The following is a 56,601-nucleotide window of genomic DNA, read 5'->3' on the forward strand; positions in this document are numbered from 1 at the left end:
CGATGAATCGCGTCACCGCGGCCATCTGCAGCGTCGGCGCGGCCAGGAAGATCGCCAAGGCCAACAGCGCGATGGTGCCGATCTTGAGGAACGTCGACAGGTAATCGCGCGGCGCCAGCAGCAGCCACACCGGCAGCACCGAGGCGCAGAAGCCGTAGGCGATCAGCAGCCACGCCAGCGCCCTGGCGTCGAAGTCGAACAGCGGCGCCAGCGCGGCCGACCCGGCCACGTGGCGGCCGAACCAGATCGCGGCCAGCAGCAGTGCCAGCCCGATGATCGACACCTCGAGGATCCGTCCCGGCCGCAGCCAACGCAGGAACACGCCCATCAGCAACGCGATCGGGATGGTCGCCGCGACGGTGAAGGTGCCCCACGGACTGTGCGTGAGCGCCTTGACCACCACCAGCGCGAGCACCGCCAGCACGATCATCATCAGCACCAGCACGCCGAACATGGCGATGAGGCCCGGCACGTGCCCCAGCTCCTCGCGCAGCATGTGCCCCAGCGACCGGCCGTCGCGGCGCAGCGACAGCGCCAGGATCATGAAGTCCTGCACCGCTCCGGCGAACACCACGCCGAAGAGGATCCACAAGGTACCCGGCAGGTAGCCCATCTGCGCAGCAAGCACCGGACCTACCAGCGGGCCAGCGCCGGCGATCGCGGCGAAATGGTGGCCGAACACCACCCACTTGTCGGTCGGCACGTAGTCCAGTCCGTCGGGATGGCGCATGGCCGGCGTCGCGCGAGTCGGATCGAGCCGGAGCACCGAGCGCTCGATGAAGCGGCCATAGAAGCGGTAGCCGATCACGAACACCGCCATGGACGCGGCGACCAGCCAGATGGCGTTGATCGGCTCGCCCCGGCGCAGCGCCACCACGCCGAGGCAAAACGCGCCGACGAGGGCGATGGAAACCCACAGGATCCTTGCCGCGGGGCTGGCCGGAACGGAGGCTCGGGTGTGCATGGGCTTCTCCTGGACAGGTGCCGGCAAGGGTCGTCCCCGTGGCGGTGGGCGGTCAATGCCTGCCAGGCGAGCCAGCGAGATGGCGTGCCGCCGCGTGTCAGCATTGGCGTTCACGGGAGCGGGCCGGGAGCTTTCGCGCGAGCGCGAACCCGGTCCGCGAACACGCGTGCGTCCCGCGTCGCGCGCGTAAACTCGGCCGGTCCCAGCGGAGATCCACCATGCACCTGCGCACCCCCTGCCTCGGCCTGCTGCTGGCCGCCACCGCATTGCCGGTCGCCGCCAGCGGCCAGCTCGACGACCTGCTCAAGCAGCTGAAGCAGGGCACCCACGCCAGCGATGCCTCGCGCGCGTCGAGCCTGCCCAGCAGCGACATCGCCGCCGGCCTCAAGGAAGCGCTCGCCAAGGGCACCACGCGTGCGATCAATTCGCTCGGCCGCACCGACGGTTTCTGGGGCAACGCCAAGGTGCGCATCCCGCTGCCGGGCAAGCTGCAGCAGGTCGGCGACCTGGCACGCCAACTCGGCCAGGGGGCCAAGGTCGATGCCTTCCAGCTCAGCATGAACCGCGCCGCGGAAAAGGCCGTGCCGCAGGTGGCCGACATCTTCGGCGACGCCATCCGCAAAATGACGCTCCAGGACGCGCGAGGCATCCTCACCGGCGGCGACCACGCCGCCACCGATTTCTTTCGCCGCGTCGCCGGCGACGCACTGGCCGCGCGCATCCACCCGATCGTGGCGCAGGCAACCGAGAGCGTCGGCGTCACGCGCAAGTACAAGGCGTTCACCGCCGGCCAGGGCAACGGGCTGGGCGGCGTGCTCGGTGCACTAAGCGGCGGCAACGACCAGCGCCACCCGCTGGACCTGGACGACTACGTCACCGCGCAGACGCTCGATGGGCTGTTTACCGTCATCGGCGAGCAGGAACAGGCCATCCGCCACAACCCTGCCGCACGCACGACCGAGCTGTTGAAAAAGGTTTTCGGCAGCCGCTGACGGCCGCTCCCGGCCGGCAGCGCGCGCCTTGCTCCCTCTTCCCTCGGGGGAGAGGGATGAGGGGTTGGGGCTGGCGAAAATTCGTTAGAAGCGTGGGAACGAAAGGCCAAGCGCTTGCGGAACTCTTCGCAAGAATGCCCCTCACCCCGTCCTCTTCCCAGGGGGGAAGGACGCCCCGAGTCAGCGTGGCATCATGGAAAGCGGCCCTCGAAGCCGCTCTTGCAATCGGCCAGCCACGCCCGCAGTCCTCTCACAGCACGCTTACCGCGAGGGCCACACATGATCCGCGACATCCTCAAGATGGGCGATCCCCGCCTGCTGCGCATCGCCCCCGCCGTGCCCGCCAGCATGCTCGGCAGCGCCGAGCTGGACGCGTTGATCCAGGACATGTTCGACACCATGGAAGCCGCCGGCGGCGTGGGCCTGGCCGCACCGCAGATCGGCATCGACCTGCAGCTGGTCATTTTCGGCTTCGACCACGCCGACCGTTACCCGGACGCGCCGCCCGTGCCGCGCACCATCCTGCTCAACCCGTTGGTGACGCCGGTTTCGCAGGACATGGAAGAAGGGTGGGAAGGCTGCCTTTCGGTGCCCGGCCTGCGCGGCGCGGTGAGCCGCTTCACGCTGGTCCGGTACCAGGGCATCGATCCGAAGGGCGAGCCGATCGACCGCACCGCCGAAGGTTTTCACGCCCGCGTGGTGCAGCACGAATGCGACCACCTGATCGGGAGGCTGTATCCCTCGCGCATCACCGACTTCTCCAAGTTCGGCTTCACCGACGTGCTGTTCCCCGGCGCGGATCTGGCCGACTAGCAGCACCGCTCTGCTCCCTTTCCCTTCCGGGCAGGGGAGCCAAGAGCCTCGCCCTCCCGGTGCGGTTATCCTCTGCCTCCTAGCCAAGGGGGCCCCATGCAAGCATCCGGATCCACCGCGCCGATGCGCGGCTTTCGCTACTACGACCTGCTCGTCGGCGGCATGGTCGCCGTGCTGCTGTGCTCCAACCTGATCGGGCCCGCCAAGGTCTGCACGATCACGTTGCCGGTGCTCGGTGCGTTGTCCTTCGGCGCCGGCAACCTGTTCTTCCCGGCCAGCTACATCTTCGGCGACGTGCTCACCGAGGTGTACGGCTACGCCCGCGCGCGGCGGGCCATCTGGGCCGGCTTCGGCGCCATGCTGTTCGCCACCGCCATGTCGCAGGCGATCATCCACATGCCGCCGAGTCCCGGCGAGCCGTTCAATGCGCAGCTGCAGCCGGCGCTGGAGATCGTCTTTGGCGGTACCTGGCGCATCGCGCTGGCCTCCATCGTCGCCTACTGGCTGGGCGACTTCGCCAACTCCTTCGTGCTGGCACGCATGAAGCTATGGACGCGCGGGCGCTGGCTGTGGACGCGCACCATCGGCTCCACCTTGGTCGGGCAGGGCGTGGACAGCCTGACCTTCTACCCGATTGCCTTCACCGGCATCTGGGAGAGCCAGACCATCTTCAAGGTGATCGCCTTCAACTGGGCGATGAAGGTCATGGTGGAGGTGGTGTTCACGCCGCTCACCTACGCGGTCGTGGGCTTCCTCAAGTCGCGCGAGGGCGTGGATACCTTCGACGAGCACACCCATTTCACGCCGTTCAGCCTGAAGGACGAGGGTGAGCTGCATACGCCTGGCGCCTGAGCGGGCGCCACAGCCAGACCGGAGGAGAGCGGGCATCGACGTAAGCGAACAAGCGCTGGAGCTGGACAGCGCCGTGTACAGCGCGCTGCTCGAGCCGGGCCGGGCCATTCCCTGGAAGATCGACTGGGCCAGCGCGCGCTTCGCCTGCGTCGGTCTGCAGGTCGAGGACCTGTACGGCGTGTCGCAGGACAGCCGGGCCACCGCGCACGATGCCTGAGCCGTTGGCGACACCGATGGCGCCGGCAGCCGGGCTGCAGCGCAACGCGGGCATCGACCTGCTGCGCGGGCTGGCGATCGTGTTCGTGCTGCTCAACCACCTGGGCTTGCCGATGCGCATTCCACTGAAGGCCTCCGCGCTGGCGGAGGTGCTGCCGGTGCGGCTGCTGCAGGCGCTCAACTACAACGGCTACGAAGCGGTGTTCGTGTTCTTCGTGGTCTCGGGATTCCTGATCGCGGGCAATGCGCTGGAGCGCTGGGGCAGCCTGGCGCAGATCGCGCCGAAGGCGTTCTACGCCCGACGTTTCGCGCGCATCGTGCCCTGCCTGGGCGCGTTGCTGGCGGTGCTCGCCGTGCTACATGGCCTGGGCCTTCCCGATTACACGATCCATCGTCCGGGACAGTCGCTCGGGCGCGCCTTGCTTGCCGCAGCCGGTCTCCACCTCAACTGGTACGAGGGCCAGACCGGCTACCTGCCGGGCGGCTGGGACGTGCTGTGGTCGCTGTCGATCGAGGAGGTCTTCTACCTCGGTTTTCCGCTGGCCTGCCTGCTGGTGCGGCGCACGCGAGTGCTGGTGCCGTTGCTGCTCGCGCTGGCGTTGTCGCTGCCATGGGCGCGGGCGGCGCTGGACGGCAACGAGATCTGGCAGGAAAAGGCATACCTGCCGGGCATGGCCGCGATCGCTACCGGCGTCCTAGGCGCGCTGTGGTTCGCCCGTGGCGGGCGCGTGCCGCCGCTCACTTGCCGCATCCTGTGCTGGGGCGGTGCGATCGGCCTGGCAGCCTCCACGCTGGGCGGCCACTGGCTGTGGCCGCTGCTGCACGACGGGGTGATGCTGGTCCTCACCGGTTCGACCCTGTCGCTGCTGCTCGGCTTCCGCGGCCGGCCGCCGCGCGTGCCGGGCGCCCTGCGCTGGCTGTGCAGCTGGGGGCGGCTCAGTTACGAGATCTACCTCAGCCATATGTTCGTAGTGTTCGCAGTCATGCGTCTCTACCGGTGGAGCGGAGCCGACGCGCGCCTGGGTTTGCTGTGGTATTTGCCGGCGTTCGCGCTGTGCTGGGGACTCGGCGCGATGGTGATGCGCTGTTGGTCGGCGCCGTGCGAGCGCTGGTTGCGCGGGCGGTGGCTGCACGCTACGCCCGTGCCCGTCGAGTCGGCCTCCCTGGCGGGCTGACCCGGTTTCCACGCGAGCGGGTCCAAGCTTGCGTGCAAGCGGCCAGCGGCGCCATCCGCCAGAGAGCCGCAGCACGCCCGAGCACGAGCCCATGCCCAGCGCCCTCATCGATCGAGCTATCCGCGAAACCCGCCCGCTACGCTTCGTCTACCACGGCAGCCTGCGCGTCGTGGAGCCCCAATGCCACGGCAGGGGCCATCGCGGCACCGAGCTGCTGCGCGGCCGCCAGGTCAACGGCGGGGAGCCGTCCGAGCGGCTGTTCGACGTCGGGCAGATGTCCGACCTGGCCCTGCTGGACGGCCGTTTCGAGGGGCCCGGACGCAACTACAGGCGCAACGACTCGGCCATGGCCGAGGTCTTCTGCCAGTTGTGAAAGCGCCGCGCCCGCTGTGCTGACCGCGGCTCGACAACCTTTACCGCAGACTGCAAGGCCAGCTGCGCCAAGGAGCCATCATGCTTTCCGCCTTCGGACTCAACTGCACGCTCAAGCGCGGCGACCAGCCGTCCTCCACGCAGAAGCTGCTCGACCAGGTGCTGCGCGCCCTCGATGGTTACGGCGTCAGCACCGCCTACGAGCGCGCGGTCGACCATGACATCAAGCCCGGGGTAAAGACCGATGAGGGCGCAGGCGATGCCTGGCCGGCGATCCGCAAGCGCATCGACCAGGCGAACATTTTCGTGCTGGCCACGCCGATCTGGATGGGCCAGCCCTGCAGCGTCGCCAAGCGCGTGCTCGAGCGACTGGACGCGGTCTTCGGCGAGATCGACGAGCACGGCATCTATCCCACCTTTGGCAAGGTCGCCATCGTCAGCGTGGTCGGCAACGAAGACGGCGCCCACCACGTCACCGCCGAGCTTTACCAGGCGCTGGCGGACGTCGGCTTCACCATTCCCGGCGGCAGCTCCAGCTACTGGGTAGGCGAAGCGATGCACAAGAAGAACTACATCGACCTGGACCAGACCCCCGAAGCGCTGGCCGGCGCGATCCAGACGCAAGCGTGCAACGCGGCGCACCTGGCAGCGCTGCTGCAGGAAAAGCCGTATCCGGCGACTCGCTAGCGCGGCGAGGGACGATCAGCCGAGCGGAAAATCGCCGCCGGACGGGCCCAGGTGCCGCAGCGCGATGGCCACCAGGACCAGGGCGAGCCCCAGCAGTGCCAGTGCCATTCCCAGGCGCCGCCACGCGACCGACCTTGCCGGCAGCGCGGGCGAGCGAATCGCCGTTCCTGCAGCAAGCAACGCGAACCCGGCGGCGGCGAGCAGGAACGCCGGATCCTGGCGACCTCCCTGCAACCAGCCCGCCAGCCTGAACAGCCCCAGCGCCAGCATCAGGAAAGGCCAGGCCTTGCGGGTGAAGAAGCTGTGTTGCGTTTGCGGCGAAGGTTCCATCGGTCGCTCCGGAGGTGGCGAATGGCGTCAGCGCGAGCCGGCCCTGACCTGGATGACATTGCCTTCCGGGTCGTGTCCGTCGCAGACGAAGCTGCCTTGGAACTCCCATTCGCGCTCCGGGCCCAGCAGCCCCCCGCCGAGCCTGGCCGCAGCCGAGCGGGCCGCGGCCAGGCTCGCCACCGGGAAGCACAGCTTGATCGCCGTATCCTCTCTGCGGGCCGGCGGGGACGCGATGGCGATACGCGCCGCGATGGCGGGCGGCACCGCAACGACCACCAACTGGAAGGCCGGAGATTGCAGCACCACATGCCCCGGCTCGTCCTCGACAACCGGCCATGCAGCCAGCTCCGCGTAGAAATGGCTGACGCGCTTGAGGTCCTTTGCGTAGACCACTGCGCCTGCGACTATCGAATCCTGCATCGGCTTCCCTCGCTGATCCGGCATGCATCTGCTCGATGGCGGGGCTGTCCCGCGCCGGTTATTCCATGAAGTGATCGTTCACGCCCGAACTCGATGCGTGGACGACGTCGCGCTTTGGCAAAGCTCCCTAAGAGCCTTCCGGTGGCTGCCAAAGTTCGATCTTGTTGCCCTCCGGATCGATCACCCATCCGAACTTCCCCTGTGCGGAGGTCTCCGTCTTGTCCAGGACGTTGCAGCCCTCGGAGCGCAAGGCGGCAAGCAATTCGTCCAGGTCGGCGACGCGGAAGTTGATCATGAAAGACGCCGAGCCTGGCGCCATGTAACTGGTGTCCTCGGCGAAGGGGCTCCAGATCGTCATGCCCGCCGGGCTGCCCTCGCCGCCCCATGGGAAGATGGCGCCGCCCCAGTCGGTCACATCCAGGCCAAGATGGTCGCGATACCACGCGCCCAATCCCTTCGGATCGCGGGATTTGAAAAAGATGCCACCTATCCCGGTGACACGCTTCATGGCAACCTCCCGATTCGGTTTGCGGCGAACGAGCTGGCGGGCAAGCACGGAGCGAACGGCAAGCACTGACGCTTCATCAGGGCAGGGCACGAAAACGCGCGCTCGCCCATAGCGGGGTCAGCGCCTTGCCACAGTGTCGCGCGAACGCCGCTGCGCCATCCTGAAAAGCTTGCCGCATACGAAAACCAGTGCGCAACCGAGCACCATAAGCGACATGCTCGCCACCCAGTAGGACGTTTCCGGCCGGCAGTGCGCGACCCCCTTTCCATGAGGACTGCTCCTGAGCTGGATGCAGCCAGTGGTCAGGGCATGGGCTGCGAAAAGGAGGAAGCCGGCCGCAATGGTCAGGAAAACGCCGGCACCGGCCGTTGCCGTAAAGGGGTCGGTGTTGCGCTTTGGATGGGGATGGCGGCTATTCAAGGCGCGAGCGTTCAGGTGATTGTCGTGAGCGTTTCCATGCTTCATCTTGCTGCATTGGCCGGAACTCCAGTACTCGACGGGACGAAGACCGCTTTCCTTTGAGCACCGTCCGGCCTCGTCGGATTTTTTCACGTGCCCGGCGGCCGGGGGGGCATCGGCCGCACGCGGTTCACAGCAACCGCAGCAGTTCCTTCATCAGCGGCAGCCGCCGCACGCGAACGGCGCTGGCGCGGAAGACGGCGTTGGCCAGGGCGGGGGCGGCGCTGGGCATGGCCAGGAAGCTGGCGCCGGTGGGGGCGCGGTCGTTGGGAGCGAGGATGACTTCGACGTCGTTGGGCAGCTGCGCCATGCTGGCCAGCGGGTAATCCTTGAAGCCCTGTTGCTGGACCTGGCCGTCCTTGAAAGTGATCGCCGGGTTGAGCGCATTGGATAGCGCGTCGAGAGTGGCACCGGCGACCTGGCCTCCGAGACCCATCGGATTGATCACGCGGCCGACGTCGACGGCGCAGACGACGCGCACGATCTCCAGCTTGTCGCCGTGCATGGCCGCCTCGACGGCGTGGGCGACGTAGGCGCCGTCGATGTGCCAGCAGGCCAGGCCCATGCCATTGACGTTGTGCAGCCAGTTCTTCCACTCGATGCGGTCGGTGACCAGCTTGAGTACGTTGAGCAGGCGGCCGATGTCGAGCATGCCGCCACCGGCGAGCGGAATCTGCCGGGCCTCGCCGAGCAGGCGCAGGCGGGTGGTCAACGGGTCCTCGCGCAGGGTATGGGCGATCTCGTCGATGAAGCTTTCCACCGCGAAGGCGTTGCTGACATGCGGCTCGCCGCGGAAGGGACCGCGCGGCATGGCCGAGGCGAGGCCGTACCAGTCGCTGCGGTAGTTCGCGACCAGGCCGGCGGGCAACTGGTTGGCGCCGACCTCGGAACTCCACAGCCGATCGGCAGCGACACCGCGGCCGGTGAGCGCCGAGGCGCTGGCCATGCGCTGGTCCCAGGCGATGACCTGGCGCTTGCGGCCGACGATCGCCTTGATCTTGTGCACGGTGCCGGAGCGGTAGAAGTCGTGCGCGAGGCCCTGTTCGTGGGTCCACATCAAGCGCACGGGCTTGTCCACGGCCTTGGCCAGCATTACAGCCTCGGCAACGTAGTCGTGGTCGAGCCGGCGCCCGTAGCCGCCACCTACGCGGGGAACCTCGATGGCGATCTTCTCCGGCGCCAGGCCGGTCAGCCGCTGCACCACGGCCCAGGCCTGTTGCGGCGCCTGGGTCGGCACCACCAGCGTGGCCTGGTCCTTGTCCAGGCGCACCAGGCAGTTCATTGGCTCGGGCGTGGCGTGAGCAAGCCAGGGCTGCACGTAGGTGGCTTCGATGCGCCGTACGGCCTTGCGGCCGGCGGCGGCGAGATCGCCGTCGTCGCGGACGCGGGTGGTCGGCGCGCTGTCGGTGTCGAGCAGCGCGATGGCCTGTGCCTCGATCTTGCCGCTGTCTTCGGCGGCACTGTTGGCAGCCGGCTTCCATTCGAGCTTCAGCTCGGCCAGGCCGCGCAGTGCCGCCCAGGTGTTTTCCGCGAGCACGGCCACCGCAGGCGCGATCGCGGTTTGGCCCGGCGGCACGTCGGCCTCGGGACGGATGGGCACCACCTTGACCACGCCCTTGATCGCCAGCGCTGGCGCAGTCTCGATGCTGGCCAGGCTGCCATCGGCCCACGGGCACTGCGTGAGCACCGCGACCAGCGCGTCGGCGTAGTGCGCGTCGATGGCGTAGCGGGTCTGGCCGGTGACGATGCGCCGCGCATCGACGTCGCCGGCGGGCCGGCCAACCAGCGTGTAGCGCTGCGGTGCTTTAAGCGGCAGCGGCGCGTTGGGCGGATCGATCTTGCTGGCGGCTTCGACCAGGCTGCCGTAGGGGAAGCGGCGGCCGTCGGGCGTGATCACCACGCCGGCTTCGCAGCGCAGGCGGTCGGCGGCTACACCCAGGCGCCGCGCGGCAGCCTGGGTGATCAGCCAGCGTGCCAGCGCACCGGCCTGGCGCAGGTCGGCCCAGGCGGCGGGGATCGAATCGCCGGTGCCGCTGCGCTGGTGGCCATAGGTCCACACCGGCTTGCCGTCCCTGGCCTGCACGCCCAGGCCCAGCGGGATCACGCTGACGCGGGTCCAGTCGGCGTCCAGTTCCTCGGCGATGATGCGAGGCAGCGCGGTGGCGGTGCCGGTGCCCGTGTCGGGATCGCGCGCGCCGATCAGCACGTTGCCGTCGCGGTCGATGCGCACGTAAGGGCCGAGCTCGCCGAAGTCGTCGCCGAGCATGGCCGGCGGAATCGGCACGTCGGCGTAGGACTCGCCGATGCCCACCACCAGCGCACCGGCGGTGCCGGCCAGGACCTGCAGGAAACGCCGGCGCGAGAGTCCGATCACGCCGCTCATGCGCTTGCCCCGGCGGCGCGCTTGATGGCGCGGCGCACGCGCGTCTGGCAGCCGCAGCGGCAGCGATTGGGCAGTTTGTCGATGTCATCGTCGGAAGGCTTGGGCTTGCGCGTGAGCAGGTCGATGCCGGCGATCAGCCAGCCGGCCGTGCAATAGCCACAGCCGATCGCGTCCTCGTCGATGAAGGCCTGCTGCAGCGGATGCAGGCTGCCGTCGGCGCTGGCCAGGCCTTCGACGGTGACGACGCGCGCCCCCGCGAGTTCGGCCATCGGGCGCTTGATCGCGGAGACCGCCTTGCCGCCGACCAGCACCAGGTCGTAGCCGCCTTCGCCATGCGCGCCGCCGACCTTGGTGCCGGTCAGCCGCAGCACGTCGCGCAGGTACCACAACAGCGGCATCAGCGGATCGCCGGTGTGCCGGAAGCGCTCGCCATTGATCGTCAGGTCGATGCCCTCGCGCACCGGCTCCGGCGTGATGTCGCCGGTGGTGGCGGGCGGCAGGCCCTGGGCTTGCGCTAGCGGCATCGGAGCGTCTCCTTGCGTGGATCGCCTATTGTGGCATCGCGCAGGTGATGAGGCAGCCGGGGGCGGGTGGAGCGTTCAGTTGGCGGGCCTGCCGAAGCAGCTGCCGTTCGGCCGCTGTGGCCGACTTCCCGGGGGCTGGCGCCATTGCGTGCGGCAGTCGGGCGTGATCCGCAGGGTGCGGCCCGTGTCCGGCCGGCAAACGCTACCGCCCGCCGCGTGACCCCAGCCGGCGCCAGGCGAAGTACACCGGCACCCCGGCCAGCATGATCAGCACGCCGACGCCGGCATGGCGCGGGTTGTCGCGCATGGTGGCGACCACCACCGCACCGATCGCGCCGACGAAAAGCAGCGGCAGCAGCGGGTAGCCGGGCACGCGGAAGGCGGCGCCGCCCCGGTCGTGGCGGCGATACCAGAACAGCGTCGCCACACCGACCGCGCAGGCAAGCCAGTCGCCGAAGGTGGCGTAGTCCAGCAGCGCGCCGTAGCTGCCCGAGAGCGCCAGCACGATGGCCCAGCCGGCGAGGGCGGCCAGCGCCACGTTGGGCGTGCGGTGGCGCGGATGCAGGCGCGCCACGGCGCCGAAGAACAGCCCATCGGCGCCCATCACCTGCAGCACGCGCGCGCCGGCCAGCAGCGTGATGTTGCAGAAGCCGAGCGTTGAGATGGCAATGCCCACCGCCATCAGCCGCGCACCCGCCGGCCCGAACATGCGGTCCATCACCTGCGCGGCCGGCGCGGTGCTGGCCGCCAGCCCCGCATGCCCGAGCACGGCCAGGTAGGCAAGGTTGACCAGCGCGTACGCGCCGATCACCAGCAGCATGCCGACCAGCAGCGCGCGCGGCAGGTTGTGTTGCGGCGCGTGCACCTCGCCGGCGAGGTTGTTGAGGTAGGTGAAGCCGGAGTAGGCGAACAGCACCGGCAGCGCCGCGCCCATGAAGCCCGCGCCGGCGTGCGCCGGATCGGCCGCCAGCGCGGCCGGTGCATGCGCGCCGGCCAGGTACAGCCCGCATGCCACCAGTACCGCGACCGCCAGCAGCTTGAGCAGCGCGAACAGGTTCTGCACCTGTGCACCGAGCTTCAGCCCGAACAGGTTGACCAGCGCCACGAACACCAGTGCGCCGGCGGTCAGCGGCAGCGCCGCGCTCGCCGGCAAGGCGAAGGCCGCCACCGTGTAGCTGGCAAAGATCGTCGCCACCGCCGCGGTCGAGCCGGAATAGATCACCAGCAGCATGGTCCAGCCGAACAGGAAGCCGGCCAGCGGCCCGAACGCCTCGCGCAGGTAGACGTAGGTGCCACCCGCCTGCGGCCGGCGCGCACCCAGCTCTGCGTAGCACAGTGCGCCGACGAGCGTGAGCACGCCTGCGCCGATCCATGCCAGCAGCAGGGCAAGGCCTGACTCCGTGCGCTGCGCGGCGATGCCCGGGTTGAGGAAGATGCCGCCGCCGATGATGCCGCCGACCACGACCAGTGCGGCGTCCCATGGACCGAGGCTGCGCCGGTAGCCGTTCGGTTGGTCTGCTGCGCTCATGCGGTTCCCCCGGGAAGAGCGGGGAGCATGCCGGTGCGCGGGGATGGGAGCAAGGTTGCACCGTCCGGTTGCCCGCGCCGGGGCGCGACACGGTGCAGCCGCGTCGCGCTCCGCACGGGGCCTGGACCCGCCGAGGCGCGTCCGCGAAACGTCGCCGGTAAGCCGAAGCTCAGCCGCGCACGTCCGCGGATCGCGCCGCCTGCATCAGAACGCGCGCAGGAACGCGTCGAGGTTGGCCACGTCCAGCGTGCCGATGCCGGCGCCCGGCGTGTAGTGCGGCTTGCCGTAGTAGAACCAGTTGTCGCCGTCGCGCACCGTGTCGAAGGCCGAGTACCTGCCGTAGCCGAACACGTTCTGCAGGAAGTACACCTGCGGGTTCCAGAAGCCCACGCGGTGGCCCAGGCTCTGCGTCAGCAGGGCGCTGATGCCGTTGAGCTGCGGCGCCACGAAGCTGGTGCCGCCATAGCCGTTGATCACGCCGCCGTCGACGGTGGAGACCACGATGTAGCCGGTTTCCGGATCGGCGTTGAGCGAGAGGTCCGGCACGTTGCGGCCGCGGAAATGGCCGGGCAGCTTGAGCAGGGTGGTGGGACCGGCTTGCGGGTCGTTGAAGGTCAGCTCCTGGTGCTTCTCGCTGGTGCGGATGCCGTGGGTGAACCACTGGTAGACCGGCGTGTGCCAGTACACGCTCACGCCGCCGCCGCCGCCGGTCGAGAACAGGTCGATCAGGCCCGGGCCGAAATTGGTGTCGAAGTAGTTCTGGATGTAGTCCCAGCCCCAAACGCTCTCGCGCTTGATCGATTCAACCGGGCCGCCGCTGAACGAAAAGCTGTAGGGCACGGTCGTGCCGCCGGCGGCGGTCATGTAGGGATCGGACGCCGGCGAATCGACCGTCAGCGGCGCGCTGAACTGGTCGTGGCCGAGGCCGCGCACGGTGTCGTAGGCACCCGAATCGCCCGAGGCGGCGAACACCGACTGTCCCTGCACCGCGGCCTCGAGGAACACCTGGTGGAAGGCGCGCAGGTTGCCCACGTCGGTAGTGTCGGTCACCGAGGCACCATCGACGTTCAGCGCGGCGAAATTGAAGATTTCCGGCAGGCCCCAACTGGTGGAAATGCTGTCGGCGCGATTGTCCGAGACCGCCTGCGCGAACGCCGCGACGAAGTCGCCGCTGGTGTTGGGCGCATCGTAGACGATGATGTCGGCCTTCGGCGCCATGCCGCCGGACTGCTCCACGTCCAGCGAGGTCTCGCCGCTGCCCCCGTTGATCGCGCCACCGCCGTTGACGTGCACCTGCGTGATGCGATTGGGCTTGGTCACCAGGCCGATGCCGTCCCAGTACGCCTGCGCGTCGGCCGGGAAGAAGTTGGACAGGGTGACGATGCCGATCGTCGAACCCTTGCCGGTGATGCCTCGGTGGTACAGCGGGTTGACGTTGTAGAAGTTGGCCACGTCACCCACGGTGTAGTTGCCGGGGATGCCGGTGGCGGTGGGGTTGCCGCTGGGCTTGAGGTTGGGTTGCACCGACTGCGGCGCGAACGTGGTGGTGGCCGTGGGAGACAGCGGCCTGGGAATGGCCAGGCGATGGGAGATGTACTGGTGCTCGTTGCTCAAGCCAGAAACCGCGCTCACGGTCCCTGCCAGCGCCGCCGGCAGGACCATCGGCCGGGCCGGACGGTGGAACGTGCGGCCGCTTCCGGCATCCTTGAAGGTGTGGATGGAGGTGCCGAACGCCTGGCCGAGCTGCGCCAGCGTGCCCTGCACGTGGATCACCATCTTGTTGTCCAGCACGTCGCCGCGCAGCCCCTGCTGCTTCAGGTAGGCCTGCACGCGGGCGATCTGGGCGTCGGTGGCGCCGAAGCGCTCGGCGAACTGCCGGGTGGTGAGGAAGCGGTGGAAGTTCGGGTTGCCGGGCGTGACGGTCTGGCGAATCAGGTTTTCCAGCTGGTCCTCGTGGCGCAGCTTGAGAATCAAGGTGGCGTTGGCCGTCTGGCTGGTGGCGGCCAGGCCCATGTCGACGGCGGGCTTGGCCGCCTGCGCGGCGCTGGCGGCGCCGGCGAACAACAGGGCAAGGGAAGCGGCAAGCGCTTTCTGGTGCAATTTCGCGAGCATGGGGTGTCTCCCTGAAATGCGCGCGCGACTTGAGGACACAGGGGCTGGTAAGCACTGCGCCGACAGCCGCGGGCGTGCGATGGTTGGCTATGGTTCCCTATCGACGCCGCACCCCCTGCGGACGACGCCGTTGCCGAGCTTGCACCCAAGCGGGCGGGAAGGGAAGAGTCGCCCGCGCGACGCGTCCGGTCGTCAATCCAGCGTGAACTTTCCGCGCACGCCGACGGCGCAGCGACCGCCGATCGAGACCGCGCCGGAGGCCTCGTCCACGCTGACTTCGACCCGCCCGTCGCGACTGACTTCACGGCCCTGGCTGGCCACGTAGCGGCTGCCGTAACGCGCCAGTGCGCCGGTCTCGCGCAGCAGCGCGCCGATCGCCGCATTGGCGCTGCCGGTGACCGGGTCTTCGGGGATGCCGTCGGCGGGGCAGAACGCACGCACGGCCATCGCGGCATCGCCCTCGCGCTGGCTGCCGAACACGCTCACGCCGACCGCGCCGCGTGCCTGGCACAAACTGGCGATCGCCGATAGGTCGGGCACCAGCGCGCGTACCGCCGTCGCCTGGTCCAGGTTGCAGACGATCCATAGCGGGCCGTTGTCGATGCAGTGCACGGCGCCGGTATCCAGTTCGGTCTGCAGCGCGCTGGCGAGAGTCGCGGACAGCGCATCGTCGGCGTGCGCGATCCGAGCAGGTGGCGCCTGCACGTGGATGGAGCGTGCGGCGCCATCGCCCTGCACGCGCACCGGCAGCAGGCCGGCGGCGCACTCCTGCACCAGCTGCGTTTGCGCCGGCACGCAGCCTGCCTCGATCGCCGCGTAGGCGCTGCCGACGCTGGGATGCCCGGCGAAGGGCAGCTCCTGGCGCGGGGTGAAGATGCGCACGCGGTAGTCCGCGCCCGGTTGCGTGGGGCGCAGCAGGAAGGCGGTTTCGGAGAGGTTGGTCCAGCGCGCGATGCGCTGCATCGTCGGTCCATCCAGCGCATCGGCGCCGAGCACCACCGCGAGCGGGTTGCCCTCGAACAGGCGCGAGGCGAATACATCCAGTTGCAGGAAGTCGAAGGTAGGCATCGAGCATCGTCCGCGCGAGTTGGGAGACGGCGAGTGTAGGTGATCGCCGACAGCGGAATGCCGCGCAGGGCTCGTAGAATGCGCCCCCCGGCATCCCCCGCCGGGCTATCGCACAAGACAAAAAAACAGGGAGTTTCAACGCATGAAAACGATTCTGACCGTCGCCCTCGGCGCGGCGCTCGTGGGCGCCTCCGCGTCCGCTGCGGCTGCCGATGCCAACGGCGCCTTCTTCGTCAACGCCGGCGTGGGCCAGGCGCAGTACCACGTCGGTCGCACCAACGACCTTGGCTTCAGGCTGGACGACAAGGACACCGCCGGCGCGCTGCGCTTCGGGTATGCCTGGCGCGTGGCGCCGGCGTTCGACCTTGGCGTCGAAGGCGGCTATGCCGACCTGGGCAAGCTGGTCGCCAAGTACAGCGACGGCACCATCTCTTCCAAGTCCGACCTCGGTGCCACGGGCTGGCTGCTCGGGGCCAACGGCAAATACCATTTCGAGAAGCATGCGTATGTATCGGCGCGTGCCGGCTGGTTCCGGTCCAAAGAGAAACTCGAGGCGTCCGGCTTCGATGTCGCCCATGGCCAGTCCCTGGGCCATGCCGGCACGGATGGCGAGGGCGATGGCTGGTACGGCGGTGTGGGCGTGGGTTACGACTTTGCACGCAACTTCAGCATGGGCCTGAACTACGACAACTACCACGTCAAGGCCAGGCCCGAAGGCGTCACCAGCGCGGTCAACGTAGGCGTGTTCTCGCTCAGCGCCGAGTACCGTTTCTAACCCGCTCGGGCGGCGGACCGACGCGCTCCCGCCGCCCATCTGCCTTTCCATCAGGGACGAATCCGTGAAGAAGTATCTGCTCGCAACCGCCGCCCTCGCGTTGGCAGGCGCGTGTACTGCCTCGCTCGCGCAGGATGGGGGCGGCTTTTTCATCAATGCGGGCGTGGGCCAGTCGAAATACCACGTCGGCCAGGCGATGCCCGGCGTGGATGCCGTGGACGATGCGGACACGGCCGAGGCGCTGCGCCTGGGCTACCTGTGGCATGGCACGGCCGACTTCGGGCTCGAAGGCGGCTACGCCGATCTCGGCAAGCGGCGGATGTCCAGCGTGGGGAACGCGGTCCTGCAGGACGTGACCGTCCACGCGAAGGGCTGGATGCTGGGGGTCATCGGCGAATTCCACTTCGCCGACCGCTGGTTCCTCTGCGCGCGGGGCGGCTGGCTGCGGACGTCGACGGACGTGACCGATCGCTATGCCGATCCGGTGACCTCGTCCAGCGCCGATGGCAGCGCCGACGGCGACGGCTGGTATGGCGGCGTGGCCGTGGGCTACGACGTCGCGCGCCACGCCAGCCTTGGCCTGGGCTACGACAACTACCACGTCAAGGGAAGGTCCGGGCAGGTTTCCGCGGACGCCAACGTGGGGAGCTACATGCTGACCTACGAATACCGCTTCTGATCCGCGCTTCGCCGGTCCGGGCAACGGCCGCCGCGCGCGGCCGTTCTTTTGTCCAGCCTGCCCGGCTGCGGCACAATAGGCGGCTTGTGCGCTGCGCAAGGCGGCGCGTTCGAAGCCAAAGCCGCCCATGACCACCATCAAGCAAGACGACCTGATCCAGTCCGTCGCCGACGCGCTGCAGTACATCAGCTACTACCACCCGGTCGACTACATCACGAGCCTCGCCGCCGCCTACGAGCGCGAGGAATCGCCCGCCGCGCGCGACGCGATGGCGCAGATCCTGATCAACTCGCGCATGGCCGCCGAGGGACACCGCCCGCTGTGCCAGGACACCGGCATCGTCACGGTGTTCCTCAAAGTGGGCATGAACGTGCGCTGGGACGCGACGATGGGCCTGGAGGACATGGTCAACGAGGGCGTGCGCCGCGCCTACAACCATCCGGACAACAAGCTGCGCGCCAGCGTGCTGGCCGATCCGGCCGGGCGACGCCTGAACACCCGCGACAACACGCCCGCGGTGATCAACGTGTCGATCGTGCCGGGCGACACCGTCGAGGTGATCGTGGCGGCCAAGGGCGGCGGCTCGGAAGCCAAGAGCAAATTCGTCATGCTCAACCCGTCCGATTCGATCGTCGACTGGGTGCTCAAGACCGTGCCGACCATGGGCGCCGGCTGGTGCCCGCCGGGCATGCTCGGCATCGGCATCGGTGGCACCGCGGAGAAGGCGATGCTGCTGGCGAAGGAGTCGCTGATGGAGCACATCGACATCCAGGAGCTGATCGCGCGCGGGCCATCGAACCGCATCGAGGAACTGCGCATCGAGCTGTACGGGAAGGTCAATGCGCTCGGTATCGGCGCACAGGGCCTGGGCGGCCTGACCACCGTGCTCGACGTCAAGATCAAGGACTACCCGACCCATGCGGCCAACCTGCCGGTGGCGATGATCCCCAACTGCGCCGCCACCCGCCATGCGCATTTCACCCTGGACGGTTCCGGACCGGTGATGCTGGAGCCGCCGTCGCTGGAGCACTGGCCCAAGCTCACCTATGACGCCTCCAAGGGTCGCCGCGTGAACCTCGATGCGGTCACCCGCGAAGACGTGGCCAGCTGGAAGCCGGGCGAGGTGCTGCTGCTCAACGGCAAGCTGCTGACCGGCCGCGACGCCGCGCACAAGCGCATGGTCGAGATGCTCGACAAGGGCGAGCCGCTGCCGGTCGACTTCAATGGTCGCTTCATCTACTACGTCGGCCCGGTCGATCCGGTGCGCGACGAGGTGGTCGGCCCGGCCGGCCCCACCACCGCCACGCGCATGGACAAGTTCACCGACCAGGTACTCGAGCAGACCGGCCTGCTGGGCATGGTCGGCAAGGCCGAGCGCGGGCCGGCGGCGATCGAGGCGATCAGGAAGCATCGCTCGGTCTACCTGATGGCGGTGGGCGGTGCCGCCTACCTGGTGTCCAAGGCGATCAAGGCCTCGCGGGTGGCCGGCTTCCCGGATCTGGGAATGGAGGCGATCTATGAGTTCGAGGTCCGGGACATGCCGGTGACCGTGGCGGTCGACTCGGCCGGTACTTCGGTGCACCAGACCGGGCCGAAGGAGTGGCAGGCGCGGATCGGCAGGATCCCCGTAGTTATCGAGTAAAGCCGTGCGCGCGGCGCACACGGTCGCCACCTCTCCCCTCAGGGGAGAGGATTGAGGTGAGGGCCAAGGCGTGCGGGAAGCTGCTTTGCGTTCCTGCCTTCCAGGGGAGGAATCCGAAGGAGCCGGCCGGGCGCCGCGAATGACCTCAGGCCGACCGTCCGTAGGCAGGGCCGAGCCCAGCTCGTCCCTCACCCCAACCCGCTCCCCGGAGGGGAGAGGGAGCCGATCTGGCGGTTTGCCGCATTTGGATGGCTAAACGTCCATATCTTGCCCGCAAAAATCCATTGCATTCGACGTGTCGCAGCGCAACACTGGCGCGATTGTCTTCCGACACCACTGCAATGGAGCCCTCGTGACCCCGCAAAACCCCGCGCCGCTCTCCGCGGACGCGCCCGCTCCAGACAGACCCTGGATCGTGATGAAGTTCGGCGGCACGTCCGTCGCGACACTGCCGCGCTGGCAGAACATCCGTGAGCTGATTGCCAGCCGCCGCGCCGAAGGCGCCCGCGTGCTGGTGGTCGTGTCCGCGCTCACCGGCATCACCGACGCACTCAAACAGCTGTGCGGCGAGGGCAATGGGGACAAACGCAGGGCGGCGGCCGGCGCGATCGCGCAACGCCACCATGAACTGCTGGGCCACATGCAGCTGTCGCTGCCGGACACGCTCGCCACGCGCCTGGCCGAGTTGGCGGCGCTCGCTACCGACGGTCCGGCCGCACTGGGTGAACTGGCCTGGGCGGCGCAGGTGCAGGCGCATGGCGAGCTGATGTCCAGCGCATTGGGCGCGGCGTACCTCACTGCCAGCGGCCTGCCGACCCGCTGGCTGGATGCGCGCGAATGCCTGCATGCCATCGCGCTGCCCAACCAGAACGAGCGCACGCGCCTGCTCTCGGCCACGGTCGAATCGCATCCCGACGCAGCGCTGGCTGGGCGGCTGGCAGGACAGGGCGAGGTGTTCATCACGCAGGGCTTCATCGCGCGCGGGGAGCAGGGCCGGACCGTGCTGCTCGGGCGTGGCGGCTCGGATACGTCTGCTGCTTACTTCGGCGCGCTGCTGAAAGCGCAGCGCGTGGAAATCTGGACCGACGTCGCCGGCATGTTCACCGCCAATCCGCGCCAGGTTCCCGGCGCGCGGCTGCTCCAGCGGCTGGACTACGAGGAAGCCCAGGAAATCGCCACCACCGGCGCCAAGGTGTTGCATCCGCGCTGCCTCTCGCCGTTGCGCGAGCCGCGCGTGCCGCTGCTGATCAAGGACACCAACCGGCCCGAGCTCGAAGGCACGGTGATCGGTCCGGAGGTGCGCGAGCACGCGCCTTCGGTCAAGGCGATCAGTGCGCGCAAGGGGCTTACGCTGGTGTCGATGGAATCGGTCGGCATGTGGCAGCAGGTCGGCTTCCTCGCCGACGTGTTCGCGCAGTTCAAGCAGCACGGGCTTTCGGTCGACCTGATCGGCTCGGCCGAAACCAACGTCACGGTGTCGCTCGATCCGACCGAGAACCTGCTCGACTCCGATGCGGTGGCCGCGCTGGCCGCGGACCTGGCCAAGGTGTGCCGGGTCAAGGTGATCGCGCCGTGCGCGGCGATCACCCTGGTCGGCCGCGGCATGCGTTCGATGTTGCACACGCTCTCGACCGTGCTGGCGGAATTCGGCCAGCTGCGCGTGCACCTGATCTCGCAGTCATCGAACAACCTCAACCTGACCTTCGTCGTCGACGAAGCGGTGGTGGACGAACTGCTGCCGCATCTGCACGACCTGCTGATCGGTGCCGGCGCCCTGCGCACCGACGACAGCGCGCTGTTCGGGCCGAGCTGGCAGGCGCTGTACGGCAGCGGCGAGATGGCGGAGCAGGCGGCCGCCTGGTGGCGGGACCCAACCGAACGCGCGCGCCTGCTCGCGCTGGCGCAGGAGGCCACGCCCCGCTACGTCTACCACCTGCCCACGGTGCGCGCGCAGGCACGGGCGATGCTGTCGCTGGGTGCGGTCGACCACGTGCACTACGCAGTGAAGGCGAACACGCATCCGGCGATCCTGCGCGCGCTGGCCGCTGAGGGTCTGGCTTTCGAGTGTGTTTCGCCCGGCGAACTGAGGGCCGTCCTGGCGACCGTGCCGGACACGGCCCCGCTGCTGTTCACGCCCAACTTCGCCCGCCACGCGGACTACGCCGAGGCGCTGGCCACGCGCGCAACCATAACCCTCGATGCGTTGCACCCGCTGGAACACTGGGGCGAGTCGTTCCGTGGCCGCGAGGTCGTGCTGCGGGTGGACCTGGGCCGCGGCCTGGGCCATCACGAAAAAGTGCGAACCGGCGGCAACGGCAGCAAGTTCGGCCTGCCCATCGAGCAACTCGACGCCTTCCTGCGCCTGGCCGATGCACACCAGGTCACCGTGCGCGGCCTGCATGCGCACCTGGGCTCGGGCGTGCTCGATCCGAAGCACTGGGGCGAGGTGTATGCGCAGCTGGCGAGCCTGGCCGAGCGCATCGGCAGCGTGGCCTTCCTCAACATCGGCGGTGGACTGGGCGTGCCGTCGCATCCCGGGGAGGCGCCGCTGGACATGGCCGAGCTGGATCGTGTGCTGCGCGGGGTCAAGGCCGCCTATCCGCATTACCAGCTGTGGATGGAGCCGGGCCGCTATCTGGTTGCGGACGCCGGTGTGCTGCTGGCGCGCGTCACCCAGACCAAGGGCAAGGGCAGCCTGCGCTACCTCGGCGTGGACACCGGCATGGACAGCCTGATCCGCCCGACGCTGTATGACGCCTGGCACGAGATCGTGAATCTCTCGCGCCTGGATGCGCCGGCGCAGGCGCTGTACCAGGTGGTGGGACCGATCTGCGAATCGGGCGACGTGCTGGGTACCGACCGGCGGTTGCCCGAGGCGCAGGAGGGAGACGTGATCTTGATCGCGCAGGCCGGGGCGTACGGCAAGGTGATGTCGTCGCGCTATAACCTGCGGGAAGAAGCGGACGAGGTGATTCTGGATTAACTGAGGCGAGCCCCGGCCCTTCACCCTGGCCCTCTCCCCGGAGGGAAGAGGGAGCCACCTTTCGCGGCACATGCATCAAGCGAGGCCTTCGCTCTTGCTCCCTCTTCCCTCCGGGGAGAGGGTTGGGGTGAAGGGCCGCTCTAGCGACAGACCTCCATGGAGCGAGGTTCAGGGATGAAACGCATGAGCGTGGATGGGGCGCGTGGACTGCGCACAGGCATGACCGACGCCGAGCGGGCGCTGTGGTACCGCTTGCGGAATCGGCAACGGGACGGCTGCAAATCCCGTCGGCAGCATGAGATCGACCGATCTGCTCGATGGTGGTCGGCACCTGGAGCAGCACGATGACGACGACGCACGCGCCACCTCCAAACCAATGGCTACCGCGTGCTGCGTTTCTGGAACAATGACGTATTGACGAACATCGAGAGCGTGCTTGCGGCAGTGATGGGAGCTTTGGCAAGTCCCGGCCCTCATCCCAGCCCTCTCCCCGCGGGGGAGAGGGGAGCCAGGGCGCAGCGCGCTCCAACGGAGCGAACGAGTGACGACGATCAACCCCCGCATGACCCACAGCTTCCGCTTCGTGCGCGCCACCTACGCCGATGGCGTGGCTGAGCTGGCATACGCCTTCGACCAAGGCGAGGAAATGGTCGAGCGCATCCGCTTCCCCGAAGCACCGGCCGTTCCGGCCCACCGCCAGCAGGCCTTCGACGCCGCGCTCAAGCTACTGCACCTGATCGCCGGCGTGAGCTACTACAAGGCGGGTGTGCCGCCGACGATCGAGGCCGAACCGCTCGACGACGAAACGGCCGACCTGCTCGACGCGCTCTACCTGCACGGTCTGGCCGAGTTCGCCTACCGCAACGGGCTGGACCTGCGCGGACGCATCGCCTTCCCCCGATCCGCTCCCTCTCCGCTCCGGGGAGAGGGGCGGGGTGAGGGGACACGCTTGCCGCAAGCTCCCGCCCTGAATCTCCCCCAGCGCACCCTGGTCCCCATCGGCGGCGGCAAGGATTCGCTGGTCGCGGCCGAGGCGATCAAGTCCATCGGCGGCGAGGCCACCGCGGTCTGGGTCGGCAACTCCCCGCTGATCGCCGCCTGCGCCGAGCGCACGGGCCTGCCCAGGCTCAACATCCAGCGCGAGCTTTCGCCCGTATTGTTCGAACTCAACCGCCTGGGCGCGTGGAACGGCCACATCCCGGTGACCGCAGTGAACTCGGCGATCCTGGCGCTGGCGGCCATCCTCTATGGCTATGACTCGATCGCCTTCGCCAACGAGCGCTCGGCCTCGGCCGCCACGCTGGAATACGAAGGCCAGCAGGTGAACCACCAGTGGAGCAAGAGCCTCGCGTTCGAGGCCTTGCTGTCGGACTGGCTGCACACCCACGTCGCGGCGGATCTGGATTACTGCTCGCTGCTGCGGCCGTACTCGGAGCTGGCGATCACCCGCGCCTTCGCGCGCCTGACGCCGTACTTCGACGCCTTCTCCAGCTGCAACCGCAACTTCCGCATCCTCGGTCCCAGGCCAGCCGACCGCTGGTGCGGCCAGTGCCCGAAGTGCCATTTCGTGTTTCTGGCGCTCGCACCGTTCCTGCCCAAACCGCGGTTGCTGTCGATCTTCGGCCGCAACCTGCTGGACGACGAAAGCCAGGCGGCCGGTTTCGACGCCCTGCTGGAATACCAGGACCACAAGCCGTTCGAGTGCGTCGGCGAGGGCGCCGAGGCGCGCGCGGCGATGCATGCGCTGAGCCAGCGGCCTGAGTGGCAGGAGGACGCGCTGGTGGCGCGCTTCATCCGCGAGATCCTGCCGCAGCTCGATCCGGCGCAACTGGCGCTGGAGCCCTGGCTCATGCCGTCGGGCGAGCATCGTGTGCCGGCCCGGCTGCAGCGCGCGCTGGAGGCGATCGGCTGATGCGCATCGCCGAGCTGGCCGGCCAGCGCGTCGCCATCTGGGGCTTCGGTCGCGAGGGTAGGGCGGCGATCGCTGCGCTGCGTGCACGCCTGCCGCAGCTGTCGCTGACCCTGTTCTGCAGCGCTGCGGAAGTGGCGGCGGCGCAGGCGCTCGATCCAGCGCTGCTCGTACGCGGCGAGGAACCCGACGCGGTCGCCCTCGGCGGCTTCGACGTGGTGGTCAAATCGCCCGGCATCTCGGCCTACAAGCCGGCGCTGCTCGCCGCGCAGGACGGCGGTACGCGCTTCACCTCAGGCACGGCATTGTGGTTTGCCGAGCAGCCGCAGGCGCCGGTGGTGGCGGTGACCGGCACCAAGGGCAAGAGCACCACCACGGCCCTGATCGCGCACCTGGCCCGCGCACTCGGGGTGCGCACGGCACTGGCCGGCAACATCGGGCTGCCGCTGTTGGAACTGCTCGATGTGCGGGCGCAGCTGTGGGCGGTGGAGCTGTCCAGCTTCCAGACCGGCGAAGCCGGCCCGTTGCCGCTGGGCGTGATCACCAGCCTGTACGAGGAGCACCTCGACTGGCATGGCTCGCGCGAACGCTACGTGGCCGACAAGCTCAAGCTCGCTGCCGCCGCGCGCACGCTGCTGGTCAACGGCACGCAGCAGGCATTGCTCGAGCGCACGGCGGCGCATCCGCAGCGCGTGCTGTTCGGCGTGCGCGACGGCTGGCACGTGCGCGACGGTTGCATCCAGCGGGGCGAGGAGCGCGTTTTCGCCGTGGCCGACCTGCCGGTGCCGGGCGCGCACAACGCACTCAACGCCTGCGCCGCGCTGGCCGCGCTGGAAGCGATGGGCCACGACGCGCGCTCCGCGGCACCGGCGCTGGCGCGCTTCCACGCGTTGCCGCATCGGTTGCAGCCGCTGGGTGGCCACGGCGGGCGCGAATGGATCAACGATTCGATCAGCACTACGCCGCAGGCGACCCTGGCGGCGCTAACCAGCCTGGCGGGGCGCCAGGTGACGGTGATCGTGGGCGGCCACGACCGCGGGCTGGACTGGTCGGAATTCGTCGAGGCGGTGAGCGATCGGGCGGAACTTGCGATCGTGGCGCAGGGCGCCAATGGACCGCGCATCGCGGCGGCGCTGCGCGAGGCACAGGCGGCGGGCGAGGTCACGCTGGTGGCGACGCTGGCCGAAGCGGTGGAGCGGGCGCAGGCGCTGACGCCCGACGGTGGTGTAGTGCTGCTCTCGCCCGGGGCGCCCAGCTTCGACCAGTTCCACGATTACGCCGAGCGCGGCCGACGCTTCGCCGAGCTGGCCGGGTTCGATGGGTTGGCGATCAGCGGGATCGAGGGGCTGGGCATCGGCTGAGTCGAACGTCTGCCCCAAACTCCCAACCCCCCGTGTTCCGGAGGGAAGGGGCTCAATATCCCCGCGCACGCAAAAACGCATCGTCCGCCAGCACGCTCGGGTGGTAGCAACCGGAGCCTGCTGGCGGACGATGCGTCGCGGCGTGGGCGAGTGCGGACACCCGCCCCATCGCCACTGTGGCCCGGCCGGGCGACGCGGCGGCCGCCCGCCGGCCGTGTGGCTTGCTAGCCTTCGGACCCTTCGGACTCCTTGCCCTTGTTCACCAGGTCGCGGACGCGCTGGCCGCCCTTGGTGCCGAGCTCCGAATAGCCCTCGGGGCCGAGTTCTTCCTTGCGTGCTTCACCGCCCTTCTTGCCGAGCGCCGAGTAGCCTTCCGGTCCCAGTTGTTCCTTGCGGGTTTCGCCGCCCTTCTTGCCCATTTCGGAGTAGCCCTCGGGGCCGAGCTGTTCCTTGCGGATCTCGCCGCCCTTCTGGCCGGCCTCGCGAACGCTCATGTCGCCGGAGTTCTTGTTGCTTGCCATGTTGCACCTCGTCTTAGCAGTGGTTTGGTTGGGTTGGGGGCCGCGCGGGCTCAGTGTTTCTTGTGCTCGGACTGCTTGCCTTCCTGGACCAGTTCGCTCACGCGCTGGCCGCCCTTCTCGCCGAGCTTCTGGTAACCCTCGTGGCCCAGTTCGTCCTTGCGTGCCTCGCCGCCCTCGTGGCCGGCTTCGCGGACGGTCATGTCGCCCTTGTCGTGGGTCTGTTTGTTCATGGGTGTCTCCTGCGGTTGCCGGGCTACTCGATCTCGCCGTAGCCCTTCATCACGTCCTGCGGACCGCCGTAGTGGTCCTCGGGCAGCTTGCGGATGGTCTGCATCACCTCATCGGGGGCATCGTTGCGCCGCGCCGCTTCGATGAGGTCCTGCTTGTCGGCCGGGTAGCCCACGCCGGACAGGTACTTCTGCACGTTGGCCGGCGAATTGCCTCCTAAACCTCGTGTCATGACGTACCTCCGCGATTACTCGCCGCCCTCGGACTCTTTGCCCTTGTTGATCAGGTCGCGTACGCGCTCGCCGCCCTTCTGGCCGAGCTCGGAATAACCTTCCGGCCCCAGCTGCTGCTTGCGGGTCTCGCCGCCTTCGCGGCCGATCTCGCTCATCGCGTTCGGGCCACGCTGCTCGCGCAGTGCTTCGACGCCCTGGTGGCCGAGGTCCGAGTAACCCTCGGGACCCAGCTGCTCCTTGCGGACTTCGCCGCCTTTCTGGCCGGCTTCGCGCACGCTCATGTCGCCGCTGCCGTGGGAGGGTGTCTGGTTGTTGCGGTCGTTGTTTGCCATGGTGTTTCTCCAGGTGGGTGGATGGGGAGCCCGTCAGACGGGCGGGGCATGCTTTGCAACCCGTGTGCCAGTGCGTTGGGTACCGCGGCGCGCCATTTGCGGGGGCCGAAGGGCAGTGGCAGCCGTGTAATTTGCGCCTGCCCGTGGAAAGAACTGCTGGCCTCGCGGGCGCGTGTGGGTCGCCTGTCTGCGCTCGTCAGTCGCCCTCGCTCTGCTTGCCCTTGTTGATCAGGTCGCGCACGCGGTGGCCGCCCTTGGTGCCCAGCTCCGAGTAGCCCTCGGGGCCGAGTTCTTCCTTGCGCGCTTCGCCGCCCTTCTTGCCGATGGCCGAATAGCCCTCGGGGCCGAGCTGTTCCTTGCGGATCTCGCCGCCTTTCTGGCCGGCTTCGCGAACGGTCATGTCGCCCTTGTCGCTGTTCTGGTTCTTCATGGATGTCTCCTTCGGTGGTGGGGAAAGAAAACTTGCCGCGGTCGCTGCAAACGCGGATCAGTGGCGGCGGCCGCCACGGTCTTCGGCCTCGTGGCCCTTCTCGACCAGCTCGCGTTCGCGCTGACCACCCTTGTGGCCGCCCATCTGGCCGGCTTCACGGACGGTCATGTCGCCCTTGTCGCTGCCATGGGCCTGCTTGGAGTGCTGCTGATTGCGATCGTTTGGCTGCTTCTGGCTCATCTGTCGACTCCAGTGGTGGATCGTGGTGACCGAACCCGTGCTCGGTGCCGTCCTTGCCGCTCGGCCTGGTGGCCTTCGCTGGCCAGCTCCTGCATGCGCTGCCCGGGCACCCAGGGGATTGCAACAGCGATGCCAGAGGGAAAATCGCATCACCATGCCGGTTGCGCTGCTCAGCGCAGAGCGCACGCTGAAAAAATGCGTGGCGAGGGGAAAGAACTACAGGCGCGGCCACGCGGCTGGCTGTGCGTTCGGCGGGCGCGGCGCACCGCGCTCGCTCGCGACTGGCGTGCGGCGGCGAGGGCGGGGCGATGGGAGCGCACGCGGCAGCGCGTGCCGACGCCGCGCGCGCTCCTGCGGGGATGTGCGGCGAGGTTCGGTTCGGCGGCTGCCCTGCATCCGCCTGCGCTACCTAGCGCTCCAGCCGGTAGTTGAGGCTCGCGCGGCTGAACTCGGTGGCGTTCTGTACCTCGAGGTTCCAGCGCTGACTCAGGCGGTAGCGCAGGGTGATCACCTGGCCGGGCTCGAACAGTCCCACGCCGTAGCTCAGGTACAGCCGCGGCGAGAGGTACTTGCCGACGGTGAAAGCCGACTCGCCGCCCAGCGCCTCGTTGCTCGATACGCCGATCTCGTCGATGCCCAGCCGGCTGCCGATGCTCTTGGCGAGCAGGTCGCCGGCCGCCGAGCCCAGTGCCTGCGCAGCCGCACCGACCATGTTGCCTTCGCCGCCGCTGACCTGCGAAAGCGGCTTGCCGGTGATCAGGTAGGAGAGCGCGTCGGACTGTTCCATCGGCGGATTGGAGAACACCGTGAGGATCGGCCGTTGCGCCGTGCCGGTGATCAGCAGGCCGACCTCCTGGCCCTCGTCGATGGTCGCGTTGGGGTTGAGGCTGCGTGCCGCACGGATGTTGAGGCCGGGGTTGTCGATCGGCGTGCCGGCGAACAGCAGCTTGCCGGCCTCGATGTTCAGGTCCTGGCCGTAGGCCTTGTAGGTGCCACTCACGCCGATCTGGCCCTCGCCGCGCGTGGCGCTGCCGGGCTGCTCGATCACCGTGAGCGTCCCGGTGAGGCGGCCGTCCAGGCCCTTGCCGGCCAGGTGCGTGCGGCTGCCCAGGTCGACCTTCACCCGCGCGCTGATCGGCAATCGCGCGCCGGCCTGCTCCTGTTCGCGCTCGTCGACCACCACCACGTCGGGCGAGGCCTTGGTCGCGCCGCCGCCGGGCAGGCGATCGAGATTGACGTCGGCGCTGTCCAGCGCCACCGCGCCGGTGACAAGCACGCCCTGGGCGTCGCGCTGCACGCGCAGGTCCGGCGTCAGCGCCACCTTGGCGGCCGGAATGTCGGCGACGGTCACGTTCTTGCCGGTGAGCGTGATCGCGCTGGGCGCCTGTGCGGTGAGGCCGTAGCTGCCGCCGATCGCGAGCGTGCCCTTGCCGGAGCGCACGTGGCCGTCGAGCTCCAGGTGTTGCGCGTCCGGCGCGCGCAGCACCAGCGCGCCGTCGGTGAGCTTCAGGCCGAGGGCGGGAGCCTCGGCGGCGAAGCCATCGACGGTGGCCTGGCCCGTCACCGCCGGTTGCGCCAGGGTGCCGGCAAAGCCGAAGCGGCCGTCGAGCCGCCCCTTGACGTTCGCGACCTCGCTGGTGAGCAGCTCGAGCGGGGCGAGGCTGTCGAGCTTGAGGGTAAGTTCGCCGCCGAGGGCGTGCGCGTCGCCGTCCATCGTGATCCGGCCGTCCAGGCGCCCGTTTGCATTGAGCGCGGCATGCGCCTCCACCTGCTGACGGCCTGGCGCCAGGTCGGCGTCGACGGCGAGATCCCGCCAGGCCAGCAGCGGCCGCTGCGCCTGCTGCGTATAAGTGATCGAGCCCTGGTCCGAGGCCAGCGACGCGCGGCCGCTGAGGGCGCCGCCGGCGTTGCGCTTGAGCGTGCCCTCGCCATGCAGGCTGCCGTCGGCGCGCAGTGGCAGGTCGGCGTAGCCGGCGGCGTTGAGCAGCAGCGCCAGCGGCAGCGCCCGCAGCCGGTAGCTGGCAGCAAGATTCCCGGCCTTGTCCTGCTTGCCCTGCACGCACAGCAGCGGGTCGCCGGCGGTGAGGCACAGTTCCGACAAAGCCAGTGTGCCCTGGTCGTAGTCCAGCGTGGCCGGTGCCTGCAGGCGCCAGCGCGGCAGGCCCCGCGGTTCGAGCTCGAGCTTGTCGAGCGTGCCATGCCAGTGGGCCTGCTTCAGGCCCCCGTGCAATGCCAGCGAGGCGGAGAGCTGGCGGCCGTTCGCATCGAGCTTCAGCTGGTGCGCCGCCTCCGTGCCGCCGGCATGCAGCGTGAGCGTGTCGAAGGCCAGGCCACCGAGCCAGGCGTCGCGCGCGTCAAGCTCGACGTTTCCGCTCGGCCGGCCGATGTCCGGCACGTGCGCCTTGAGGTCCAGCCGGCCGACACGCTGGGTGCCGTAGGCGAGCGTGCGGCCGTGCACGTCGCCGTCGACACCGAGTGCGGGCGGCCGGCCGGTGACGTGGATGTGCGCTTCGAGCTGGCCGCCGGCATCGGGCAGCCAGTCGGCCAGCGTGGCGATGGCCAGTTGCACCTGCACGTCGTTGCGCGCGCCGGGCCTGGCCTGGACCGACACGTGGCTGCCGCCGGAGGCGAGCGAGAGCGTGCCATCCAGCACCTGGTTGGGCGCCAGGTGCAGCTTGCCGTGGCCCTTGATCGCTCGCCCGCGCAGGCGGCCGTCGAGCCGGGCGAGGTCGAGCGTGGCGTCGGGATGGCCTGAGGGCAGGCTGCCGCGGGTCTGCAGCTGTGCATCCAGCGCGCCGGTCCAGCCGGCGAGGAGCTGGCCCGGGTCGAAGTCGTCGGCTTCGGCCGCCAGCTCCCAGCCGAAGGCCGGCTGCAGGGTGAGCGTGCCTTGCGCATGCAGGTGGCCCTGCGGCTGCCTGATGTCGAGCGTCTGCAGGGCCAACCGTCGTGGCGTGCCGTCCAGATTCACCGCCAGTTGTGCGAGCTTGCCGGGTGGGCCGATGGCGATGCTGCCCTCGGCGTGGAACCTTGCCGTGCTGCCGTGCACGTCGAGGTCGCCATGGCTGGCCAGGGCCTGGCCGCCCAGTTCCGCGGGCAGCGCGAGGTCTTGCCAGGCGAGGTGCAGGTTGCCGGCGATCGGCCTGGTATCCAGTCGCACCTTCCCTTGCGCCTCGAGCCGGCCTTTGATCTGCGGCGAGGTGAGGGTGAGCGTCTGCAACGTCAGCAGCGAGCGGTCGTCGCTGAGTTGCGCGCGCAGCGGTGCCAGTTGCAGCCGCCAGTCATTGAGGTCGACGTTGCCGGTGAGCGTGCCGCCGTGGCGGTTGCCGCTGCCCTTCAGATCCAGCGCCAGGCTTCGCAGCGTGCCCTCGCCGAGCAGCGGCGCGGGATCGAAGCGTGGCGCGGCAAGCGTGGCGCTCCACGGCCAGGCGTCGCCCTGCTGCAGCGCGAGGTGCAGCTTCGCGGTCATCGGCTGGCCGAACGCGAGGTCGAGCCGCGCGTGCGAGCCGTCGCTGCGTGCCTGCAGCTGGCCCGCGTAGGTGGTGTCACCCAGCTTCCAGGCAAAGCTGGCATGGCCGTCGCCGCGGTAGGCATTGCCGATGGCGACGGTGCCGTCCGCGTCGACGCGCCCTTGCGGCGAGCGCAGGCGCAGCGCGCGTATGGCCATGCCCTGGGCATCCCAGCGGCCGGCGAGGTCCAGGCTGTTGGCGGTGAACAGCGGTTGGCCGTTCTGGTGGATGACGAGGTCGCCGACGTGCGCCTGGTCGAGCTGGATGGCCAGTGGCGGCTTCAGCGAGAGTGGGCCGTTGCGCTGCTCGCTCGGCGCCGGCGGGGGCAGGGCGACGTCGACGCCCTGCACGTCCAGCGTGTCGACGTGCAGGCGCTTGCCGAGCAGCGGCCACAGGCGCAGATCAAGCTTTGCGCGGGCGACGCGCACGTCCAGGCCCTTGCCATCGGCGTAGCGCAGGTTCTCGAGCTCGAGCGGACCGGCGAGGCTGCCGCTGGCCCGCTGCACGCTGAGCGCGCCGTTGGTGAAACCGCTGGCGCGGGCCAGTGCGAAGCGCAGGCCCGCGTTGCTGTCGAGCAGCCACCACAAGCCCAGCGCCAGCAGCACGAGCACGGCCAGCAGCGCCACGCCGATGCGCCTGAGCCACTTCATGCGCGCTCCCCCCGTCCGCTGCCCGGATACGACCCGTCGCGCGCGGGGGATGGAGCGCCGCAACGCATCGCATGCCAGCGTGGGCCCATCGTGCGCATCACAGGTCCGGCCCTATCACCACGTGCAGCTGAATCCCGTGGGCATGGTCGTCGTGGATGGGCGTGCCCACGTCGACGCGGATCATCCCTACCGGCGAAAGCCACCGCACGCCCAGGCCGGCGCCGATGCGCGGCCGGTAGTCGGTGCCGTTGAACGCGTTGCCCGCGTCGACGAAGGCGGCCATGCCCCAGTTGCGGGTGAAGTAGTGCTCCACCTCGGTGCTGGCCACCAGCAGGTTGCGGCCGCCGATCACCCGGTCGAAGCTGTTGCGCGGGCCGATCGCCTGGTAGCCGTAGCCGCGCACGGAGCGGTCGCCGCCAGCGAAGAAGCGCAGCTGCGGCGGCAGGGCGCTGAAGTCGCCGGTCGAGGTGATGCCGGCGCTGGCGCGCAGGATCAGCCGGTCGCGCCGGCTGAACGCATCGATCCACTTGGCATCCGCGGCGAGCTGGCTGAAGCGCGTGCTCGACAGCAGGGTGCCGGCGGTGCTGCGCGCGTACACGCTGAGCGACCAGCCATGCCGGACGAAAGTGGGGTTGTCGCCGTGCTTCCTCGACAGCGAGGCCTCGGCGAACACCAGCTTGCTGCGGCCGTGCTCGATGCCCGGCGCGTTGTCCGGCTCGTTGCCGCGCTTGCCCACGGTGAAGGTGCCGATCACCGCGTGCGCACCGACGGTACGCGTCCAGCCGTGCCACAGCTCGGTCTCGTTGCCGACCAGCTCCAGCGTGCGCGATTGCGAGGTGACCGTATTGGCATCGCGGAAATTGGCGCCGAAGTTGAGGCTGCGCTGCGCGCTTCCCGGCAGCGGGATCGTGTAGAGCGTCGACAGCGTCTTCAGCCGCTGCGCCAGCACCAGCTCGTTCTTCCACTTGTGCCCGCGACTGTTGATCCAGCGCCGCTCCACGCCCACCCGGACGCCGACCCCGGTGTCGGTGCCGAAGAACGGTCCGCCGGTGTAGACGCTGCGCTTGGCCGGCTGCAGCTGAACGTCCACGTCGACCGTGCGGTCGCCGTCGTCGACGTTGGGCAATACGTTCACCACCGAGAAATAGTCGGCACCGTTGAGCGCCTCCTGCAGGACCAGCAGATCGGCCTGATCGAAGTACTCGCCGCGGTGGAACGGCACGTAGCGGTCGAGGAAACCCGGATCGAACTGCGAGCCCTTGAACTCGACCTTGCCGAAGCGGTAGCGCGGGCCGGCCAGCCAGGCGAGTTCCACCACCGCGCTGCGGTCGGCGCGGGTCACCGCCACCTTGTGGGTGACCAGCCTGGCGCCGAGGAAGCCGTTGGCGGTCAGCGCGGCGCTGACGTCGTCGCGGGCCTTCTCATAGGCGCCGTGGTTGAGCACGGCACCCTTGAGCCGTTCGACGGCGCGCTCGGCGCGGCGGATCGGCGCGATCTTCAGCGCCGCCTCGTCCAGCTTCACGCGCACCTGCGTGATGCGCACCGGCTCGCCCGGCTTCACCGTCAGCGTGACCCGCCAGTCGTCCGCGCCGGCCTGGGTGAGCGTGCCCTGCACGCTGGCTTCGTAATAGCCGTAGGGCTCAAGCGCAGCGCGTACTTCGGCGGGAGCCTCGTCGTAGAGACGGCGGACCTGCGCCTCGCTGACCGGGCGGTTGGCGTACTGCGAGATTGCCACGCCGGACTGCACGGCGGTCTTCAGCGGATCGTCCACGCCCTTGACCGTCAGCCGAACGCCGGCCTGCGCTGCCAGGGGCAGCAGCAGGAGCAGTGCGATCAGGCATGGGAAGTGGCGCATGCGTCGGGGAACGTCCCTGTGCGGTTGCCGGCGGGTGTGCCAGCTTAGCGGCGGGGATGTTTTCACCGCATAAACGGGTCAACCTGGAGCGCTCACTCCTTCAAGCAGGAACCGCATGTGATTTTGTTGACGGGCGAGCCCCGTCAACCGGCCTTGTCGCCCGCCTTGTGCGCGATCCAGGCGCCGGCCACGGCGGAGAAGTACGGGATCGACTGCGCGGCCAGGATGAACATCCACAGCGTGCCCTCGATGTAGCGGGTGCCGAAGGCGTGCGCCATGCCGACGATGCACAGCACCAGCGCGCAGGCCATCAGCAGTTCCTCGCGCACGGGCGCGAAGGCGGCGAAGCCCGATTCGCCCAGGCGGCGACTCTTGGCGGTCACCACGAAGGCGGTCTTCTCGCGGGTCAGGCCGTGCAGGATGCCGCGCGCGATCGCATGCGACAGGCCCATGCTGGCCACCGAGGCCATCAGCGTGTCGTACCAGCCGCAAGGCACCCGCGCGCGATAGAGCACCACGCCGAAGATCGCCTTGGCGAAGAAGAAGCCGATCACCGGGATCAGGAACAGCTGCATCGGCAGGCTGAAGTACTGCGGGTAGGCCACCATGCCGGCGGTCCAGAACAGCGCCATCAAGGTAAAGATCAGGTGCAGCGCGTCGGCGAACCAGCTGAACCAGCCGGTGAGGAAGTGGAAGCGCTGGCCCAGCGAGAGCGGCCCCTTGCTGGTCATCCACTCCCAGCGGCCCTTGAGGATCTGCATGGCGCCGAACGCCCAGCGGTAGCGTTGGCTCTTGTAGGCCTTGAAGTCGGCGGGGGTCAGGCCCTTGCCCATCAGTTCGTCGACGTAGACCAGCTCGTAGCCGGCGTGCATCAGGCGCAGGCCGAGTTCGGCGTCCTCGCAGATGGTCCATTCCGACCAGCCGCCGGTGCCTTCCAGCGCGCTGCGGCGGACCATCGTCATGGTGCCGTGCTGGATGATCGCGTTGCGCTCGTTGCGATGGTGCATGCCGATGCGGAAGAAGCCGTCGAACTCCCAGGCAGTCATGCGGCGGAAGCGGTTGTGCTCGAAGTCGCGGTGTGCCTGCGGGCACTGCACCACGGCCACTTTCGGGTCGTGGAAGTAGCCGGTGAGCGTGGACAGCCAGTCCGGCCGCACCACGTAGTCGGCATCGATCACCGCGACGACCTCGGCCTGCGGGTCGGTTTCCTTCAGGCCGAAGTTGAGTGCGCCGGCCTTGAACCCCGGCCAGGGCTCCAGGTGGAAGAAGCGGAAGCGCTTGCCCAGTTGCTCGCAGTACGCCTCGACCGGCTTCCACACGTCCGGGTTCTTGGTGTTGTTGTCGATCACCAGGACTTCGAAGTTCTCGTAGTCCAGCGCGGCCAGCGAGTCGAGCGTGAGCATCACCATCTCCGGCGGCTCGTTGTAGCAGGCCAGGTGGATGGAGACGAACGGCTGCCGGTCGGGCCGGTCGGGCTTGAGCATGCCGGCATGGCGCTGCCAGCGCCGGCGCCACAGCACCTCGGTGAACTCGAATCCGTTGATCAGCAGGATCGCCAGGATCGCGATCTGTGCGGGGAACAACAGGACCAGCATGGTCCAGTCGACCCAGCTCAGGTAGAAGTTGAACGGCAGCGTGGCCGACCACACGACCAGGCCGCAGGCGAGCTGGATCAGCAGGCAGAAGAACAGCCGCCCCATCAGCCTGAAGCGCTTGAACTTGCGCGCAAACCAGATCATCGGGATCAGCGCGAGCAGGCTCGCCGCCAGCGCCTTCCACGGCCAGGCGGTGTCCTCGGTGACCGGGCCGGTAAACGGAAACTTCAGCTGCCGGTCGGCGTTGAAGGTGCCCCAGTAGGCGCCGGTGCGGCCCTCGCCCAGGTTCTCCTTCCAGGGCTGGTCGAAGGCTTCCAGCAGGTAGTAGTCGATGTTGCGCGCCTTGGCGGCGTTCAACCAGTCACGGACGAAAATCGCTTCGTTGGAGATCGACGGGTCGGCGTACTCGTGCCGGTCGCCGTTGGACGGCCAGCCGATCTCGCCGATCACCACCGGTTTGTCGGGGTAATGCTGGACGATGTTGTAGTAGGCGCCCAATGCTGCGTCGACCGCGTCCTTGCGCGCGATGCCGTTCCAGAACGGGAACAGGTGGATGGTGACGAAGTCGACGTGCTCGGCCAGTTCCGGGTATTTCAACCAGATGTAGTCCGGCTCGGCGATCGACACCGGCTGGCGGATCGCCGCGCGGGCGCGGTCGAGGTAGGCCTCCATCTGTTCCACGGTCAGGTCGCCGCGGAACAGCACCTCGTTGCCCACGATGACCCGGTGGATGGTTTCCGGATAGCGGCGCGCCAGCGCGATCAGCGCATCGAGTTCCTTCTCGTTGTTGATCAGGCGCGTGTCGATATTGGCCCCGGCCATCACCTTCAGGCCTTCCTTCTCGGCCAGGCGGTAGACCTGCGGGTTCTCCAGCGTGGAGTAGGTGCGGATGCGCGGGGTGTAGCGGCGCAGGAGCTTGAGATCGGCGTCGATCTCCTCGTCTGACGGGAAATCCTGCTTGAGCGGGTTCTGGTAGCGCTGGAACACCGATACCGAGAAGCCGCTGATCGGCCCGCGGAAGTCCTCCGGGCCATGCGGACGGTTGCCCCACCACCACAGTCCGATGTTGAGCGCGGCGACGATCAGCGCGAGCAGGATGGCCGCAAGCAGCGGGAAGCGGCTGTCGTGTCTGGCTGCTGTGGCGCTCAAAAACGTTCCCCGTCGGACGCCTCCATCTGAGGCCAATCAAGCCCGCGGAGCTTAACGACCCGGGTGAGATGGCTCAATAAAGGCCGCGAGGGGTGGTCAGCGCGAGGTCAGCCGTAGCGACGGCGGCGGGCCTTCGCGGGAGCCGAGGGCGCAGGGAAGGCACCCTGCGCCCTTTGGCCATGGGGTCACTTGAGCAGCGAACGCAGCATCCAGGCCGTCTTCTCATGCTCCTTCAGCCGCCCGGTGAGCATGTCGGCGGTGCCTTCGTCGCCACCGTCCTGGGCCACCTTGATGGTGCCGCGCGCGGTGTGGGCGGCGATTTCATGGCCCTCGACCAGTTGGCCGACCATCTCCTTCCATTCCGGCACGCCCGGCTCTTCCTTGATCGAGGTGAGCTTGGCGAACTGGCTGTAAGAGCCAGGCGCGGGCACGTCCAGGGTGCGGATGCGCTCGGCGATCTCGTCGGCGGCCAGCCACAGTTCGTTGTACTGGGTCTCGAACATGGCGTGCAGGCTGTTGAACTGCGGGCCGGTGACGTTCCAATGGAAGCTGTGGGTCTTCAGGTACAGCGAGTAGGTGTCGGCGAGCAGCTTGGACAGCTGACTGGCGATGGTCTGTCGCGCTTGCGGAGCAATACCGATGTTCGTCATGGAAGTTCCTCCTTGTGGGTGCCGATCCAAGGTACCGGCCGGAGCGCCCGGCGTGAAATGAATCGTTCCGATGGAGCCCATAGCCTGCGGCTATCATGTGCGGCCCCATGAACGACACCTCCTCCACGACGCCCCCGCAAGAGCCCCTGCGTACCCTGCGCGATGCGCTTGCGGGCGTGAGCAGCCGCGACTTCGGCCGCCTGCTGGGCCGCTGGCGCGGGCTTTCGCGCCAACCGGACGCGCGCAAGCTCGATGCGCTGGCGGCCGACGTCGCCGCCTCGGCGGCGAGGCGGCAGGCACGCGCCGCGGCCAAGCCGGCTATCCGGCTGGACGAGTCGCTGCCGATCACGGCGCGTGCCGACGAAATCGTCGAGCTGATCCGCAAGCACCAGGTGGTGGTGATCGCCGGCGAAACCGGTTCGGGCAAGACCACCCAGCTGCCCAAGCTGTGCCTGGCCGCCGGTCGCGGCGAGGCGGGCATGATCGGTTGCACGCAGCCGCGCCGGCTGGCCGCGCGCTCGGTGGCGCGGCGCGTGGCCGAGGAGCTGGGCACGCCGCTGGGCGAGCAGGTCGGTTTCCAGGTGCGCTTCACCGACCAGGTGTCCGAGCGCACGCTGGTCAAGTTCATGACCGACGGCATCCTGCTGGCCGAGACGCAGGGCGATCCGTGGCTGTCCAGCTACGACACGGTGATCATCGACGAGGCGCACGAGCGCAGCCTCAACATCGACTTCCTGCTCGGCTACCTCAAGCGGCTGGCCGCGAAGCGGCCGGAGCTGAAGATCATCGTGACCTCGGCCACGATCGACACGGCGCGCTTCGCCGAGCACTTCGACGACGCGCCGGTGGTGTCGGTGGAAGGCCGTGCCTATCCGGTCGAGGTGCGCTGGCGTCCCGCGGAAACGGCCGCGGTGCAGCCGGCGCGCGACCGCGGACCGCAAGTGCGCGGTGCATCCGAACGGGTGCAGCAGGGCAGCGCGGAACACCTCGGCCTGGTGGTCGACGAGATCATGTCCGACCGCAGCCTCGGCGGCGGCCCCGGCGACGTACTGGTGTTCCTGCCCGGCGAGCGCGAGATCCGCGACGCGCACCTGCTGCTCTCGCGTCGCCAGTACCGCGAGACCGAGGTGCTGCCGCTGTACGCACGCCTGTCGGCGGCCGATCAGGACCGCGTGTTCAAGCCCGGCCCGAAGCGGCGCATCGTGCTGGCCACCAACGTGGCCGAGACCTCGCTCACCGTGCCGCGCATCCGTTACGTGGTCGACACCGGCAGTGCGCGGGTGATGCGCTATAGCCAGCGCAGCCAGCTCGAGCGCCTGCATGTCGAATCCATCTCGCGGGCCGCGGCCGACCAGCGCAAGGGCCGTTGCGGCCGCATCGGGCCGGGCATCTGCTACCGCCTCTACGATGAGGCGGATTTCGACAGCCGCCCGCGCTACACCGATCCGGAGCTGCTGCGCTCGTCGCTCGCCAACGTGATCCTGCGGATGCTCTCGCTGAAGCTCGGCGAGGTGGAGGATTTCCCGTTCCTCGAAGCGCCCGACCCGCGCATGGTGGCCGATGGCTACCGTCGCCTGGCGGAGATCTCCGCGATCGACGAGCGTCGTCACCTCACCCCGATTGGCCGCCAGCTGGCGCGGCTGCCGATCGACGTGCAGCTGGCGCGCATGCTGGTGGAGGCGCACGAGCGCCAGGCCTTGCGCGAGCTGCTGGTGATCGTGGCGTTCCTGTCCATCCAGGACCCGCGCGAGCGGCCCGCCGATGCACGGCAGCAGGCCGATGCCGCGCATGCGGCGTTCGCCGATCCGAAGTCGGATTTCGTCGGCGTGCTCAATCTCTGGCGCGAATACACCAAGGCGCACGAGGAGCTGACCCAGTCGAAGCTGCGCGACTGGTGCGGGCGGCATTTCCTGTCCTTCCTGCGCATGCGCGAGTGGCGCGAGCTGCACCGGCAGTTGCTGTTGGTGGTGGCGGAGTTGGGGTGGAAGCTGGACGCCAGCGCAAAGCCTGCTCCCTCTCCCCCCGGGGGAGAAGACCGGAGCGAGGGGGCACGCTCGCGGCAGAGTCCCCACGGGGCGGGTGGGCGCGCTTCGCGCAGCGAAGCGTCACCCCCTCGCCGCTCCAGGAAAGCTTCCGGCGGGCCCCGACCCTTCATCCCGGAGGGGAGGGGGAGCGAGGCGGAGGCAAGCCCGGAACAATACGAAGCGATCCACCGCGCGCTACTCGCCGGCCTGCCGACCCAGGTCGGCCACAAGGACGACAAGGGCGTCTACCGCTCCACCCGCGAGCGCCGCTTCCAGGTCTTCCCGGGCTCGGCACTGGCGAAGACGCCGCCGGCCTGGATCTTCGCCGCGCAGATTCTGGACGTCGGCGGCCGCGTGTGGGGCATGAGCTGCGCCCGCGTCGAGCCGGCCTGGATCGAACAGCAGGCCGCGCACCTGGTGAAGGCGAGCTGCCGCGACGCGCACTGGTCGAGCAAGCGCGGCACGGTGGTCGCCTACGAGCAGGTCAGCCTGTTTGGCCTCACGCTGGTCGAGCGCCGTCCGGTCACCTTCCAGAGGCAGGACCCGGCGCTGGCCCACGCGATCTTCCTGCGCGAGGCGCTGGCGCGTGGCGCGCTCGATGCCCGCGCCGATTTCGTGCGCGCCAACCAGCGCGTGCTGGCGCAGGCGCACGAGGTCGAAGCCAAGCAGCGCCGCGAAGGCCTGGTCCGCAGCGAGGAGGACCTGGCGGCATTCTTCGAGGGCAAGCTACCCGGGGACATCGCCAGTACGCGTGCCCTGGATGCCTGGTACAGCCGCGCGCGTCCGGTCGAGCAGGCGGCCCTGCGCTGGTCGCTGGACGAGGTGATGGCCGGTGGCGCCGGCCTGGATCCGAAGGCGTTCCCCGCCATGCTCGAGATATCCGGACCTGCCGGCGGTCCGCCCCAGCGCTACAAGCTCGAATACCGTTTTGTCCCCGGTGACGAAGCCGATGGAGTCACCTTGCAGCTGCCGCTGGCGATGCTCAACGCGCTGCCGGCCGGCCGCTGCGAGTGGCTGGTGCCCGGCCTGCTCGCCGACAAGGTGGCCGAGCTGATCCGCGGGCTGCCCAAGGCGCTGCGACGCAATTTCGTGCCCGCGCCCGATTTCGCACGCGCCTTCGTCGAGGCCGAGGCGCCGCGCGACCAGCCGCTGGCCGAGGCCCTGGCCGGGTTCCTCAGGCGCACCACCGGCGCCGAGGCACCGCCGGCCGAATTCGCTGCGGCCGCACTGCCCGCGCACCTCAGCATGCGCTTCCGCCTGCACGACGAGCGCGGCAGGACGCTGGCCACCGGCCGCGATCTCGCCGTCCTGCGAGGCCAGTGGGAAGGCCAGGCGCGCGAGGCCTTCTCGCGCAAGACCGACGTGGAGCTGACCCGGGAGGACGTCACCCGCTGGGATTTCGAGGAAATCCCGGCGCAGGTTCGCTCCGAGGGCGGCCTGACAGCCTTTCCGGCGCTGGTGGACCTGGGCCAGACCGTGGCGCTGCGGGTGTTCGAGCGCAGCGACGAGGCGCGCGCGGCGCACCTGAAGGGGGTCGAGCGGCTGCTGCGCAACGCCCTGGCCAGCGAAATGAAGCAGGCCCGCCGGCGGCTGCCGATCGCCAACGCGCTGTCGCTCAAGTACGCGCCGCTGGGCAGCGTCGATTCGCTGCGCGAGGACCTGGTCGAAGGCGGCTTCGCCGATCTGCTGGCCGCGCACGCACTCGATGCGCGCACTGCGGCGGAATTCGAGGCGTTGCGCGTGACGCTCGCGCGCGAGCTGTTCGGCGCCGCGGTCGAGCGCCTGAAGCTGGTCGAGCCGGTCATCGAGGCGCAGGCGGAGCTCAAGCCCTGGCTGGAACCGCCGCTGGTCGGTTTTGCCCGCGCCAGCTACGACGATCTGCGTGAGCAGCTCGACGCGCTGCTTGCGCCCGGCTTCGCGCGCGAACTGCCAACCGCCCGCCTGGCCCACTACCCGCGCTACCTCAAGGCCATGCGCCTGCGCGCCGAACGCCTGCGCCAGGATCCGGCGAAGGACCAGCAGCGCATGCTGCAGGTGCTTCCCTACTGGCGCGAGTACCTGCGCCACCGGGCCACCGACGTCGGGGTGCTGGACGAACTGCGCTGGTTGATCGAGGAATGGCGCGTATCACTGTTCGCGCAGGAACTGAAAACCGCCGAGCCGGTCTCTGCCAAGCGCCTGGCGCGGGCGCTCGACGCGCTGTCGTGAGCCCGTAGGCGGGCGTGGGCGGGCTTCGGCGCACGGCCGGCTGCCGGGTGCGGCGATGGCGGGCTGAAGCCTCCCTGCATGCGTTCTTCTAGAATGTCGTCTCCCATGTCCCAACCCGCCCATCCCGCATCGACGCGCCTCGCCGCATGGCGGGCGCGCGCGGCTGCCTCGCCGCCGCTGGCCGCCGCGCTGGCCGCCGGCGCGCCGGCGAACGAAAGCGAGTGTGCGGACACGCTGGAGCTGCTCGCGATGCTCGGCTGCGACGCGAAGACCCAGGCCGCGGCCGTGTGGTTCGAGCTGGCCCAGCGCGATCCGCAGGCATGGACCGGGCACGCCAGCGCGCTGCCGCCGGAGACGCAGCGACTAGTCGAAGGCCAGCTCGCCGCGCAGAAGGTCTGGGCGCTGCACGCGCAGCGCGAGACCGGCACCTCCGAGGGCCTGCGCCGACTGCTGCTGGCGATCATCCGCGACCTGCGCGTGGTGTTCGTGCTGCTGGCGCGGCAGCTGGCGAAGATGCGCGGCGCGGCGGCGCTGCCGGAGGCCGAACGCACCGCGCTGGCCCGGCTCACCCGCGACATCCACGCGCCGTTGGCCAACCGGCTGGGTATCTGGCAGCTGAAGTGGGAGCTGGAGGACCTGTCCTTCCGTTACCTCGAGCCGGATACGTACAAGCGCATCGCGCGCCTGCTCGACGAACGCCGCGCCGACCGCGAAGCCTTCATCGCCCAGGTGCTTGCCGAGCTCGGCACGGCACTAGAAGCAGCCGGCATCAAGGCCGACCTGGCCGGCCGCCCCAAGCACATCTATTCCATCTGGAAGAAGATGCAGCGCAAGGGCCTGGAATTCACCGACCTGTACGACATCCGAGCGGTCCGCATCCTGGTCGACAGCGTGGCCGACTGCTACGCCGCGCTGGGGGTGGTGCACGCACAGTGGCAACACCTGCCGCGCGAGTTCGACGACTACCTGGCGCGCCCGAAGGGCAATGGCTACCGGTCGCTGCACACCGCGGTGATCGGGCCGCAAGGCAAGACGCTGGAGGTGCAGATCCGTACCCACGCCATGCACCGCGACAACGAACTGGGCGTGGCCGCGCACTGGCGCTACAAGGAAGGCGGCGGAGCCGACGCCGAGTTCGAGGCCAAGATCGCCTGGATGCGCAAGCTGCTCGAACCACGCGCGGACGAGGACGTGGCGGCGGAACTGCGCACAGAGCTGCTGGAAGACCGCGTCTACCTGCTCACGCCCAAGGGCGAAGTGTTCGACCTGCCGCACGGCGCGACGGTGCTGGATTTTGCCTATTACGTGCACACCGAGGTAGGCCACCGCTGCCGCGGCGCCAAGGTCAACGGCCGCATCGTGCCGCTGACGCACCAGCCGCGCAGCGGCGACCGCGTGGAGATCATCACCGCCAAGAACGCCGAGCCCAGCCGTGACTGGCTGTCGCCGCACCATGGCTACCTAAACACCAGCCGTGCGCGCGAGAAGGCGCGCGGCTGGTTCCGGCGCATCGCCCACGACGCCAACCTGGCTGCGGGCCGCGCGCTGCTCGAGCGCGAACTCAGGCGCCTGGCGCTGCCCGCGGCCGACCTGACGAAGCTGCCTGCGCATTTCCACGTGAAGACGCACGACGAACTGCTGGTCGCGCTCGCGCTGGGCGAAGTCAGTGGCGGCCAGATCGCGCGCGTGCTGCAGGAGGCTGCGCAGCCGGTCGAGCCGGCGCCGCCGCCGGCGCCGCCGGTGGCGCGCCACGTCGCGCCCGATCATGGCGCCCTGCGCATCGAGGGCGTCGGCAATTTGCTTACGGTGCTGGCCCGCTGCTGCCAGCCGCTGCCGGGCGATCCGGTACGCGGCTTCATCACCAAGGGCCGCGGCGTATCGGTGCACCGCGCCGACTGCGCCAGCCTGGCGCGGCTGGCGCGGCGCGATCCGGACCGGGTCATCGAAGTGGAGTGGGGCAGGGCCGCGGTGCAGTCCTACCAGGTCGACATCGAACTGCGCGGTTACGACCGCAAGGGCCTGCAGAAGGACGTCACCAACCTGATCAGCAACGTGGGCACACCGATCGTCGCCTCCGCCAGCCGCGTGGATGGCCGCACCGGCGAGGTGGAAATGCGCTTCACCCTGCGCGTGCGCGACTTCGAGCAGCTTTCCGGCCTGTTGGGCAAGCTGCTCGCATTGCCCAATGTCGTCGAGGCCCGGCGCGTCAGCGCAACCTGAATGCGCGGACTTCACCGGCCGGCGGATGAAGTGGGCGATGCTAAGCTGGATGCGTTGCCAGGACAGCCTTGGACCATGAGCGGACGCAGAGACCAAAACGCACGGGACGGGCGCGCCGAACCCACGCTGGGCGATCTGGGCAACCTGGATGCACCGCGACCGCCTCGCGTGGACGACCCGGACGACCGCCTGCCGCGCATCGACTTCGAGACGCCGCGGCGTGCGCCGCCGGGGCGCCATCGCCGTCTGCGCGTGCGCAGCTGGCACCTGCTGGTGCTGATGCTGGTGCTGGTCCTCGCCGGTGGTGCATGGATGCTCCACCAGTACCAGAACAGCCTGCGCGACATGGTCCCGCGCACCGAACTCAATGACGTGCTGAGCCGAGCCGACAAGGCGCTGCAGGACGGCCGCCTGGACGGTACCGACGGCACCAGTGCGCGCGAGCTGTACCAGGCCGCGCGCGCGCTCGAGCCGGACAACGACCGCGCCCGCGACGGCCTGCATCAGGTCGGCATGGCAGAGCTATCGCGCGCCGACGCGGCCTACCGCGGCGGACGCCTGGACGAGGCGCAGCGCGAGCTCGCCGTTGCCCGCGAACTGCTCGGCGGCGGCACCGACGTCGACCGGCTCGGCCGCATGATCGAGCAGACGCGCGGCGCCGCCGAACCCGCCGACGGGCTGGTGGAACAGGCGCGGCAGGCGCTCGCCGCCGGCCAGCTCACCGGCAAGGACGGCGCCGGGGCGTTGTACCAGCGCATGCTCGCCGCCGATCCGGACAACGCCGTCGCCAAGCACGGGCTGGACCAGGTCGGTGGCGCCCTCGCCAACCAGGCGCGCGCCGCGCTTGCCCACGACGACGCGACCGCGGCCTCCACCACCATCGACCAGTTGGCCGCGCTGCTGCCGAGCTACGGCGACCTGCCGGCGCTGCGCGCCGCGCTCGCGCAGGCGCAGCACAAAGACGACGGGGCACTGCTGGAGGCCATCTCGCAGGGCCAGCAGGCGCTGCGAGATGGTCGCATCAGCGGCGCCGGCGGCGACACCGCGCTGGCGCACTTCCAGGCCGCGCTGAAGCTCGATCCGGAAAATCCACAGGCGCGTGCCGGCCTGGGCCAGGTCGCGCAGGCGCTGGTGGTGCAGGCCAATGCGGCGCTCGACGCCGACGACACGGAACAGGCCTCCGGCCTGCTCGACCAGGCCGAAGCGTTGGCGCCCAAGTCGGCCGACCTCGCCGCCGCGCGTGCACGGCTACGCACCAAGATGGCGCAGATCCAGCCTTCCCACGCGCAGCCTGCGCCGACCGTGGCGGCACCGACCCAGGCCCCTCCGGCGCAAGCGCCGGCGCAGGCCGAGCCGCCCCCGCCGCCTCCGCCGCAACTGACCGCCGACCAGATCGAGCAGGTTGCCGAGCTGGTGCGCCGGGCCCGCAGCGCCGCCTCGCAAGGGCAGATCATGTTGCCGCCAGGCGAGAGCGCCTACGACCTTTATCGCAACGCACTGGCCATCGACGGCAACAACCAGGCCGCGCTGCAGGGCCTGGAAGACCTGCCCAGCCTGGTGGTGCAGCAGTTCAACCAGGCGCTGTCCGGCAGCCAGCTGGACAAGGCCGGTGAGTTGCTCGGGGCGCTGGGTGACCTCTCGCCCGGCGACTCCAATGCCAGTGTGCTGCGCGGGCGGCTGGTCGACGCCTGGCTCGACCAGGCCGAGCAGCAGCTCAACCGCGGTGACCGCGCCAATGCCGCGCAATCGATCGCGCAGGCGCGCAAGCTCGCGCCCTACCAGCCGCGCGTGACCGAGCTTTCGCTGCGCCTGCAGTCGGGTCACTGAGCGGTTCCGCATGACTGTCGTGGTGTTCGGGGCCAGCGGCCAGATCGGCCATTTCCTGCTGCCGCGGCTGCGGGCGCGCGGCGAGCCGGTGATCGCGGTGAGCCGGCGGCCGCATGCCGGAGGCGATCGCGATGGCGTGCAATGGTTCGAAGGCAGCCTGCCCGACCTGGTGCCGGGGTTGCCGCCCGCCGCCGCCATCATCAGTTTCGGGCCACTGCTGCCGTTCGCGCGGTGGCTTGCCGCCGCGGCGCCGCCGAATGCGCCGCGGATCGTTGCGACCAGTTCGATGAGCGCGCAGAGCAAGGCCGCGTCGCAGGTACCCGCCGAGCGCGAGATCGCGCGGCAGCTGAAGCAGGGCGAGACGGAACTGGCCGCAGCCTGCGCGACGCTGGGTTGCGGCTGGACCGTGCTGCGTCCCACGCTGATCTATGGCGCCGCACGCGACAAGAGCCTTACCCCGCTGGCCCACCGTGCCATGCGCGCGCGCCTTTTCCCGCTTCCCGCCGGTCGTGGCCTGCGCCAACCGGTGCATGCCGACGACATCGCGCTGGCCGCGGTGGCGGCGATCGACCATCCCGCCGATCGCGTGCTGATGCTCGGCGGCGGCGAGCGGCTGCGCTCGGCCGAGATGTTCGCCCGCGTCCGCCGCAGTTTGCCGGTCGCCACGCTGCCGGTGCCGCTGCCCGCGTGGCTGCTGCGCATGGTGCGCCACGCAGTGCCGCGCCTGCGCGGACCGCTGACACGGCTGGAGGCCGACCTGGTAGCCGACAACGGCGAAGTCGAGCGCCTGCTCGGCGTGCATCCGCGTCCGTTCCGGCCGGATGCGGGTTGCTGGCGTTCCTGATCCTTCTTGCCGAGGGAAAACCGCGCGGCCGGGACAGAGGGCGGTTGCCCCGGTATCGCCATGCACCGGCCAGCCCCGCGCCTCGAAGGCAGGCCCGCGTTCAGATGCGCGCCGGGTGGCACGCCCTATCATCGGAGTCCACCTTGGATCCAGGTTCCCGACCTTGGCAATGATCTCCCGCATGGGCGCGTTGGCGCGCCACGCCTGGCGCTGGCTGCGCATCCCGTTCTGGGTGGTGCTGGGCCTGGGCCTGGGTTTCCTGTTGCCATACACGCTGATCCTCAACAAGCGCGTGCAGGACCGCTTCAACGACCTGGTCTTCGCCGTGCCTACGCGCGTGTACGCGCGGCCGCTGGAACTGGCGCAGGGCGTGCCGATGTCGCCGTCCGCGCTGGAGCTGGAACTGACCTTCGCCGGCTACACCCACGACGCCAGCGGCAAGGTACCGGGCAGCTGGACGCGCAACGGCAGCCGCTACGTGATCTCCTCGCGCGGCTACGCCGGCCCGGATGGTGGCGAGCTGCCCAAGCGCATCCGCGTGGCGCTCGGGCATGGCCAGGTGGAATCGCTGGACGACGCAGCCAGCGGCGCGCCGATCAAGCTCGCCCACCTCGACCCCGCGCGCATCGCCACCGTGTACGGCGCGCAGCAGGAAGAGCGCCGCATCGTGCGCCTGGCCGACGTGCCGCCGCTGCTGGTCAAAGGCCTGCAGGCGGTCGAAGACCGCGACTTCAAGCACCACATCGGGCTGGATTTCTCGGCCATCCTGCGTGCCGCCTTCGCCAACCTGCGCGCGGGCCACACCGTGCAGGGCGGCTCGACGCTGACCCAGCAGCTGGTGCGCAACCTGTTCCTGGACCGCAGCCAGAACCTGGTGCGCAAGTTCAACGAGGCGCTGCTCTCGCTGCTGATCGAGGCGCACTACTCGAAAGACCGCATCCTGGAGGCCTACATCAACGAGGTCTTCCTCGGCCAGCAAGGCAGCCAGGCGGTGCACGGTTTCGCCGCGGGCGCCGAGTTCTATTTCGGTCGCCGGATGGAAGACCTGCGGCCGCAGGAGATCGCGTTGCTGGTCGGCATGGTCAAGGGGCCGAGCTACTACGACCCGCGCCGGTACCCTGCGCGCGCGCTGGAACGCCGCAACCTGGTGCTGAAGGAGTTCTACGACACCGGCCTGCTGGACGCCAACCAGGTCAACGCCGCGCAGGCCGCGCCGCTGGACATCGCCTCCAGCGCGCAATTGCCGCACAACCGCTTCCCTGCCTTCATGCAGCTGGTGCGCGCGCAGATCACCAACGACTTCGACGACGAGACGTTGCGCAATGGCAAGCTGTCGATCTTCACCACGCTCGATCCGGCGGCGCAGCTCTATGCCGAGCAGGCGGTCGCCCATTCGCTCAAGGGCATGGGCAAGCGTGGCGACAAGGTGCAGGCGGCCGGCGTGGTGACCGACACCCACACCGGCAGCGTGCTGGCGGTGGTCGGCAGCAAGGCGCCGGGCGACACCGGCTTCAACCGCGCACTGGATGCGCGCCGGCCGATGGGTTCGCTGGTCAAGCCGTTCGTCTACCTGGTGGCGCTGACCGATCCGGCGCACTGGAACCTGGCCACGCCGCTGGACGATTCGCCGATCATGCTGCGCCAGCCCAATGGCAAGACCTGGATGCCGCAGAACGACGACAACCAGTCGCACGGCTTCGTGCCGATGGTCGACGCGCTGGCGCACTCGTGGAACCTGGCCACGATCCATCTCGGGCTGGCCATCGGCGTACAGCGCGTCAAGGCATTCCTCGAATCTTTCGGCTTCACCGACATCAATCCGAGTCCCTCGATGCTGATCGGCGCGGTCGACATGTCGCCGTTCCAGGTGGCGCAGCTGTACGAATACCTCGCCGCGGACGGCCACGCGCTGCCGCTGCTGGCGGTGCGCGGCGTGGTCGATGGCAGCGGCCACACCGTCAAGCGCTACGAGGTCGAGGGGGGCAAGGGCGAGTACCAGCAAGCGGTGCGGCTGATCACCTGGGCGATGCAGCAGGTGGCCGAATACGGCACCGCGCACAGCCTGGGCGATTCCTCGCTGGCGTGGCTCAACGCCGCCGGCAAGACCGGCACCAGCAACGACATGCGCGACAGCTGGTTCGCCGGTTTCACCGCTGACCGCCTGGCGGTGTTCTGGATGGGCCGCGACGACAACAAGCCGACCGGGCTGTTCGGCGCCACCGGCGGCCTGCGCGCCTGGCAGGACCTGTTCCGCCACCTGCCCACGCGGTCGCTCTCCGCGGCACCCGGCGAAGGCCTGGAAATGGCCTGGATCAACCCGGCCGACGGCAAGCCCACCCAGCCGCACTGCGAGGGCGCGCGGCAGTTCCCGGTGGTCGCCGGTTCGCTCCCGGCGGATACCGAGGGCTGCTTCTGGCAGCGCATCGGTGACATGTTCGGCGGCAGTGCGCCCGCACCTGCCACCACCACCACGCAACCCTGAAGTTTTTCCGCCTGAGACCTTTCGATGCTTGCCGTTCGACGCTTCCGCCTTGCCACTCCCGCTCTCGCCACGCTGCTGCTCGCCGGCTGCTTCACCGCACCACCGCAGGAGCAAAGGCCGGTTCGCCCTGCCCATGACATGGTCGCTGCGATCCGCGCCGCCGGCGCACGCGAGCAGTCGGTGATCGACGTGGCGCCGCTGCGTGACCCGGGCATCAGCGCGTGGCAGGAGGCCGCCCAGGCCGACGAGCGCGCCGGGCGTTATACCGATGCGGCCGCCAAGCTCGACCAGGCACTCAAGCTCAGCCCCGAGTCGCCGGAACTGCTGCAGGACCGCGCCGAAGTCGCCGTGCGCCAGCACGACTACGCCACCGCCGAACGCCTCGCGCGCCAGTCCTGGTCACTCGGCCCGCAACTGGGGCCGCTGTGCGCGCGCAATTGGCAGACGGTGGTTGAAATGCGCCTGCAGGCCGGTGACGAAGCTGGCGCCGCCGCCGCCCGCAAGGGTGTGCAGGCTTGCCACAAGGAAGGCGTGCCGCGGTACTGAGCGGCGGCTCGCGCGCCTTACTCCACTTCGTTCCCACAGCCACGATCCGTATCTTCGCGACCACTGCAGCCGAACGAAAATCAGTTCACTGCGCCCTCGGCCTGCCTCACTTCAGAACAGCGCCACCAGCAACAACACCAGCCCGGCGATGCTCACCGCCCACACCAGCGTGCGCAGGTACGGAATCCCCGCGGCATAGATCGGCACGTAGACCAGCCGCCCCCAGAAATACAGCTGCGCACCCAACGCGCTGGTCGCGTCCTGCCGTGCCGCTGCCACCAGCGCGAGCACCAACGCTGCGAAGAAGGCGAAGGTCTCCAGGAAATTGGCACGCGCGCGGTCCAGCCGCCCGGCCACGCCGGTCAGCGCCGGCGGCGGTTCGTCGCGCGAACTGGCCGCCCAGGCCGAGCCGCGCTGTCCCATTCCCGCCGCGGCGGCGGCGAGGATCTGCACCAGCCCCAGAATCACGCTCCACACCAGCATGCGGATTTCGACGCTCATGGTCTGCTCCTGTGGTTGGACGGGAATGATGGTGATACACCCGGTGGATGGAGGCCAATCCCGCGTGCACGCGTCGCAACGGCGGCCGCCCTGGGCAACCTGGCGATGCGGGCGCGGTGGAACGGGTCAGCCAGCCACATCCGGCCGCAGGTGAAGAATCAACCCCGCGCATACCAGGCCCAAGCCGACCCGCGGGGCGGTCATTGCCACCAGTCCGGCCGTCGCGAAGATCGCCAGCACCGCAAGTGATCGCCGCCGGGCCAGGCGGCGCGTGCGTTCGCCCACGTGTTCTCCCCCGGCAAGCACCTGCCACTCGAAAAGGTTGTAGGCGATGTCGATACAAACGAAGAGCCCTGCATAGAAAACGACCGGTGCCGATGCGAGCCCGGTCCGGGCGACCCATGAAGTGGCGAAGGGCAGTAGCGACACAAGGAACAGGTGCAGGAAATTCGTCCACATGAAGCCGAGCGTCGGCGGCCCGGCCAGGCGCATCAGGTGATGGTGGTTGATCCAGATCACGGCAATGAAGAGGTAGCTCAGCACGTAGCTGGCGGCGGTCGGCCATAGCGGCAGCAGCGCCGAGAACGCCGCCACGTCCGGCGCCTTCAGCTCCAGCACCATGATCGTCACGATCACCGCGAACACCGCGTCGGAGTAGCCGGCCAGCCGGTGCGCGGTCGCTTTTTCCTCACCCATGGCGTTCCCCGGATCGCAGATGCGGAATGCAACCATGGTGCGCCGGCATGGGCCTGCTCGCCAGTGCGCGTGCGCGCCGCCTCGGCGATACTTGCGCGATGACCGATCCCCACGACATCGGCGCACTGCTGGGCGCCGACGGCCCGTTTGCCCGCGAGCTGCCCAACTTCGCCCCGCGCCTGGCTCAGCAGGCGATGGCGCGCTCGGTCGCGGACGCGATCACGAACCGTGACACGCTCGTCGCCGAGGCCGGCACCGGCACGGGCAAGACCTACGCCTACCTCGTCCCCGCCTTGCTCTCGGGCGAGCGGGTGATCGTCTCCACCGGCACCAAGGCGCTGCAGGACCAGCTCTACTTCCGCGACCTGCCGAAGGTACGTGCCGTGCTCGGCACGCGGGGCAAGGCCGCGCTGCTCAAGGGTCGCGCCAACTACCTGTGCCTGTACCGGTTGGACCAGACCGTGCGCGAGGGCAGCACCTTCGAGCGCACGGAAGCTTCGCAGCTGGCCGCCATCCGCGCCTGGTCGGCGCGCACCCGCGCCGGCGACCGCATGGAACTGGCCGAGGTGCCGGAGGAGTCGCCGCTGTGGCCGCGCGTCACCTCCACGCCGGAGAACTGCGTGGGCGTCGAGTGCCCGTTCTTCGACGACTGCCACGTGGTCAAAGCCCGCCGCGAAGCGCAGGAGGCCGACCTGGTGGTAGTCAACCACCACCTGCTGTTCGCCGACCTGGCGCTCAAGCAGGAAGGCTTCGGCGAGATCCTGCCCGGCGCCAGCGCGTTCATCCTCGACGAGGCGCACCAGGTGCCGGAACTCGCCGGCCAGTTCTTTTCGCAGAGCGTGAGCGCGCGCCAACTCGCCGACCTTGCCGCCGACGCGCTGCGCGAGTGCAACGGCGTCACCGGCGCCATCGGCCTGCTGCTGGAACCGGCCGAAGCGTTGCAGGGGGCGCTGCGGCGCCTGCGCCTGGCGATGGACACCCTGCCGACGCGTGGCCCGTTCCAGCAACTGGACGCGCTGGCCGCCGTGCATGACGGCCTGCAGGACCTGGGCGAGCTGCTCGCTGCCTTCACCGACCTGCTGGCCTCGCAGGCCGAACGCTCGCGCGGCCTGGCCAACGCGCACGAGCGCGCGGCGGTATGGACCGAACGGCTCGACCGCATCGTCGAAGGCGGCGGCGAACAGGACGTGCGCTGGTACGAATTGTTTCCCCGCGGCTTCGCGCTGCACGCCACGCCGCTGGACCTCGCGGCGCCACTTCGCGCCATGCGCGAGCGCACCCAGGCGGCATGGATCCACACCTCGGCGACGCTCTCGGTCGCCGGCAGCTTCGACCACTTCGCCCGCCAGCTCGGCCTCGAAGACCCGCAGACGCTCAACCTGGACAGCCCGTTCGACTACGCCACCCAGGCGCTGTGCTACCTGCCTCCCGGGCTGCCCGATCCCAACGCGCGCGACCATACCGAGCGCGTTATAGATGCCGCGTTACCGGTGCTGGAAGCCTCGCACGGCCGCGCCTTCCTGCTGTTCACCTCGCACCGCGCGCTGCGCCGCGCCGCCGAGCTGCTGGCCGACCGCGTGCCCTGGCCGCTGTTCGTGCAGGGCAGCGCGCCACGCCACCAGTTGCTGGAAGACTTCCGCGCCAGCGGCCACGGCGTGTTGCTCGGCGCGGCCAGTTTCTGGGAAGGCGTCGACGTGGCCGGCGAGGCGTTGAGCGTGGTGGTGATCGACAAGCTGCCTTTCGCCGCACCCGACGACCCGGTGCTGCAGGCGCGCCTGGATGCGCTGGAGCAATCGGGCATCAACCCCTTCATGGGTTGGCAGGTGCCCGCCGCCGCCATCGCGCTCAAGCAGGGTGCCGGCCGCCTGATCCGCGACGTGCACGACCGCGGCGTGCTGGTGCTGTGCGACCCGCGCCTGACCACCAAGGGCTACGGCCGCCTGTTCCTCGCCAGCCTGCCGCCGATGCCGCGCACGCGCGAACTGGCGGACGTGCAGGCGTTCTTCGGCAATGCGGCGGTGCCCATGGCCGGCTGAGTTGGCCGTCGCGAGCGGACGAGGCCGCCGCCATCCCGGGCGCGGCATCCGTCTGCGGCCACACGATCATGCGGGAACGGGAACGCCGGCAGCCGGTCACGCGGCGGCGGTGCCGGGAAGACGCGGGGCCTTGCCTTCCGGCAGCAGCATCGTCGGGGCGATACCGAACATGCGCCGGCAGGTGCGGCTGAGGTGGGCCGAGTCGGCGAAGCCGGCCTGCTGTGCGGCTTCGGTCCAGGAGCCGCCGGCCAGGCCACGCACCACCGCATAGCCCACGCGCGCCCACAGCAGGTAGGCACGGAAGGAAATCCCGGTCTGCGCGACGAACAGGTGGCGGAAGCGGCTGGGTGAGAGGTGCGCGATGGCGGCCGCCTGCGCCAGGTCGAGCTCCGCGTCGGGATGCTCGCGGATGCGTTCCAGCACGGCGCCGATGCGTGGGTCGACCACGTCGCGCCCCACCGGTGCGCCTGCCAGGTGCTCGATCAAGCCGCGGGCGGCATCGACCAGCGCCCCATCGGTCCCGCGAGCTTCGAACACGGCATGCAGCGCGGCCGCGCGGCTGGCCAGGCCTTCGTCGTCGAGCAGGCTCACGTCGCGCTGGCCGTGGCGCGCGAGCAGGGCGTGGCCGGCCAGCGTCTCCGGTTCGACGAACACCATCGCCACCGTGTGGCCGCAGCCGTCGAACAGGTGCGGCCGGTCGGGCATGACGATGGCGGCCGAGGTCTCGTGCCAGGCGTCCTCGGCGGCGCCGCGGATACGGATCCGCCGCGCGGGCGCGAGCGTGATCTGGATGGCATGGTGGCTGTGCGGCTGCACCTGGCCGGTGTCGCGCCCCATCCACACGCTGCCGCCTTTCCACAGCACGACCCGGCCGACGCCGGCGACGCTGCGGCGGGGATCGCTGCCGGTGGCGGGCATGGCTCTGGTCATGGCGGGTCTCCGCGGCAGGGCAGGCGAAGGTTAGCCGTTTGGTTCAAGCGCTCGCCAGGGGTGGTCCCGACAATGGCAGCACGGATCGAGGTCCGTATCCCTGCCAACCCCATCGAGGACGTACCCATGAACCACTCCGCCAACACCTTCGCCTGCCATTGCCCCAACTGCGCGGGCACCGCCTGCACCTGCGGCTGCCAGGCTGCCCCGGCCAACCTGTCGGCCTGCGGCTGCGGTTGCGCCGCCGGACTGCCGTGCCTTTGCGGCGAGGTCCGCGGCTGATCGCAAAGGCCCCGGTCACTCAGCGGCGTGCCGTGCACGCCGCCGAGGGAATGCATGCGTGGACTACGACCGGCCCATTCCCGAGCTGGACGGTACGCCGTTGCGCCCGCCGGGCAAGCCGGCCACGCCGGGACAGGCGCCGGGGTAGCCTGCGCTGTCGGCGGAGCCTTGCCCACGCCCGAAGGCTCCAGCGCCCGGCGCGATCGCCGTGCCCGTTCGCCGACGGGCCACCCGCCCAACTTTTCGCCGGGCCAGTGCACCCTCCGGGAGTCCCGCGCGCTACGGCGGATGTTTGCGCCGGGCGGGTATGCGTATCGAACCGGGTCGTCAGCTCGGGGCCGCGCCCGCCTGAGGCATCCCGGCAGAGCCTGCTGACCGAAGCCGCGCAGGACCCGCCGACCGGCGTGCTCAACCGCCGTGGCGTGTTGGCCGCGCTGGAGACCGACCTGGCCACCCACGCGCGCGAACAGGCGCCGCTCAGCCTTTTCATGGTCGACCTGGACCGCTTCAAGGCGATCAACGACCAGTTCGGCCACAGCGCCGGCGACCGGGCACTGGTCTGGGTGGTGGCGCGGCTGCGCGAGATGCTGCGCGACGGCGACCGGCTTGGCCGCTACGGCGGAGACGAGTTCCTCGCCGTGCTTCCCCATACGGCGTTGGAACAGGCGCAGGACATCGCACGGCGCATCGAGGCCAACCTCAACGAGGCGGCTGCGCTCGAGTCGGCCCGGCCCGGTGCCAGTATCGGCATCGGTGCCGCGCCCCAACATGGCTGGGACGCCGCCTCGCCGATCGACGCGGCCGACCGCATGCTCTATGCCCGCAAGGGCCGGCGCCGGACAGACCCGGATGCGGGGCGGCGCCCCACATCCACCCACCGGCTGACGAGCCATTGCAGAGGCTGGCGATCGCCGTGCGCTCCGCTGCCGCCGCGCGCTCATCTGGTCGGTGTCCGTCGCTTCACGGCAACCGGCGAGTTTCGCTTTTCCGGCTCCGCATACAACCGTAGCAAGTCCTCGGTGGCCATCCTGGCCCGTTCATCGAGCTCCGACCGGCTGGGCGCGGCGCGGATGCGCAGCAACAGGCCCATCAGCAGGTCGCCCCAGAGCAGCGCGAGATAGCGGTTGCTCATCTGTTCCAGGTCGCCGGTACCGACCATTCCCGCTGACTGGGCCTGCGCCAGGATCCCGCGCACGGTCGTGCGGATCGCCTGGCGTGCGGCCTGCAGCGTGGCCGCGACCTCCGGCGCGCGTTGTGCCTCGGTGATCGCGAGCCGGAAGACGGCGATCACGGCCGGATCGCTGACCTCGCACAGGACCGTCGCGCCGAGCCCGGACAGTCCCGCCGCGAATTCTTCGCGGTCGCGTGCGCGCGGCAGCTCCTCCGGCACCCGCATGCGTCCGGCGCGATCGGCGATGCATGCCACCAGCATGGCCTGCTTGTTGCCGAACAACGCGTACAGCTCCCGCTTCGAGACCTGCGCATGGGTGGCGATCTTCAAGGTGCTCGCCTCGGTGTAGCCGTGCTCCATGAAGGCCTCCATCGCGGCGCGCAGAATGCGCTCGCGGGCCGGCAGCGGGCCGGGTTCGACGATCGGTTGATGCTTCATGGCAAAACTCTTGCGTTGGTACCGGTGGGTACCGTAGCATGTCGCGGTGGTACTCGGCGGTACCAACGCGGACCGCACGGTTCGCGCAGCCGACAGCAGAGGAGTCCTCCATGTCACCGGCACACACCTTTACCCTCCAGCTCGTGCTGGGCTACGTCGCCTGGTTGCTCTGCTATCGCGCGTACATCGGTCCCCGGCTGAAAGCCATGGACAGGATCTCGGCACACCGCGCCATCGCCACCTTGCACAGCTTCCGGTTTTTCGGGCTGGTCTTCGCGATGCCGGGCGTCGTCGGCCCACACCTGCCGGACAGCTTCGCGGCATGGGCCGCGCACGCCGACTTGGCTACGGGTGTGCTGGCCATGCTCGCGCTGCTCGCGTGGAGGCTGCGCGCGCTGTTCTGGCTGCTCGTGGCCGCTTTCAACCTGGTGGGGATGGCCGATTTGCTGGTGGACTATTACCACGCCATCCATGCCCACCTGCCGGACATGGCGGGGGAACTCGGCGCCGCCTACGTGATCCCGGTGATCTACGTGCCGCTGCTGATGATCACGCACGTGGCTGCGTTCCACATGCTGGTAACCCCGCCGGTGCGGCGGCCCGCGGCGCTGGCCGCGACGGGTGCTTCCCGCTGAGGAAGGTCCGGCCTCGCCGGACTCCGGTTCTACTGTGGTGTCCGGCGAGCGGTAGCGCGACCTGCGAACGCGTCCAACCTTTGCGTCGGCATGGCGCACCCACCGGTGCGGTTCGGTGCGGCCCGGCGCGTATGCGTTCGATGGCCAGGCCCGTCCGGACCCGCGCGACGCGCTTGCATGCCGTTTTCACGCCGATGGGTCTAATGGCCTCCAGCGGCGCTTGCAGGCGCCCGTGTCGGGCCCGCCAGCGGGGGCTGGGCCCGCCCTGCAGGTTCACGCCAGCTATCGGGGATGCCAGCCATGCGTGCCTTACCGGTTTCGTTTGCGGCCGTGCTATCCATCGCAGTGGGGCTTGGCGGCGTGCTCTGGTCCGCGGCCCAGGCGCAGTCGCCGCCGCAGGCGACGCCTGCGCCGGCGGCGAGCCAGCCCTCCAGCGGATTGAGCCAGGCCGACATCGCACGCATGCTGCCGGCCACCGATATGGGGGCGAGTGCCTTCCGCAAGGACGATCCGCACCTGCAACAGGTGGACGACAGCCCGGCCACTCCCTTCGACGCCGCGCCGATCCCGCATAACCCGCTGGCGCCCGACGCCGACCCGGTGGGCGCGAAGACCTGCATCGCCTGCCATTCGCTGGAGGACATGCACGCTGTCCACTCTCTGCACGTGCAGTCGTTCAACGCCGGCGCCGCCCACAGCGGACCGCAGGCAGCCTGTGAAAGCTGCCACGGCCCCGGCTCGGAGCACGCGAAGAACCCGGCGCAGGCCGGCTCGATCATTGCCTTCACCCACGGCGCCAGGACCGACGTGCACACCCAGACCGCGGTCTGCCTGGGCTGCCACGCCGGCGGCGCACGGCAGCACTGGCTCGGATCGGTGCACGAGGCGCGCGGGCTGTCCTGCAGCGACTGCCACAACCCAATGGCGCGGTTGTCGCCCGAGGGCGTGCTGGCCAAGCCCTCGATCAACGAGGTCTGCGCCAGCTGCCACAAGGACATCATGGCCAAGTTCAACCGGCGCTCGCACATGCCGCTGCCGGAAGGACAGATGGCCTGCACCGACTGCCACAACCCGCACGGCACGCTGACCCGCCCGCTGCTGAAAACCGACACGGTCAACGAAACCTGCTACGCCTGCCATGCCGAGAAGCGCGGGCCGTTCCTGTTCGAGCACGCGCCGGTGCGCGAGAGCTGCCTCAATTGCCACGACCCGCACGGCTCCAACCAGCAGACCCTGCTGGTCGCGCCGCTGCCGATGCTGTGCCAGCAGTGCCACACCATGACCCGCCACCCGAACGACCTGCAGGTGCCGACCAACCTCGGCCGCGGGCCGAATCCGGACGAGCGCCTGATGGGCCGCGCCTGCCTGACCTGCCACACCAACATCCACGGCTCGAACAACCCGTCGGGCTCGCGCTTCCACAAATAGGAACGGACGGGGGAGGAGTACGCCATGCGCACCATCCATCCAATGTCCCGCGCCATCCTCTTCGCGCTGCTGGCCGGCGCGCCGCTGGTGCATGCCAGCGACAGCAGCGACACCATGCGCGTGGGCGACATGCAGTACGGCAACGGGCTGGATCCGCGAGGCTGGTCGCCGCTCATGATGCCGAACCCCGAT

At 69.5% G+C, this 56,601-nt stretch carries 48 protein-coding genes and 2 pseudogenes (2 of these 50 cut by a window edge); 27 read left to right on the forward strand and 23 right to left on the reverse strand.

Annotation, left to right across the window (positions count from 1 at the left end; genetic code table 11):
• Window positions 1–964 carry the 5' portion of a carbon starvation CstA family protein gene (locus BMZ38_RS15620; protein ID WP_091339868.1) on the reverse strand. 1,121 nt of this gene lie to the left of the window's left edge, so 964 of the gene's 2,085 nt are visible here — the first part of the coding sequence; it begins with the start codon at window positions 962–964; the stop codon falls past the left edge of the window.
• Between the two features lie 218 nt (window positions 965–1,182).
• On the opposite strand from BMZ38_RS15620, the gene BMZ38_RS15625 reads away from it, so the two are divergent.
• The 7 genes from BMZ38_RS15625 to BMZ38_RS15650 all read left to right on the forward strand — a co-directional run bounded on the left by BMZ38_RS15625 (window position 1,183) and on the right by BMZ38_RS15650 (window position 6,071).
• Window positions 1,183–1,956 (forward strand): DUF4197 domain-containing protein, encoded by a 774-nt coding sequence (locus tag BMZ38_RS15625; protein ID WP_091339870.1) that lies wholly within the window; start codon window positions 1,183–1,185, stop codon window positions 1,954–1,956.
• A gap of 279 nt (window positions 1,957–2,235) precedes the next feature.
• Window positions 2,236–2,769, forward strand: coding sequence for a peptide deformylase (def, locus tag BMZ38_RS15630; RefSeq protein ID WP_091339873.1), 534 nt, complete (start codon window positions 2,236–2,238; stop codon window positions 2,767–2,769).
• Between the two features lie 96 nt (window positions 2,770–2,865).
• Complete coding sequence (locus BMZ38_RS15635) at window positions 2,866–3,621, forward strand: queuosine precursor transporter (protein ID WP_091339876.1); 756 nt, start codon at window positions 2,866–2,868, stop codon at window positions 3,619–3,621.
• Window positions 3,596–3,838: a hypothetical protein gene (locus BMZ38_RS17840; RefSeq protein WP_139202456.1), complete on the forward strand. Its 243-nt coding sequence runs from the start codon at window positions 3,596–3,598 to the stop codon at window positions 3,836–3,838. The genes BMZ38_RS15635 and BMZ38_RS17840 overlap by 26 nt, the downstream gene beginning before the upstream one ends.
• A gap of 16 nt (window positions 3,839–3,854) precedes the next feature.
• Window positions 3,855–5,012 carry an acyltransferase family protein gene (locus tag BMZ38_RS15640; protein WP_245747319.1) on the forward strand — a complete coding sequence of 386 codons (1,158 nt, stop codon included), beginning with the start codon at window positions 3,855–3,857 and terminating at the stop codon, window positions 5,010–5,012.
• A gap of 91 nt (window positions 5,013–5,103) precedes the next feature.
• Window positions 5,104–5,385 carry a hypothetical protein gene (locus BMZ38_RS15645; protein ID WP_091339879.1) on the forward strand — a complete coding sequence of 94 codons (282 nt, stop codon included), beginning with the start codon at window positions 5,104–5,106 and terminating at the stop codon, window positions 5,383–5,385.
• An 80-nt stretch (window positions 5,386–5,465) separates the two neighbouring features.
• Window positions 5,466–6,071 (forward strand): flavodoxin family protein, encoded by a 606-nt coding sequence (locus BMZ38_RS15650; protein WP_091339882.1) that lies wholly within the window; start codon window positions 5,466–5,468, stop codon window positions 6,069–6,071.
• Between the two features lie 15 nt (window positions 6,072–6,086).
• On the opposite strand, the gene BMZ38_RS15655 is transcribed toward BMZ38_RS15650, so the two are convergent.
• From BMZ38_RS15655 to BMZ38_RS15665, 3 genes are all read right to left on the reverse strand, one after another.
• Entirely contained in the window at window positions 6,087–6,401 is a 315-nt protein-coding gene (locus BMZ38_RS15655; RefSeq protein WP_091339885.1) for a hypothetical protein, read from the reverse strand.
• A 27-nt stretch (window positions 6,402–6,428) separates the two neighbouring features.
• Window positions 6,429–6,845 carry a VOC family protein gene (locus BMZ38_RS15660; protein ID WP_091339887.1) on the reverse strand — a complete coding sequence of 139 codons (417 nt, stop codon included), beginning with the start codon at window positions 6,843–6,845 and terminating at the stop codon, window positions 6,429–6,431.
• 103 nt (window positions 6,846–6,948) lie between these two features.
• The gene (locus BMZ38_RS15665) at window positions 6,949–7,329 is read right to left on the reverse strand and encodes a VOC family protein (protein WP_091339890.1); all 381 of its coding nucleotides are present in this window, start codon (window positions 7,327–7,329) and stop codon (window positions 6,949–6,951) included.
• A 267-nt stretch (window positions 7,330–7,596) separates the two neighbouring features.
• Between BMZ38_RS15665 and BMZ38_RS17655 the strand changes: the two genes are divergently transcribed.
• Complete coding sequence (locus BMZ38_RS17655; protein WP_139202455.1) at window positions 7,597–7,851, forward strand: hypothetical protein; 255 nt, start codon at window positions 7,597–7,599, stop codon at window positions 7,849–7,851.
• Between the two features lie 67 nt (window positions 7,852–7,918).
• Here BMZ38_RS17655 and BMZ38_RS15670 read toward each other — a convergent pair whose 3' ends face one another.
• From BMZ38_RS15670 to BMZ38_RS15690, 5 genes are all read right to left on the reverse strand, one after another.
• Entirely contained in the window at window positions 7,919–10,171 is a 2,253-nt protein-coding gene (locus BMZ38_RS15670) for a xanthine dehydrogenase family protein molybdopterin-binding subunit (protein WP_091339893.1), read from the reverse strand.
• On the reverse strand, window positions 10,168–10,695 hold the full coding sequence (locus BMZ38_RS15675) for a (2Fe-2S)-binding protein (RefSeq protein WP_091339895.1): 528 nt from the start codon (window positions 10,693–10,695) through the stop codon (window positions 10,168–10,170). The genes BMZ38_RS15670 and BMZ38_RS15675 overlap by 4 nt, the downstream gene beginning before the upstream one ends.
• 202 nt (window positions 10,696–10,897) lie before the next feature.
• Window positions 10,898–12,223, reverse strand: coding sequence for an APC family permease (locus BMZ38_RS15680; RefSeq protein WP_091339900.1), 1,326 nt, complete (start codon window positions 12,221–12,223; stop codon window positions 10,898–10,900).
• 204 nt (window positions 12,224–12,427) lie between these two features.
• Window positions 12,428–14,335 carry a S53 family peptidase gene (locus tag BMZ38_RS15685; RefSeq protein ID WP_091339902.1) on the reverse strand — a complete coding sequence of 636 codons (1,908 nt, stop codon included), beginning with the start codon at window positions 14,333–14,335 and terminating at the stop codon, window positions 12,428–12,430.
• A 192-nt stretch (window positions 14,336–14,527) separates the two neighbouring features.
• Complete coding sequence (locus tag BMZ38_RS15690; RefSeq protein WP_091339905.1) at window positions 14,528–15,403, reverse strand: PhzF family phenazine biosynthesis protein; 876 nt, start codon at window positions 15,401–15,403, stop codon at window positions 14,528–14,530.
• A 142-nt stretch (window positions 15,404–15,545) separates the two neighbouring features.
• On the opposite strand from BMZ38_RS15690, the gene BMZ38_RS15695 reads away from it, so the two are divergent.
• From BMZ38_RS15695 to murD, 7 genes and pseudogenes are all read left to right on the forward strand, one after another.
• Window positions 15,546–16,178 (forward strand): outer membrane beta-barrel protein, encoded by a 633-nt coding sequence (locus BMZ38_RS15695; protein ID WP_091339908.1) that lies wholly within the window; start codon window positions 15,546–15,548, stop codon window positions 16,176–16,178.
• A 64-nt stretch (window positions 16,179–16,242) separates the two neighbouring features.
• Window positions 16,243–16,857 carry an outer membrane protein gene (locus BMZ38_RS15700; RefSeq protein WP_091339911.1) on the forward strand — a complete coding sequence of 205 codons (615 nt, stop codon included), beginning with the start codon at window positions 16,243–16,245 and terminating at the stop codon, window positions 16,855–16,857.
• A gap of 127 nt (window positions 16,858–16,984) precedes the next feature.
• Window positions 16,985–18,499 (forward strand): fumarate hydratase, encoded by a 1,515-nt coding sequence (locus BMZ38_RS15705; protein WP_091339914.1) that lies wholly within the window; start codon window positions 16,985–16,987, stop codon window positions 18,497–18,499.
• Window positions 18,500–18,911: 412 nt separating this feature from the next.
• Entirely contained in the window at window positions 18,912–21,482 is a 2,571-nt protein-coding gene (locus tag BMZ38_RS15710) for a bifunctional aspartate kinase/diaminopimelate decarboxylase (RefSeq protein WP_425431894.1), read from the forward strand.
• 219 nt (window positions 21,483–21,701) lie between these two features.
• Window positions 21,702–22,097: pseudogene (locus BMZ38_RS15715) on the forward strand (DUF559 domain-containing protein).
• Window positions 22,045–23,394 (forward strand): UDP-N-acetyl-alpha-D-muramoyl-L-alanyl-L-glutamate epimerase, encoded by a 1,350-nt coding sequence (gene murL / locus BMZ38_RS15720; protein WP_091339919.1) that lies wholly within the window; start codon window positions 22,045–22,047, stop codon window positions 23,392–23,394. Before BMZ38_RS15715 ends, murL begins: the two are co-directional and overlap by 53 nt.
• Window positions 23,394–24,752: a UDP-N-acetylmuramoyl-L-alanine--D-glutamate ligase gene (murD, locus tag BMZ38_RS15725; protein ID WP_091339922.1), complete on the forward strand. Its 1,359-nt coding sequence runs from the start codon at window positions 23,394–23,396 to the stop codon at window positions 24,750–24,752. Before murL ends, murD begins: the two co-directional genes overlap by 1 nt.
• A gap of 224 nt (window positions 24,753–24,976) precedes the next feature.
• On the opposite strand, the gene BMZ38_RS15730 is transcribed toward murD, so the two are convergent.
• From BMZ38_RS15730 to BMZ38_RS15775, 10 genes are all read right to left on the reverse strand, one after another.
• Window positions 24,977–25,273 carry a KGG domain-containing protein gene (locus tag BMZ38_RS15730; RefSeq protein ID WP_139202458.1) on the reverse strand — a complete coding sequence of 99 codons (297 nt, stop codon included), beginning with the start codon at window positions 25,271–25,273 and terminating at the stop codon, window positions 24,977–24,979.
• 50 nt (window positions 25,274–25,323) lie between these two features.
• Entirely contained in the window at window positions 25,324–25,503 is a 180-nt protein-coding gene (locus tag BMZ38_RS15735; protein WP_091339926.1) for an Em GEA1 (EM1), read from the reverse strand.
• Window positions 25,504–25,526: 23 nt separating this feature from the next.
• Entirely contained in the window at window positions 25,527–25,733 is a 207-nt protein-coding gene (locus tag BMZ38_RS15740) for a DUF2795 domain-containing protein (RefSeq protein ID WP_091339927.1), read from the reverse strand.
• A gap of 15 nt (window positions 25,734–25,748) precedes the next feature.
• Window positions 25,749–26,066, reverse strand: coding sequence for a hypothetical protein (locus tag BMZ38_RS15745; protein WP_091339929.1), 318 nt, complete (start codon window positions 26,064–26,066; stop codon window positions 25,749–25,751).
• Between the two features lie 196 nt (window positions 26,067–26,262).
• A complete protein-coding gene (locus BMZ38_RS15750) occupies window positions 26,263–26,496 on the reverse strand; it encodes a KGG domain-containing protein (protein ID WP_091339931.1) in 234 nt (77 codons plus the stop codon).
• Between the two features lie 57 nt (window positions 26,497–26,553).
• Window positions 26,554–26,736 (reverse strand): hypothetical protein, encoded by a 183-nt coding sequence (locus BMZ38_RS15755; RefSeq protein WP_091339934.1) that lies wholly within the window; start codon window positions 26,734–26,736, stop codon window positions 26,554–26,556.
• Between the two features lie 409 nt (window positions 26,737–27,145).
• Window positions 27,146–30,892 carry a translocation/assembly module TamB domain-containing protein gene (locus tag BMZ38_RS15760; protein ID WP_091339937.1) on the reverse strand — a complete coding sequence of 1,249 codons (3,747 nt, stop codon included), beginning with the start codon at window positions 30,890–30,892 and terminating at the stop codon, window positions 27,146–27,148.
• A 97-nt stretch (window positions 30,893–30,989) separates the two neighbouring features.
• Window positions 30,990–32,747, reverse strand: coding sequence for an autotransporter assembly complex protein TamA (locus tag BMZ38_RS15765; protein WP_091339938.1), 1,758 nt, complete (start codon window positions 32,745–32,747; stop codon window positions 30,990–30,992).
• Between the two features lie 143 nt (window positions 32,748–32,890).
• On the reverse strand, window positions 32,891–35,491 hold the full coding sequence (locus BMZ38_RS15770) for a glycosyltransferase family 2 protein (RefSeq protein WP_091339941.1): 2,601 nt from the start codon (window positions 35,489–35,491) through the stop codon (window positions 32,891–32,893).
• Between the two features lie 185 nt (window positions 35,492–35,676).
• Window positions 35,677–36,141, reverse strand: coding sequence for a Dps family protein (locus BMZ38_RS15775; protein WP_091339943.1), 465 nt, complete (start codon window positions 36,139–36,141; stop codon window positions 35,677–35,679).
• A 107-nt stretch (window positions 36,142–36,248) separates the two neighbouring features.
• Here BMZ38_RS15775 and hrpA point away from each other — a divergent pair, with 107 nt between their 5' ends.
• From hrpA to BMZ38_RS15805, 6 genes are all read left to right on the forward strand, one after another.
• Window positions 36,249–40,373, forward strand: coding sequence for an ATP-dependent RNA helicase HrpA (hrpA, locus tag BMZ38_RS15780; protein ID WP_091339945.1), 4,125 nt, complete (start codon window positions 36,249–36,251; stop codon window positions 40,371–40,373).
• 105 nt (window positions 40,374–40,478) lie between these two features.
• Window positions 40,479–42,593: a RelA/SpoT family protein gene (locus BMZ38_RS15785; protein WP_091339948.1), complete on the forward strand. Its 2,115-nt coding sequence runs from the start codon at window positions 40,479–40,481 to the stop codon at window positions 42,591–42,593.
• A gap of 75 nt (window positions 42,594–42,668) precedes the next feature.
• Window positions 42,669–44,420, forward strand: coding sequence for a tetratricopeptide repeat protein (locus BMZ38_RS15790; protein ID WP_091339951.1), 1,752 nt, complete (start codon window positions 42,669–42,671; stop codon window positions 44,418–44,420).
• Window positions 44,421–44,430: 10 nt separating this feature from the next.
• Window positions 44,431–45,264 (forward strand): SDR family oxidoreductase, encoded by an 834-nt coding sequence (locus BMZ38_RS15795; protein ID WP_091339954.1) that lies wholly within the window; start codon window positions 44,431–44,433, stop codon window positions 45,262–45,264.
• A gap of 169 nt (window positions 45,265–45,433) precedes the next feature.
• The gene (gene mrcB / locus BMZ38_RS15800; protein ID WP_425431893.1) at window positions 45,434–47,746 is read left to right on the forward strand and encodes a penicillin-binding protein 1B; all 2,313 of its coding nucleotides are present in this window, start codon (window positions 45,434–45,436) and stop codon (window positions 47,744–47,746) included.
• Between the two features lie 24 nt (window positions 47,747–47,770).
• Entirely contained in the window at window positions 47,771–48,292 is a 522-nt protein-coding gene (locus tag BMZ38_RS15805) for a tetratricopeptide repeat protein (protein WP_091339958.1), read from the forward strand.
• A 111-nt stretch (window positions 48,293–48,403) separates the two neighbouring features.
• Here the strand turns inward: BMZ38_RS15805 and BMZ38_RS15810 are convergent, their stop codons facing one another.
• Together BMZ38_RS15810 and BMZ38_RS15815 are read right to left on the reverse strand one after the other, a co-directional pair.
• Window positions 48,404–48,793, reverse strand: coding sequence for an MAPEG family protein (locus BMZ38_RS15810; protein WP_091339961.1), 390 nt, complete (start codon window positions 48,791–48,793; stop codon window positions 48,404–48,406).
• 126 nt (window positions 48,794–48,919) lie between these two features.
• Complete coding sequence (locus tag BMZ38_RS15815) at window positions 48,920–49,489, reverse strand: TMEM175 family protein (RefSeq protein ID WP_091340030.1); 570 nt, start codon at window positions 49,487–49,489, stop codon at window positions 48,920–48,922.
• A gap of 98 nt (window positions 49,490–49,587) precedes the next feature.
• On the opposite strand from BMZ38_RS15815, the gene yoaA reads away from it, so the two are divergent.
• Entirely contained in the window at window positions 49,588–51,525 is a 1,938-nt protein-coding gene (gene yoaA, locus BMZ38_RS15820) for a DNA repair helicase YoaA (RefSeq protein WP_091340031.1), read from the forward strand.
• Between the two features lie 96 nt (window positions 51,526–51,621).
• Here yoaA and BMZ38_RS15825 read toward each other — a convergent pair whose 3' ends face one another.
• Window positions 51,622–52,455, reverse strand: coding sequence for a helix-turn-helix transcriptional regulator (locus tag BMZ38_RS15825; RefSeq protein WP_091339963.1), 834 nt, complete (start codon window positions 52,453–52,455; stop codon window positions 51,622–51,624).
• A gap of 126 nt (window positions 52,456–52,581) precedes the next feature.
• On the opposite strand from BMZ38_RS15825, the gene BMZ38_RS17845 reads away from it, so the two are divergent.
• Both BMZ38_RS17845 and BMZ38_RS18095 read left to right on the forward strand, forming a co-directional pair.
• Window positions 52,582–52,737, forward strand: a complete 156-nt coding sequence (locus tag BMZ38_RS17845; protein WP_175483798.1) for a hypothetical protein — start codon at window positions 52,582–52,584, stop codon at window positions 52,735–52,737.
• A 254-nt stretch (window positions 52,738–52,991) separates the two neighbouring features.
• Window positions 52,992–53,564, forward strand: a pseudogene (locus BMZ38_RS18095) (GGDEF domain-containing protein); the annotation flags it as partial.
• A 110-nt stretch (window positions 53,565–53,674) separates the two neighbouring features.
• On the opposite strand, the gene BMZ38_RS15840 reads toward BMZ38_RS18095, so the two are convergent.
• Window positions 53,675–54,346, reverse strand: coding sequence for a TetR/AcrR family transcriptional regulator (locus BMZ38_RS15840; protein WP_091339970.1), 672 nt, complete (start codon window positions 54,344–54,346; stop codon window positions 53,675–53,677).
• Between the two features lie 110 nt (window positions 54,347–54,456).
• On the opposite strand from BMZ38_RS15840, the gene BMZ38_RS15845 reads away from it, so the two are divergent.
• The 3 genes from BMZ38_RS15845 to BMZ38_RS15855 all read left to right on the forward strand — a co-directional run.
• Complete coding sequence (locus BMZ38_RS15845) at window positions 54,457–54,981, forward strand: hypothetical protein (protein ID WP_091339972.1); 525 nt, start codon at window positions 54,457–54,459, stop codon at window positions 54,979–54,981.
• A gap of 300 nt (window positions 54,982–55,281) precedes the next feature.
• The gene (locus tag BMZ38_RS15850; protein ID WP_091339975.1) at window positions 55,282–56,409 is read left to right on the forward strand and encodes a DmsE family decaheme c-type cytochrome; all 1,128 of its coding nucleotides are present in this window, start codon (window positions 55,282–55,284) and stop codon (window positions 56,407–56,409) included.
• Between the two features lie 24 nt (window positions 56,410–56,433).
• On the forward strand, window positions 56,434–56,601 hold the 5' portion of the coding sequence (locus BMZ38_RS15855) for an MtrB/PioB family outer membrane beta-barrel protein (protein WP_091339978.1). It continues 2,424 nt past the right edge of the window; the window shows 168 of its 2,592 coding nt (coding positions 1–168); its start codon is at window positions 56,434–56,436; the stop codon falls past the right edge of the window.

Origin of the sequence: Frateuria terrea (genome assembly GCF_900115705.1) — a bacterium.
Classification (GTDB): domain Bacteria; phylum Pseudomonadota; class Gammaproteobacteria; order Xanthomonadales; family Rhodanobacteraceae; genus Frateuria_A; species Frateuria_A terrea.

What these genes read in the sequence shown, in the direction of transcription:
- BMZ38_RS17655 (WP_139202455.1), top strand. Translation starts at nt 7,597, where the DNA reads ATGAGGACTGCTCCTGAGCTGGATGCAGCCAGTGGTCAGGGCATGGGC.
- BMZ38_RS15650 (WP_091339882.1), top strand. Translation starts at nt 5,466, where the DNA reads ATGCTTTCCGCCTTCGGACTCAACTGCACGCTCAAGCGCGGCGACCAG.
- BMZ38_RS15840 (WP_091339970.1), bottom strand. Translation starts at nt 54,346, where the DNA reads ATGAAGCATCAACCGATCGTCGAACCCGGCCCGCTGCCGGCCCGCGAG.
- BMZ38_RS15640 (WP_245747319.1), top strand. Translation starts at nt 3,855, where the DNA reads ATGGCGCCGGCAGCCGGGCTGCAGCGCAACGCGGGCATCGACCTGCTG.
- BMZ38_RS15705 (WP_091339914.1), top strand. Translation starts at nt 16,985, where the DNA reads ATGACCACCATCAAGCAAGACGACCTGATCCAGTCCGTCGCCGACGCG.
- BMZ38_RS15760 (WP_091339937.1), bottom strand. Translation starts at nt 30,892, where the DNA reads ATGAAGTGGCTCAGGCGCATCGGCGTGGCGCTGCTGGCCGTGCTCGTG.
- BMZ38_RS15810 (WP_091339961.1), bottom strand. Translation starts at nt 48,793, where the DNA reads ATGAGCGTCGAAATCCGCATGCTGGTGTGGAGCGTGATTCTGGGGCTG.
- BMZ38_RS17845 (WP_175483798.1), top strand. Translation starts at nt 52,582, where the DNA reads ATGAACCACTCCGCCAACACCTTCGCCTGCCATTGCCCCAACTGCGCG.
- BMZ38_RS15775 (WP_091339943.1), bottom strand. Translation starts at nt 36,141, where the DNA reads ATGACGAACATCGGTATTGCTCCGCAAGCGCGACAGACCATCGCCAGT.
- BMZ38_RS15670 (WP_091339893.1), bottom strand. Translation starts at nt 10,171, where the DNA reads ATGAGCGGCGTGATCGGACTCTCGCGCCGGCGTTTCCTGCAGGTCCTG.
- BMZ38_RS15845 (WP_091339972.1), top strand. Translation starts at nt 54,457, where the DNA reads ATGTCACCGGCACACACCTTTACCCTCCAGCTCGTGCTGGGCTACGTC.
- BMZ38_RS15625 (WP_091339870.1), top strand. Translation starts at nt 1,183, where the DNA reads ATGCACCTGCGCACCCCCTGCCTCGGCCTGCTGCTGGCCGCCACCGCA.
- murL (WP_091339919.1), top strand. Translation starts at nt 22,045, where the DNA reads ATGACCCACAGCTTCCGCTTCGTGCGCGCCACCTACGCCGATGGCGTG.
- BMZ38_RS15685 (WP_091339902.1), bottom strand. Translation starts at nt 14,335, where the DNA reads ATGCTCGCGAAATTGCACCAGAAAGCGCTTGCCGCTTCCCTTGCCCTG.
- BMZ38_RS15695 (WP_091339908.1), top strand. Translation starts at nt 15,546, where the DNA reads ATGAAAACGATTCTGACCGTCGCCCTCGGCGCGGCGCTCGTGGGCGCC.
- BMZ38_RS15735 (WP_091339926.1), bottom strand. Translation starts at nt 25,503, where the DNA reads ATGAACAAACAGACCCACGACAAGGGCGACATGACCGTCCGCGAAGCC.
- BMZ38_RS15755 (WP_091339934.1), bottom strand. Translation starts at nt 26,736, where the DNA reads ATGAGCCAGAAGCAGCCAAACGATCGCAATCAGCAGCACTCCAAGCAG.
- yoaA (WP_091340031.1), top strand. Translation starts at nt 49,588, where the DNA reads ATGACCGATCCCCACGACATCGGCGCACTGCTGGGCGCCGACGGCCCG.
- BMZ38_RS15825 (WP_091339963.1), bottom strand. Translation starts at nt 52,455, where the DNA reads ATGACCAGAGCCATGCCCGCCACCGGCAGCGATCCCCGCCGCAGCGTC.
- BMZ38_RS15635 (WP_091339876.1), top strand. Translation starts at nt 2,866, where the DNA reads ATGCAAGCATCCGGATCCACCGCGCCGATGCGCGGCTTTCGCTACTAC.
- BMZ38_RS15660 (WP_091339887.1), bottom strand. Translation starts at nt 6,845, where the DNA reads ATGCCGGATCAGCGAGGGAAGCCGATGCAGGATTCGATAGTCGCAGGC.
- BMZ38_RS15765 (WP_091339938.1), bottom strand. Translation starts at nt 32,747, where the DNA reads ATGCGCCACTTCCCATGCCTGATCGCACTGCTCCTGCTGCTGCCCCTG.
- BMZ38_RS15745 (WP_091339929.1), bottom strand. Translation starts at nt 26,066, where the DNA reads ATGGCAAACAACGACCGCAACAACCAGACACCCTCCCACGGCAGCGGC.
- BMZ38_RS15750 (WP_091339931.1), bottom strand. Translation starts at nt 26,496, where the DNA reads ATGAAGAACCAGAACAGCGACAAGGGCGACATGACCGTTCGCGAAGCC.
- BMZ38_RS15790 (WP_091339951.1), top strand. Translation starts at nt 42,669, where the DNA reads ATGAGCGGACGCAGAGACCAAAACGCACGGGACGGGCGCGCCGAACCC.
- BMZ38_RS15740 (WP_091339927.1), bottom strand. Translation starts at nt 25,733, where the DNA reads ATGACACGAGGTTTAGGAGGCAATTCGCCGGCCAACGTGCAGAAGTAC.
- murD (WP_091339922.1), top strand. Translation starts at nt 23,394, where the DNA reads ATGCGCATCGCCGAGCTGGCCGGCCAGCGCGTCGCCATCTGGGGCTTC.
- BMZ38_RS15690 (WP_091339905.1), bottom strand. Translation starts at nt 15,403, where the DNA reads ATGCCTACCTTCGACTTCCTGCAACTGGATGTATTCGCCTCGCGCCTG.
- BMZ38_RS15665 (WP_091339890.1), bottom strand. Translation starts at nt 7,329, where the DNA reads ATGAAGCGTGTCACCGGGATAGGTGGCATCTTTTTCAAATCCCGCGAT.
- BMZ38_RS15850 (WP_091339975.1), top strand. Translation starts at nt 55,282, where the DNA reads ATGCGTGCCTTACCGGTTTCGTTTGCGGCCGTGCTATCCATCGCAGTG.
- BMZ38_RS15645 (WP_091339879.1), top strand. Translation starts at nt 5,104, where the DNA reads ATGCCCAGCGCCCTCATCGATCGAGCTATCCGCGAAACCCGCCCGCTA.
- BMZ38_RS15655 (WP_091339885.1), bottom strand. Translation starts at nt 6,401, where the DNA reads ATGGAACCTTCGCCGCAAACGCAACACAGCTTCTTCACCCGCAAGGCC.
- BMZ38_RS15795 (WP_091339954.1), top strand. Translation starts at nt 44,431, where the DNA reads ATGACTGTCGTGGTGTTCGGGGCCAGCGGCCAGATCGGCCATTTCCTG.
- BMZ38_RS15815 (WP_091340030.1), bottom strand. Translation starts at nt 49,489, where the DNA reads ATGGGTGAGGAAAAAGCGACCGCGCACCGGCTGGCCGGCTACTCCGAC.
- BMZ38_RS15675 (WP_091339895.1), bottom strand. Translation starts at nt 10,695, where the DNA reads ATGCCGCTAGCGCAAGCCCAGGGCCTGCCGCCCGCCACCACCGGCGAC.
- BMZ38_RS15680 (WP_091339900.1), bottom strand. Translation starts at nt 12,223, where the DNA reads ATGAGCGCAGCAGACCAACCGAACGGCTACCGGCGCAGCCTCGGTCCA.
- def (WP_091339873.1), top strand. Translation starts at nt 2,236, where the DNA reads ATGATCCGCGACATCCTCAAGATGGGCGATCCCCGCCTGCTGCGCATC.
- BMZ38_RS15805 (WP_091339958.1), top strand. Translation starts at nt 47,771, where the DNA reads ATGCTTGCCGTTCGACGCTTCCGCCTTGCCACTCCCGCTCTCGCCACG.
- mrcB (WP_425431893.1), top strand. Translation starts at nt 45,434, where the DNA reads ATGATCTCCCGCATGGGCGCGTTGGCGCGCCACGCCTGGCGCTGGCTG.
- hrpA (WP_091339945.1), top strand. Translation starts at nt 36,249, where the DNA reads ATGAACGACACCTCCTCCACGACGCCCCCGCAAGAGCCCCTGCGTACC.
- BMZ38_RS15785 (WP_091339948.1), top strand. Translation starts at nt 40,479, where the DNA reads ATGTCCCAACCCGCCCATCCCGCATCGACGCGCCTCGCCGCATGGCGG.
- BMZ38_RS15730 (WP_139202458.1), bottom strand. Translation starts at nt 25,273, where the DNA reads ATGGCAAGCAACAAGAACTCCGGCGACATGAGCGTTCGCGAGGCCGGC.